43 protein-coding genes and 1 other annotated feature (1 of these 44 running past the window's edge) are annotated in these 57,671 nt (G+C 45.4%); of the genes, 9 read left to right on the forward strand and 34 right to left on the reverse strand.

Features of this window, described 5'->3' with window-relative positions; all coding sequences use genetic code 11:
• The 7 genes from BTA31_RS18225 to BTA31_RS18260 form a co-directional block, all read right to left on the reverse strand.
• The coding region (locus tag BTA31_RS18225; protein ID WP_076793436.1) for a non-ribosomal peptide synthetase at positions 1-14,969 on the reverse strand (14,969 nt) is incomplete at its 3' end.
• 361 nt (positions 14,970-15,330) lie between these two features.
• Complete coding sequence (locus BTA31_RS18230) at positions 15,331-16,035, reverse strand: thioesterase II family protein (RefSeq protein ID WP_052340734.1); 705 nt, start codon at positions 16,033-16,035, stop codon at positions 15,331-15,333.
• Between the two features lie 46 nt (positions 16,036-16,081).
• A complete protein-coding gene (locus BTA31_RS18235) occupies positions 16,082-17,347 on the reverse strand; it encodes an MFS transporter (RefSeq protein ID WP_076793437.1) in 1,266 nt (421 codons plus the stop codon).
• A 455-nt stretch (positions 17,348-17,802) separates the two neighbouring features.
• Positions 17,803-18,312 (reverse strand): DUF3189 family protein, encoded by a 510-nt coding sequence (locus BTA31_RS18240; RefSeq protein WP_043927916.1) that lies wholly within the window; start codon positions 18,310-18,312, stop codon positions 17,803-17,805.
• A 53-nt stretch (positions 18,313-18,365) separates the two neighbouring features.
• Positions 18,366-19,088: a poly-gamma-glutamate hydrolase family protein gene (locus tag BTA31_RS18245; RefSeq protein ID WP_083698344.1), complete on the reverse strand. Its 723-nt coding sequence runs from the start codon at positions 19,086-19,088 to the stop codon at positions 18,366-18,368.
• A 432-nt stretch (positions 19,089-19,520) separates the two neighbouring features.
• Entirely contained in the window at positions 19,521-20,303 is a 783-nt protein-coding gene (locus tag BTA31_RS18255) for an SDR family NAD(P)-dependent oxidoreductase (RefSeq protein ID WP_076793438.1), read from the reverse strand.
• 9 nt (positions 20,304-20,312) lie between these two features.
• Positions 20,313-21,266 carry an MBL fold metallo-hydrolase gene (locus tag BTA31_RS18260; protein WP_076793497.1) on the reverse strand — a complete coding sequence of 318 codons (954 nt, stop codon included), beginning with the start codon at positions 21,264-21,266 and terminating at the stop codon, positions 20,313-20,315.
• Between the two features lie 145 nt (positions 21,267-21,411).
• Positions 21,412-21,613 (forward strand) — a binding site (T-box leader).
• A 43-nt stretch (positions 21,614-21,656) separates the two neighbouring features.
• On the opposite strand from BTA31_RS18260, the gene proC reads away from it, so the two are divergent.
• The gene (gene proC, locus BTA31_RS18265) at positions 21,657-22,478 is read left to right on the forward strand and encodes a pyrroline-5-carboxylate reductase (RefSeq protein ID WP_076793439.1); all 822 of its coding nucleotides are present in this window, start codon (positions 21,657-21,659) and stop codon (positions 22,476-22,478) included.
• A gap of 58 nt (positions 22,479-22,536) precedes the next feature.
• On the opposite strand, the gene BTA31_RS18270 is transcribed toward proC, so the two are convergent.
• A complete protein-coding gene (locus tag BTA31_RS18270; protein WP_076793440.1) occupies positions 22,537-24,141 on the reverse strand; it encodes a M20/M25/M40 family metallo-hydrolase in 1,605 nt (534 codons plus the stop codon).
• Positions 24,142-24,327: 186 nt separating this feature from the next.
• On the opposite strand from BTA31_RS18270, the gene namA reads away from it, so the two are divergent.
• Both namA and BTA31_RS18280 read left to right on the forward strand, forming a co-directional pair.
• Positions 24,328-25,347: an NADPH dehydrogenase NamA gene (namA, locus tag BTA31_RS18275; RefSeq protein ID WP_043927791.1), complete on the forward strand. Its 1,020-nt coding sequence runs from the start codon at positions 24,328-24,330 to the stop codon at positions 25,345-25,347.
• A gap of 118 nt (positions 25,348-25,465) precedes the next feature.
• A complete protein-coding gene (locus tag BTA31_RS18280; RefSeq protein WP_076793441.1) occupies positions 25,466-26,227 on the forward strand; it encodes an alpha/beta fold hydrolase in 762 nt (253 codons plus the stop codon).
• 34 nt (positions 26,228-26,261) lie between these two features.
• Here the strand turns inward: BTA31_RS18280 and rpmG are convergent, their stop codons facing one another.
• Positions 26,262-26,411 (reverse strand): 50S ribosomal protein L33, encoded by a 150-nt coding sequence (rpmG, locus tag BTA31_RS18285; RefSeq protein WP_003183271.1) that lies wholly within the window; start codon positions 26,409-26,411, stop codon positions 26,262-26,264.
• 119 nt (positions 26,412-26,530) lie between these two features.
• The gene (rnz, locus tag BTA31_RS18290) at positions 26,531-27,454 is read right to left on the reverse strand and encodes a ribonuclease Z (protein WP_076793442.1); all 924 of its coding nucleotides are present in this window, start codon (positions 27,452-27,454) and stop codon (positions 26,531-26,533) included.
• 233 nt (positions 27,455-27,687) lie between these two features.
• Here rnz and zwf point away from each other — a divergent pair, with 233 nt between their 5' ends.
• Entirely contained in the window at positions 27,688-29,151 is a 1,464-nt protein-coding gene (zwf, locus tag BTA31_RS18295; protein WP_076793498.1) for a glucose-6-phosphate dehydrogenase, read from the forward strand.
• A gap of 37 nt (positions 29,152-29,188) precedes the next feature.
• Here zwf and BTA31_RS18300 read toward each other — a convergent pair whose 3' ends face one another.
• The 3 genes from BTA31_RS18300 to BTA31_RS18310 form a co-directional block, all read right to left on the reverse strand.
• A complete protein-coding gene (locus tag BTA31_RS18300) occupies positions 29,189-31,153 on the reverse strand; it encodes a TRAP transporter permease (protein WP_076793443.1) in 1,965 nt (654 codons plus the stop codon).
• The gene (locus BTA31_RS18305; RefSeq protein WP_043927796.1) at positions 31,146-31,664 is read right to left on the reverse strand and encodes a DUF1850 domain-containing protein; all 519 of its coding nucleotides are present in this window, start codon (positions 31,662-31,664) and stop codon (positions 31,146-31,148) included. The genes BTA31_RS18300 and BTA31_RS18305 overlap by 8 nt, the downstream gene beginning before the upstream one ends.
• Before the next feature lie 100 nt (positions 31,665-31,764).
• Complete coding sequence (locus tag BTA31_RS18310; protein ID WP_076793444.1) at positions 31,765-32,754, reverse strand: TAXI family TRAP transporter solute-binding subunit; 990 nt, start codon at positions 32,752-32,754, stop codon at positions 31,765-31,767.
• Between the two features lie 256 nt (positions 32,755-33,010).
• Between BTA31_RS18310 and BTA31_RS22440 the strand changes: the two genes are divergently transcribed.
• Positions 33,011-33,175 (forward strand): helix-turn-helix domain-containing protein, encoded by a 165-nt coding sequence (locus BTA31_RS22440; protein WP_158039134.1) that lies wholly within the window; start codon positions 33,011-33,013, stop codon positions 33,173-33,175.
• Positions 33,176-33,280: 105 nt separating this feature from the next.
• On the opposite strand, the gene BTA31_RS18315 is transcribed toward BTA31_RS22440, so the two are convergent.
• The 6 genes from BTA31_RS18315 to brnQ all read right to left on the reverse strand — a co-directional run bounded on the left by BTA31_RS18315 (position 33,281) and on the right by brnQ (position 38,876).
• The gene (locus tag BTA31_RS18315; protein WP_043927798.1) at positions 33,281-34,258 is read right to left on the reverse strand and encodes an ornithine cyclodeaminase family protein; all 978 of its coding nucleotides are present in this window, start codon (positions 34,256-34,258) and stop codon (positions 33,281-33,283) included.
• Between the two features lie 152 nt (positions 34,259-34,410).
• Positions 34,411-35,592: an NAD(P)/FAD-dependent oxidoreductase gene (locus BTA31_RS18320; protein WP_076793445.1), complete on the reverse strand. Its 1,182-nt coding sequence runs from the start codon at positions 35,590-35,592 to the stop codon at positions 34,411-34,413.
• A 23-nt stretch (positions 35,593-35,615) separates the two neighbouring features.
• On the reverse strand, positions 35,616-36,836 hold the full coding sequence (locus BTA31_RS18325) for an NAD(P)/FAD-dependent oxidoreductase (RefSeq protein WP_076793446.1): 1,221 nt from the start codon (positions 36,834-36,836) through the stop codon (positions 35,616-35,618).
• Positions 36,829-37,170: a (2Fe-2S)-binding protein gene (locus BTA31_RS18330; protein WP_043927802.1), complete on the reverse strand. Its 342-nt coding sequence runs from the start codon at positions 37,168-37,170 to the stop codon at positions 36,829-36,831. The genes BTA31_RS18325 and BTA31_RS18330 overlap by 8 nt, the downstream gene beginning before the upstream one ends.
• Positions 37,167-37,436: a (2Fe-2S)-binding protein gene (locus BTA31_RS18335; protein ID WP_094777450.1), complete on the reverse strand. Its 270-nt coding sequence runs from the start codon at positions 37,434-37,436 to the stop codon at positions 37,167-37,169. The genes BTA31_RS18330 and BTA31_RS18335 overlap by 4 nt, the downstream gene beginning before the upstream one ends.
• A gap of 84 nt (positions 37,437-37,520) precedes the next feature.
• The gene (gene brnQ, locus BTA31_RS18340; protein WP_076793447.1) at positions 37,521-38,876 is read right to left on the reverse strand and encodes a branched-chain amino acid transport system II carrier protein; all 1,356 of its coding nucleotides are present in this window, start codon (positions 38,874-38,876) and stop codon (positions 37,521-37,523) included.
• 722 nt (positions 38,877-39,598) lie between these two features.
• Between brnQ and BTA31_RS18345 the strand changes: the two genes are divergently transcribed.
• Complete coding sequence (locus tag BTA31_RS18345; RefSeq protein ID WP_076793448.1) at positions 39,599-40,147, forward strand: helix-turn-helix domain-containing protein; 549 nt, start codon at positions 39,599-39,601, stop codon at positions 40,145-40,147.
• Positions 40,148-40,247: 100 nt separating this feature from the next.
• Here BTA31_RS18345 and BTA31_RS18350 read toward each other — a convergent pair whose 3' ends face one another.
• From BTA31_RS18350 to BTA31_RS18390, 9 genes are all read right to left on the reverse strand, one after another.
• On the reverse strand, positions 40,248-40,961 hold the full coding sequence (locus tag BTA31_RS18350) for a GntR family transcriptional regulator (protein WP_043927803.1): 714 nt from the start codon (positions 40,959-40,961) through the stop codon (positions 40,248-40,250).
• 118 nt (positions 40,962-41,079) lie between these two features.
• Positions 41,080-42,495, reverse strand: coding sequence for a glycoside hydrolase family 1 protein (locus tag BTA31_RS18355; protein ID WP_043927804.1), 1,416 nt, complete (start codon positions 42,493-42,495; stop codon positions 41,080-41,082).
• 15 nt (positions 42,496-42,510) lie between these two features.
• Positions 42,511-43,827, reverse strand: coding sequence for a PTS cellobiose transporter subunit IIC (gene celB / locus BTA31_RS18360; protein WP_043927805.1), 1,317 nt, complete (start codon positions 43,825-43,827; stop codon positions 42,511-42,513).
• Between the two features lie 39 nt (positions 43,828-43,866).
• Positions 43,867-44,199, reverse strand: a complete 333-nt coding sequence (locus BTA31_RS18365; RefSeq protein WP_043927923.1) for a PTS sugar transporter subunit IIA — start codon at positions 44,197-44,199, stop codon at positions 43,867-43,869.
• 5 nt (positions 44,200-44,204) lie between these two features.
• Complete coding sequence (locus BTA31_RS18370; protein WP_043927806.1) at positions 44,205-44,513, reverse strand: PTS sugar transporter subunit IIB; 309 nt, start codon at positions 44,511-44,513, stop codon at positions 44,205-44,207.
• Between the two features lie 148 nt (positions 44,514-44,661).
• On the reverse strand, positions 44,662-46,323 hold the full coding sequence (locus tag BTA31_RS18375) for an alkaline phosphatase (protein WP_076793449.1): 1,662 nt from the start codon (positions 46,321-46,323) through the stop codon (positions 44,662-44,664).
• A gap of 139 nt (positions 46,324-46,462) precedes the next feature.
• Positions 46,463-47,248, reverse strand: coding sequence for a glucose 1-dehydrogenase (locus tag BTA31_RS18380; protein ID WP_076793450.1), 786 nt, complete (start codon positions 47,246-47,248; stop codon positions 46,463-46,465).
• Positions 47,249-47,369: 121 nt separating this feature from the next.
• A complete protein-coding gene (gndA, locus tag BTA31_RS18385; protein WP_076793451.1) occupies positions 47,370-48,779 on the reverse strand; it encodes an NADP-dependent phosphogluconate dehydrogenase in 1,410 nt (469 codons plus the stop codon).
• A gap of 87 nt (positions 48,780-48,866) precedes the next feature.
• Positions 48,867-50,123: a DNA polymerase IV gene (locus BTA31_RS18390; protein ID WP_076793452.1), complete on the reverse strand. Its 1,257-nt coding sequence runs from the start codon at positions 50,121-50,123 to the stop codon at positions 48,867-48,869.
• A gap of 80 nt (positions 50,124-50,203) precedes the next feature.
• On the opposite strand from BTA31_RS18390, the gene BTA31_RS18395 reads away from it, so the two are divergent.
• Together BTA31_RS18395 and BTA31_RS18400 are read left to right on the forward strand one after the other, a co-directional pair.
• Positions 50,204-50,491, forward strand: coding sequence for a hypothetical protein (locus BTA31_RS18395; protein WP_043927809.1), 288 nt, complete (start codon positions 50,204-50,206; stop codon positions 50,489-50,491).
• A 51-nt stretch (positions 50,492-50,542) separates the two neighbouring features.
• Entirely contained in the window at positions 50,543-51,367 is an 825-nt protein-coding gene (locus BTA31_RS18400; RefSeq protein WP_076793453.1) for a membrane protein insertase YidC, read from the forward strand.
• A gap of 138 nt (positions 51,368-51,505) precedes the next feature.
• Here the strand turns inward: BTA31_RS18400 and BTA31_RS18405 are convergent, their stop codons facing one another.
• Both BTA31_RS18405 and BTA31_RS18410 read right to left on the reverse strand, forming a co-directional pair.
• On the reverse strand, positions 51,506-52,624 hold the full coding sequence (locus BTA31_RS18405) for a tripeptidase T (protein ID WP_076793454.1): 1,119 nt from the start codon (positions 52,622-52,624) through the stop codon (positions 51,506-51,508).
• A 20-nt stretch (positions 52,625-52,644) separates the two neighbouring features.
• Complete coding sequence (locus BTA31_RS18410; RefSeq protein WP_076793455.1) at positions 52,645-54,174, reverse strand: acyl-CoA carboxylase subunit beta; 1,530 nt, start codon at positions 54,172-54,174, stop codon at positions 52,645-52,647.
• 90 nt (positions 54,175-54,264) lie between these two features.
• On the opposite strand from BTA31_RS18410, the gene prli42 reads away from it, so the two are divergent.
• Entirely contained in the window at positions 54,265-54,366 is a 102-nt protein-coding gene (gene prli42 / locus BTA31_RS22885; RefSeq protein ID WP_016885946.1) for a stressosome-associated protein Prli42, read from the forward strand.
• Between the two features lie 140 nt (positions 54,367-54,506).
• Here prli42 and BTA31_RS18415 read toward each other — a convergent pair whose 3' ends face one another.
• The 4 genes from BTA31_RS18415 to BTA31_RS18430 form a co-directional block, all read right to left on the reverse strand.
• A complete protein-coding gene (locus BTA31_RS18415) occupies positions 54,507-55,466 on the reverse strand; it encodes an aromatic acid exporter family protein (RefSeq protein WP_043927814.1) in 960 nt (319 codons plus the stop codon).
• A 72-nt stretch (positions 55,467-55,538) separates the two neighbouring features.
• Entirely contained in the window at positions 55,539-56,261 is a 723-nt protein-coding gene (locus BTA31_RS18420; protein ID WP_043927815.1) for an arginine ABC transporter ATP-binding protein ArtM, read from the reverse strand.
• Complete coding sequence (locus tag BTA31_RS18425; protein WP_043927817.1) at positions 56,254-56,916, reverse strand: arginine ABC transporter permease ArtQ; 663 nt, start codon at positions 56,914-56,916, stop codon at positions 56,254-56,256. The genes BTA31_RS18420 and BTA31_RS18425 overlap by 8 nt, the downstream gene beginning before the upstream one ends.
• Positions 56,917-57,003: 87 nt before the next feature.
• Positions 57,004-57,671: the 3' portion of an arginine ABC transporter substrate-binding protein ArtP gene (locus BTA31_RS18430; protein ID WP_043927819.1), read on the reverse strand. 100 nt of this gene lie beyond the right edge of the window; the window shows 668 of its 768 coding nt (coding positions 101-768); the start codon falls outside the window, past its right edge; its stop codon occupies positions 57,004-57,006.

A 57,671-nucleotide genomic window follows, 5' to 3' on the forward strand; every position in this document is an offset into this window, starting at 1 on the left:
TCTCCGGGAACACCGACCGGCAGGAGCTTGCCGGCTTCGTCCATGATCAGTGCCGTCGTATTCGCGAGCGGGCTGCCGATCGGGATTGTATCGGCTTTTTCATCTATTTCATTGATGAAATAATACGTTGCATACACTGTGCTTTCCGTTGGACCGTAAACATGAATCAATTTATCCCGGCCGACATGATCCAGCACTTTTCTCACATGCGGAATCGAGGCTCTTTCCCCGCCGAAAAGGATTTTCCGCAGCTTGTCAAGACAGCCGATGTTGATGTCGGCGAGCGTATTGAACAGCGCCGTCGTAATGAACATCACGCTGACTTGTTCTTTTTCAATTACATCGGCCAGCTCATGTGTATTCAAGACCGTCTCTTTTTCGATCAGGACGAGTGACGCTCCGTTTAAGAGAGCTCCGAAGATATCGAACACCGATCCGTCAAACGAATAGTTGGACAGCTGAAGGATGGCGTCATCTTCTGTGATGTTGATATAATTGGTATTTCTGACGACCCTTACCGCGCTGTAATGCGGGATGACCACTCCTTTTGGCGTCCCGGTTGAGCCGGACGTATAGACGATGTACGCCGTATCGCTTGAACGATTCACACGCGGAAGATTCTCTCCGCTTAATAAGTGCAACTCGTCCGAGCGCAAATCAACGGTCTCAATATCAAAAGCTTGAAGAAGTGTACCTTTTGTTAGCAACAATGCTGCACCGCTATTTTTCAACATATAATCGATTCTGTCCTTAGGCGTTTCAGGATCAATCGGCAAATACGCACTCCCCGCTTTTAAAATCCCCATGATGCCGATAATCATCTCGAAGGAGCGGTCCGCGATGATCGCCGCAACCGAGCCTCTGCCGATGCCTTTTTCCCTGAGAAGTCTCGCGGTTTGGTTTGCTTTTTCGTTCAGCTCTCTGTAGGTCATGCGCTGAGCACCGAACACAAGCGCCGTATGGTCAGGCCTCTTCATGGCCTGTTCTTCAAAAAGCTCATGAAGTGTCTTGTCTTTCGGGTATTTTGTTTTTGTATCGTTGAATGTCTGCAAAATCCTCATTTTTTCTTCTTCTGACACAAGGTTGATGTCTCGCAATGTTTTGCTTTCATCTTCTGTCACTTGTTCTGCGACGGTGATGATATGCTTTTCTAGTGTTTCGATGATCGTGTCGTCATACACATTTTCATTAAATGTCATTTTAAGCGCCAGCTGTTCATTTTCTAAAACGCCGGTCAGATTAAAATCATAGTTGGTCCGTTCTTCTCCATGAACACCTTCCAGTTCAAAACCGGTTTCCCCGGATTGGCTTCTGAACAGCTCTTCATCAAATGCATAATTTTGAAAGGCCATGACATGGGTGATCAGCTCTCTTTTCAATTCACTCAGTTCCTGAATTTCCGATAAATTCATATAGCTGTATCGATTGCTTTCGATAAACTCGGCTTGTGTTTTCTTTAACACCTCTTTAAAGCTTCTCGCGCCTCCAAAGCTGATCCGGGTCGGTATTGTATGAATAAACAAGCCGACCATCTCTTCGATGCCGTCAACAGGAGCCTCCCGTCCCGAGACGACGGTTCCGAATACGACTTCATCGGTATTGTTGTATTTGGCCAGAATCATGCCCCAAATTCCTTGAAGAACCGTATTGATGGTGACATGATGCTGCTTGGCGATCCGGGTGATTTTCGTTGTCAGTTCTTTTGAAAACGATATGACTTTTTCTTTGCCGCCATATTCTTCAGAGCCGCGATTGAACGCCGGGAGTTCCGCCCGCGTCTCATACCCTTTCAGATATTCCTTCCAGTATGCCGCAGCTTCTTCTTGATCCTGTTTTTCCAGCCATTTGATATAGTCTCCATATGGCTTCGCCTCTTTTAATCGGCGGGATTCGCCCTTCATTATTTTTCCATATATGCTGAACAGCTCGCTCAAAACAATGCCCAGACACCAGCCGTCCAGCAATATGTGGTGATGACTCCAAATCAGCCGATATTCATCATTCAATTTGATCAAACATACCCGCATGAGGGATTCGCCGCTCAAATCAAACCCTTTTTCTTGATCTTCTTTTAAATATGTTTCTATGAACCTATGCTGCCGGGTGCGATTTTCGCCTGAGAGATCGATTGATGTGAAAGGCGTTTTTCGGTCTCTGGTTATGATCTGTCTCGGTTCGGTTATGATTTCATATTCGAATGACGCCCTTAAGCTTTCATGCCTCTTAACGATCTCGTGAAAGCTTTCTTCTAATAGATCCGGATGAACACGTCCTTTTAATTCGATGACAATTTGCTGAAAATACGCGCCTGATGTCTGATCCATTGCGGCATGAAACAACATTCCCTTTTGCATGTTGGCCAGCGGGTAAATCTTTTCGATTTGAAAAGCGCCGTACTTATTTTTGATACGCTCCAGCTCGTCAAGGCTCAGCGAGGCATCGCCATAATCGGAAGGCGTCATGTCCGAGCCGTCTTTAGCGGCGCAATGACCGACGATCTTTTCCAGGTTTGCTTTGAATGATCGATTGAGTCGTTCGATTGCACTTGTTTGGTATTGTTCCTGGTTGTATGTTGTATAGATCGTCAATTCGCCGTTTAAAGCGATCGCATTCATGTCGATGGCACAGTGCCTGAAGATGTTTCCGCCGATGCTTTCTCCCGGTGAAAATGGCGACTGAGAAAATACTTGCCTATTCATGTCATTGTCCATTTCACCAAAATAGTTAAAAGAAAGCGGCACATGTGTTTTGATTTCACCGAGCTCTTCTGTCATGTATTTTAAAACGCCGTAGCCGATCCCTTTATTCGGTATTTTTCTCAACGTTTCTTTGACCATTTTGATATTTTGCGATATTTCTTTTTCCTCTCCCAAATCGAGCAAGACCGGATAAACCGTCGTAAACCAGCCGATCGTTCTCGTGATGTCAACACCGTCTAAGATGTCCTCCCTGCCGTGCCCTTCCATCATGACCTTCAATTTGTTTTCTCCGGTGATATCCCTGACTGCGGTGATTAATGCCGTCAGCAAAATATCGTTGATTTCCGTGTTGTAGGCTTTGTTTGCGTTTCGTAAAAGGTTCGCTGTCACGTCTGGGCCGATTCTGATGCTCAAAGTCGTGCTGTGTTCAAACGTGTCTCGTTCAAGCTTTTCAGCAGGAATGAATGGAACATCCGCTTCCAGGGCCTTTTGCCAATACTCTCTTTCCTTTAACAGCCTGCGGCTTTGGGCATATTTCTTCAATTGACAGGCGAACGCTTGGTATGAATCCGTTTTGTAGCCAATGTCGAGACGTTCACCTTTCAACGCCTGAAGGTACAATGTTTCAAAGTCCTCGAACAAAATTCTCCACGATACACCGTCAACGACAAGATGATGGATCGCAATGAGCAGGTGATCGCCCTCATCAGCCCGGAAGATGCCGAGATGAACGAGTTTTCCTTTTCTAATCGATAATTTTTTTTGAATACCTGTCGCCAGCTCAAACACCTTTTCCGCTTGACAGTCAAGGCCTCTTACATCATAAACATCCAGGTCGAACAAGTTTTCACGATAGCCTCTGTTGTATTGAATGATGTCTCCGTCTTTTTCTTCATAGATCATCCTTAACGCGTCATGCTGCTCCAGTATTTTATTGAAGGCTGTTCTGACGATGTTTTCGTCATAGCCGTCTTTTCTAATGAGCATAAATGACTGGTTGAAGTGGTCAAGCTCCTCTTTGTTGTTCGCAAAATATCTCTTTTGGATAGGAAGCAGTTCCGTTTCACCTGTAACGGGTTTGTTATGTTTGCGATGTCGCGTTTCTTCTGTGATCAATCGGCTGAGATCTTTTATTTTCGGATTGGCGAACAACGCCTTCATCTCCAGTTTCAGGTTCATCTTTGCCAGCCTGGATACGATCTGGAGCGCCTTGATCGAGTCTCCCCCTGCCGCAAAGAAATGGTGGCTGATCCCGATGTCCTCGGCACCGAGAATCTCTCTCCAGACTTGCACGAGTTTTCGTTCGATTTCATTTCGGGGCGGATCGTACCGAGTTCCTTCTATTAAATTTCCGTCCGCCTCAGGCAGTGCGCTTCTGTCAACTTTACCGCTTGAGGTGCGCGGGAGCCGGTCAAGCTTAACAAAATAGGACGGAATCATATAATCAGGTATTTCCTTTTCAAGAAATTGTCGTACATCAGCTGCAGGCAATTCCTGATCAGACGCGAAATAGGCGCATAAATAGCTGTTGCCGTTTTGATCCTTTCCCGCGATCACCGCCGCTTCTTTAATCTTCTCATGTGTCAAGAGCTGCTGTTCCACTTCGCCAAGCTCTATCCGATAGCCGCGGATTTTCACTTGATGATCGGCGCGTCCTAAAAACTCAATCTGTCCATCCGGAAGCCACATCGCCAAATCTCCGGTTTTGTACATTTTTTTGCCCGGTTCAAATGGATGATCGACAAACTTTTCCGCCGTAAGCTCAGGTCTGTTTACATACCCCCTGGCAACCCCTTCGCCTGCTATGCATAGTTCTCCGGCAATCCCAACCGGCAGAGGGCGGAGTTCTTTGTCCACAATATAGATGCTTGTATTGAGAAGCGGTCTGCCGATCGGAATGGACGGTGTTTGCGGCACTTTTCCCCATTCGATTTGATGTGAAGCAGCATCCACACAGCACTCTGTTGGGCCGTATACATTGGTGATATTGCATGACAGATTCGGGAATTTATGAAATAGGCTGTTGATGACATCAGGTGTTAATGCATCTCCGCCGACAATCAATTCCTTCAGATCGAATTCGAGTTCCGATTTGTCCAAATAAGCCAGCATGTTTAAATGAGCAGGCGTCATGTCCGATACATTGATGTTGTTTTGCGAATAGTACTCAATTAAACTCATGGCGTCCCAGGTTGTCTCGCGCGGGACGATACAAAGAGTATGCCCAAGGAGAAGCGCCGCGAATATTTGTTTGACAGAAGCGTCAAAGATATAAGGCGCGACCAGTGCTACATTTAAATGAGCATCGAGATGCTGATAAATTCTTTCATTTAATCCATGAACAAGATTGTTCACACTATGATGCTCGATCATGACGCCTTTCGGTTTTCCAGTGGATCCTGATGTATAGATGACATATGCCAAGTGCTGCGGCTTGATGTCATGCTTAAGGTTTTCCACGTGGTCATTTTGTCCGGTTTGATCTATCCGGATGATGTCTCCGGCATATGCTTCACCCGGATCCACATCGCCTGCCGCGCATAATACGCTGACATCGCTGTCTTTTAACATGTAGCTTATTCTTTCCTGGGGATACGCCGGATCGATTGGCAGATAGGCTCCGCCAGCTTTCAAAATACCCATCATACCGACGATCATTTCGATTGACCGTTCTGTGAGAATCCCTGTTACCGCGTCAGGGCCTACTCCTTTTTGACGCAAGGTGAAAGCCAGGCTGTTCGCTTTTTCATTCAGCTCCCTGTAAGAAATCGTTTCATCCCCGAAGACAACCGCCGGATGATCAGGCGTTTTTTCCGCCTGCTTTTCAAACAGCTCCGGTATCGTCATCTCTTTGCAGAACGCGCCGTCTGTTCGGTTAAAATCATACAGAACCCGATGTCGTTCGTCCTTTGTCAGGACATCTATCTGATTGATGGCAACGTCTGGATGATCCGCCGCTTGTTCCAACAGGCTGATCAGGTGTTCAGATAGTCTTTCCATTCTTTCCTTGTTGAACAGCCTCGTCGAATACTCAACTTCCAATCTTAATCGGTCTGCCGCTTCACTCGCAGTCACTGTGATGTCGAACTTGGAAATGCCGCGCTTGATCTCCGCCAGCCTGCTTCTCAGCCCTTCTGCTGCAAACGGCTTCACGTCTGTGTTATGGTATACGAGCATCGTATCAAAGAGCGGGTTTCGGGCCATGTCCCGTTTGATGTTTACTTTTTCGACAAGCTCTTCAAACGGATAATCTTGGTTTTCATAAGCCTGAAGCGTGTTTTCTTTTACCTCTTGCAAATAATGTCTGAAAGTCTTTTTCCGTTCCGGATGGTTTCTGATCGCCAAGGTATTAACAAACATGCCGATGAGATGTTGAATATCCTCATGATTTCTCCCTGCAGCCGGTGTCCCGACGATGATATCTTCCTGACCTGTATATTTGGAAAGCAGTGCTGTATAACCGGCCAACAGAAGCATGTACATCGTAACACCGTTTTCTTTCGCCATATGCTGAAGCTTGCGGAATGTTTCACTTTCGATTGCTGCAGTGACGGTGTCACCTTCAGAGCTTTTCGTCAGCGGCCTTTTATGATCTGTCGGGAGATCAAGGATCGGGATATCGCCTTTATACGTCTTCAGCCAGTATTCTTCCTGTCTTTTCAGCTCATCGCGGCGAGCATGGCTTTTTTCCCATTCTGCGTAATCTTTATATTGAATATGGAATGGCTCCAGTGATTTCCCTTCATACAGCGCTCCCAGCTCTTGAACGAAGATGTCGGTGGACACGCCATCGGAAATGATATGGTGCATATCGAACATCAGCAAGTGCTCACGTTCATTCACTTTTACGGCTTCCGCCCTTAAAAGCGGTGCTTTTTCCAAATGAAACGGCCTGATGAAGCTTTGGATTTTTTCTTCGGCGCTGTCTTTGCCGATGTCACTGTATGCCATTTGAAAATCGATCTCTTTTTCAATCTTTTGCATCACCTCACCGTCGATCATGACAAATGAAGTTCGAAATGATTCATGTCTTTGGATCATGCACTTCAATGCATTCTCAAAACGGCGGACATCAAAATCGCCTTCGATCGTCATGGCAAAAGGCATGTTATATGCAACATGACTGCCGGCTTGACAAAGGATATAGAGCCTTTTTTGCGCTGAAGACAACTGGTAATATGGTTTTTCTTCCGTTTTTCCTATCGATGTAAAAGCACTTTCCTTCGCCGCACCGATATATTCCCTCAGCCCTTTAATCGTCGGGGTTTCGAATATTTGCCTTAAAGGCAGCTTGACATTCAGTTCTTTATGAATGGTTGATACCAAAGCGGCGGCTTTAAGCGAATGCCCGCCGGCTTCAAAGAAATTGCTGTTGATCCCGATTTTATCGATTCCTAAAGCCTCTTCCCATATGGAAACAAGTTTTTCTTCCATCTGATCCCGCGGCGCTTCATAGCGGCGATTGATTGCGGCGCTCCGTGCGGGAGCCGGTAGATTTTTCTTATCCACTTTTCCATTCACGGTAAGCGGCAGCCGGTCAAGCTGGACAAAGTGCTGAGGGATCATATAATCCGGAAGGCTTTTCTTTAAAAACGCTCTGATCTTCTCCGGTTCGACTTCCTTTTTAGCCGTTACATATGCACAAAGATACGGGTCATGATCTCCGTCTTCTCTTGCGATGACCGCCGCTTCTTCAATCTTTTCATATTTAAGCAGCCGGTTCTCGATCTCGCCGAGTTCAATCCGATAGCCGCGAATCTTAACCTGCTGGTCAACCCGTCCCAAAAACTGAATGTTTCCATTTGGCAGCATTTTGGCGAGATCACCTGTGCGGTACATTCTTTCCCCAGGTACAAACGGATTTTCGATGAATTTCTCCCGAGTCAATTCCGGTCTGTTTACATACCCGCGGGCCAGCCCTTCCCCAGCGATGCAGAGCTCGCCGCTGGCTCCGAGCGGACAAAGCTGAAGGTCTTTGTTCAATATATACACTTTGACGTTATCGATCGGTTTTCCGATCGGAATATTTTGATACGATTTGTCTATTGGAAAGCTTGTAGCAACGACTGTATTCTCCGTCGGTCCGTAATTGTTTACGATTTGATAGCTTTTTTCTTTAAAGACGTTTAATTTATCTCCACCCGTTAACAGCGTTCTTAACGAATGATTCTCAAACGCTGTAAATTGTTCGCAGACTGGTGTTGGCAAAAAGCTGATCGTAATATGATGGTCATGAAAATACCGGTTCAGCTTTTCAACATCCAGCCTTGTCTCCTGATTGAGGACATGAACGGTGGCTCCCGCTGTTATATAAGGGAACAGCTCCCAGACAAAAGCGTCGAAGCTGATGCTCGCATAAATCGAGCTGTTGTCGTTTTGTCCGACTTCAAAACAGGATTGATGCCAGCGGCACAAGTTGATCACTGATTGATGTTCGATCATCACGCCTTTTGGCTTTCCTGTTGAACCCGACGTATAGATGACATATGCAAGGTCGCCGCTTTGATTGACATTGTCAATGTCTGACCGATCCTGCCCGGCAATCCTCTCATCATCCATATGAATCAACTCGATCGATTCTGCCGTAAGCCCCTTGGCAAGCGGAACATCAGAGATGATAACTTTGACTTGACTGTCAAAAGCCATGTATCTCATCCGCTCCAGAGGATACTCGGGATCAATCGGCAAATAGGCGCCGCCTGCTTTCAGCACACCGAGAATCGCTGTGATCATATCGGACGAACGCTCCATCATGATCCCGACGAGCGTATCCGGCTTGACACCTGTTTCTCTCAAAAGCCTTGCCACTTGATTTGCTTTTTCATTCAACTGTCGGTACGTCAGTTTTTGATCTTCAAAAACAACCGCAGTGTGATCTGGTATTCGCTTTGCCTGCTCCTCAAACAGCTGGTGGATTGCTTTTCCTTTTGGATATGCTGTCTTTGTATGGTTAAAGGACTCTAAAAGTGTCCGTTTTTCTTGACGGGATATCATGTCGATTTGATGTAAAGCAACATCAAGTTTTTCTGAAACTTCCTCTAAAATCCTGAAATAATCTTCCGCTATCTTTTGAATCGTCTCTTCCTTGAAAAGGCTTGTCGAATATTCAATGTTCAATACGATCTTTTGTTCAAAATCCAACACATTAAAGATCATGTCAAATTTTGCATTGTCCAGTTCAAAGATGATCGGACTCAGCTTGACATCGCCTTTCTGTTTGGTAAACATCCTGGCATCTTCCAGAACAAACATCGTGTCGAACAAAGGATTGCGGTTAGACTCCCGTACACCATTGAGTTTGCGGATCAAATCATCAAACGGATACTCGGAATTGTCAAAGGCCGCTATCGTACGCTCTTTCGTCTGCTGCAAAAATTCTTTAAAGCTGTTGGAAGTATCAACCTCGTTCCGCAAAGCGAGTGTATTAACAAACACGCCGAATACATCTTGCAGATCAGGATGCAGCCTTCCCGCAGCGGCGGTTCCGACAACGATATCTGTTTGATTTGTATATTTATTTAAAAGCACATAATATGCGCTCAGCATCACCGTATACAGGGTTGTTCCGGTATGTTTCGCCAGCTTCCTTATATGATCTGACAGCTCCTGCTCCATTTCCAAAAACACGCTGCTTCCTTCAAACGTGTCGATATGATGACGTTTATAGTCATAAGGAAAGTCCAGCTTTGACGGTATATCGCGATAAACGTCAAGCCAATAGGCTTCCTGCTTTTTCATCGCGGCTGATTGATTAAATGTATGATTCCATTCCACATAATCTTTATATTGCACACTTACTTCCGGCAATGGCACATTACTGTAAAGTTCCAATATTTCATTCATCAAGATGCCTTGAGAAACCCCGTCACTGACAATGTGGTGGAAATTCATGACCAGTATATGCCTAATATCGTCGATTTTGATCAGCTTGGCCCTCATAAGAGGCGGCCGGCTTAGATCAAAAGGCTTGATGGATTCTTTACAGTACCTGCTTGTGATCTCCATTAAAGCATGCTGATCTGTAATCGAAGCGTTTAAGCACTCGTATTCCAGGCGGAATTCGACATTCTCATAAATTTTTTGGGTGAGTTCATTGTTTTGGATTTCAAACCCGGTTCGCAAAATTTCATGTCTTTGTAAAAATGTCTTCAATGCGTTTTCCAGCTGTATGGCGTTTATCCGGCCTTCGACAAGAAGGGCCATCGGAATATGGTAAGCTCCCCTTTCATTTTCCAGCATCGACAGCATATACATTCTTTGTTGGGCAGGGGATGTCGGATAATACTCTTGATCGCGAGCCTTTTGAATCGGATGTTCCATATCGCTTTCTTCTCTGTTTTTCAAATAGTGGTCCAAAGCGATGATTGTATCGTTTTTAAAGATTTCGCTGATCGGCATCTCAACATTCATTCGTTTGTTGATTTCCGTGATGATGGATATCGCTTTGAGTGAATCTCCGCCGATTTCATAATAGCTGACATCGAGATTGATGCTGTCTAGGCCAAATATATCTTTCCAAATCTCCAGAAGCATGGCTTGTGTTTCATTCTCCGGCAGCATCGATCCGCCTCGTTGACCTTCATCTGCGATTTGCTGTTCAGCCAAGTCATGGAGCGTGCGCCTATCGACTTTTCCGTTTACAGTTAACGGGATTTCGTCAATTTGCACGAATTTCGCAGGAATCATATAGTCAGGCAGCGTTTTTTGCAAAAATTCCTTTACATCTAATTGGCTGATCGCGTTGTCTGCTACAACAAAAGCATATAAGTTTTTGATTCCGTCCGGATTTGTATAATCAATAACCGATGCCTTCGTGATCTCATGAAGGCTTAAGAGAGTATTTTCAATTTCCCCCATTTCCACTCTGTAGCCTCTGATCTTCACCTGGCTGTCTTTTCTTCCGAGAAATTCTACATAACCGTCCTCTTTCAAGACGCCATAGTCACCCGTTTTATAGATGTAGCCTAATTCCTGATGCTGGATAAATGAATGATCCGTTTTTTCTTGATCATGAATATACCCGCTTGCTACCCCCGCTCCGCCTATGTACAGCTCTCCTTCGACACCGACGGGACATAATTGTTTATTCTGGTTCAATACATATATTTTTTGATTGGCCAGCGGTTTTCCATAAGGGATGCTTTTCCAGTCTTCCTCTACTTTTTGAATCGGATAGTAGATCGACCAGATGGATCCTTCTGTTGCGCCGCCCAAACTAATCACTTCTGCGTTTTTAAACGTCTTCTTTATGGTTGCAGGCAACTGAAGCGGTATCCAGTCTCCGCTTAGCAGGATGAGTCTGAGATGATGGTTGAGCTCGTTGTCCAGGTATAAATCAGCCGTCATTCCCATAATCGCCGGAACAGAATTCCAAATTGTAATCCGTTCTTTTTCGACTGTCTCTTTCAGGCTGAATACATCCCTTTGGTCATCAATGATGACAAGTGATGCCCCGCTGCTTAAAGCGCCAAACACGTCATACACAGATAAATCAAAGCACAATGAGGAAATGCCCATTATGTTATCTTGTTCTGTGACGTTGAACTTTTCATTGATATCGAGAATGGTATTCGCTGCGGCTCCATGCGTAATCTGAACACCTTTTGGCTTGCCTGTGCTTCCTGACGTAAAGATGACATATGCCATGTCATCCAAATCGACTTTTCGGTCAACCGGCGCTTTTGAGAAGCGCTCGATATGTTCTTTGTCATATACGTCATGGCTGATGAAGAATTTGCAGTTGCTTTTTGATTGGATATACGCTTTTCTTTCTTCCGGATAATCCGGATCGAGAGGGATATAAGCTGCTCCAGTCTTCAATACAGCCAATAAATTGACAATCGTTCCCAGACTTCTTTTGCCGATGACACCGATATAGTCGCCCCTTCCAACCCCTTTTCCGATGAGAAATCTTGCGACCTGGTTGGATTTTTCGTCAAGCTCCTGATAGGTCATCACCTCATCATGATGTTTGAGTGCAATTCTGTCAGGTCCATGTTTAACCTGGCCGGTAAACAATTCATGCAAGGGCTCGGTATCGAAAGATTGATCTGTGTCATTATATGCGCTGATCACCTGGCGGCTTTTTTCATTCATTTGGATGGTTGAAACGTCCTCGCCGGTTACGACTTGCTGGATGACAGCGATATACTGGTCAAACATCGATTCAATTACTTCATGTTCAAAAATTTGCTCCACATAGTCCCATGTAATATAAAGGCCGCCGTTTATTTCATAAACTTGGTTGTCAATGTACACTTGTGACGTTCTCGTGCTAAAGAAATGAATGTTGTCAAAATCGACAAGACTGTCAAATGAGTCGTCGGGATTTTCGCTCAGCACGCTTGTGAATACGATCGGCATGACCGCTTTTTTATTCATGCCATTCTTTTTGGCGATGTTTCTGATTACATCAACCCCGTCATAATGTCTGTGTTCCAGTGCTTCCAAAAGCGTGTCCTGAACATTTAAAGCAAATCTCCAGAAAGAGCTCATTTTTTCTTCCGCATGGATGTCCAGCAGCATTAAAGAGGTAAAATCTCCGATCATGTTCTTGACATCCGGATGAAACGGGATTCTGTTAAATACGGTTAAATTGATAGCAAAATGATTTTGCCGGCTCCAATAAGCTAATATATAGGCATATGCAGCACAAAGGACGGAGGTTGGCGTGAGATTATGATGCCGGGCTTTCTTTTTTAATTCATTCCATGTATGCCCATCCAAAAACGTTGAAAACTTCTTGAACGAAGGTTTCGCTACATGGGCTGGATCAGATTTAAGAGGCAGCTCAGGCGCACTTGGAAAATGATCCAGTTTATCCAGCCAATATTTTTGGTCTTTTTGATATCTGCTTGTTTGCTTAAAATCGATCGAGGCCAAAACATAATCTCTGAAGCTGTATTCTAGTGAAGGCAGTTTGAGGCCGGGGTTTTCATATAGTTGTTTAAACTCTCTGATTAATCGTTTCATACTGCTGTCATCGCAAATGAGCGGGTCCACATTGAGGAAAAAATATTTTTTCTCTCCAGGCAACATAAACGTTTTGAGTTCAAACAAAGGCCATACACTTGGATCAATGATCTTTGATGTCATCTTCTCCCGCTGTTCTAAAATTCTGGCGTTGATTTCTTTTTCTGTGAAACCTCTTAAATCCTGAGTTTCGATCGTATAACGTTGTGTTGCTTCGAGAATTTTTTGTGTTCCGTTTTCAAATACGATCGTGCGGAGAATCGGATGCCTGTCAATCAGTTTTTGCAGCGTCAGCTGAAATCGATTCAAATCGACATCAGCTTCAAATTCGACAGTTAAATTCGTAGCGACTCCGCCGATTTCGAACGTCTCATCCCTTCCAACCAAATAAGCCAGCTGAATGCCTGTAAGCGGAAATGTTTCATGGATATTTTCCGGATCGGCAGCCCTTGTCACGAGGCCGTCTCCCTTGTCTTCTTGTTGATTAGCTTCGATAAAAGTACTCAATTCCTTTATGGTTGCAAGCTTAAATAGCTGATGCAGCGGAATTTCAACATTCATTTTTTCCTTTATTTTTGCGATGAGCTCCATCGCATGCAATGAATGGCCACCCATTTGTGCAAAATGATCATGAATGCCCGCTTTTTCAACGTGCAAAACCTCCTGCCAAACAGCTGCCAGCTTTTCTTCCGTTTCATTTTGCGGCGCTTCATACTCACTTTCCGCCCCCATCCTTCTATCCGGTTCAGGCAGGGCTTTTCTGTCCACTTTCCCGTTTTTGGTGAGCGGCAGCTTGTCCAATTTGACAAAATATGCGGGGATCATGTATTCCGGAAGCTTTTCTTCCAAAAATCCTCTTAGTTCTTCAACAGGAATTTCACGTTTGACCGTCATATAGGCGCATATGTACGGGCGATTTTCACCATCTTCCCTGACGGTGACGATCGTCTCGTTGATATCTTCGTGTTTTTCCAGCTGGCTTTCAATTTCGCCTAGCTCGATCCTGAAGCCGCGGATTTTCACCTGGTGGTCGATTCGGCCGATGAATTCGATGTTGCCGTCTGGCAGCCATTTCGCCAAATCGCCCGTCTTATACAGCCTTTCTCCCGCCACAAACGGATGCGGGATGAATTTTTCAGCGGTCAGTTCCTCGCGGTTTAAATATCCTTTGCTTAAGCCGTCGCCTGCGATGCACAGCTCTCCGGGAACCCCGATCGGAAGGAGCTTGCCGGCTTCGTCCATGATCAGGACCGACGTATTCGCCAGCGGGCTACCGATCGGAATCGTTTCCGCTTCATCGTCTATCTCGTTGATGAAGTAATATGTCGCATACACCGTGCTTTCCGTCGGGCCGTAAACATGAATCAATTTATCCCGGCCGACATGATCCAGCACTTTTCTCACATGCGGAATCGAGGCTCTTTCCCCGCCGAAAAGGATTTTTCGCAAATTCGACAGACAGTCGACATGAATATCGGCAATCATGTTGAACAGTGCCGTCGTAATGAACATCACGCTGACCTTCTCCCTATTGATAGCGCTTCCAAGTCTATTGATGTTCAATAACGCTTCCTTCTCAATCATGACCAGCGACGCTCCGTTTAATAAAGCGCCGAAGATGTCGAATACCGATCCGTCAAACGAATAATTGGACAGCTGGAGGATCACGTCGTCTTCTGTGATATCGATATAATTGGTATTTTGAACGACCCTTATGACACTGTAGTGCGGGGTGACAACACCTTTTGGCGTTCCCGTAGAACCTGAGGTGTAGATGATATAGGCGGTATCGCCCGAATCATTGACTGGGTTGAGCCGTTCTTTACTGAATCCGTCTGATGCCCCTTTGTCCAGATGTATCATGTCAGCCTCACAATCGATTCCGTCTGCCGCTTTTCCTTGCGTAAGCAGCACCGCGGCTTTCGTGTCGCTGAGCATGAAGGCCATTCTGTCTTTGGGCGTTTCAGGGTCGATCGGCAGATACGCACCTCCCGCTTTTAAAATCCCGATGATGCCGATGATCATTTCGAAGGAGCGGTCCGCGATGATCGCGGCAATCGAGCCTCTGCCGATACCTTTTTCCCTGAGAAGTCTCGCGGTTTGATTTGCTTTTTCATTCAGCTCTCTGTAGGTCATGCGCTGAGCACCGAACATAAGAGCCGTATGGTCAGGCGTCTTCATGGCCTGTTCTTCAAAAAGCTCATGAAGCGTCTTGTTTTTTGGATAATCGGTTTTTGTGTTGTTAAAATGTAGGATCAGTTCTTTTTCATTCTCTGTCATTTTGTGAAATACCCCCATTTTTTAATGAATGTTTAGCAACCATATAAAAATTCTCCTTTTTGATAAAATATTCACCATAATATTGGTCTGTAGTTGCTCTTTTACCGATTTTTTATTGAACCTCCGTCTTGTGAAAACAGATTATCAAAAATAATCATTATTTTCCATGGGAATATTGTTTAATAATGGTTAATTTTTTATGAATTGGATATTTTATATTTTACATTTTCGAAACATGTATTTATGAGGCAAGATCAACACCAACCGGATCAAAAGACCTAAAAAAACACCGCTACGATTATAATAAAAATAATTTTTGAAGCGGAAGAAGAAGGAAAAATAGATTAGACCCGGGCATGAATCTCGCCGAAATCGTATGTTAAAACATCCGGCTGGCCGCCAGTGAATGATTGATGATGTCGGTGATCTTTTCAACGTGATGGTGCAAAAAGAAATGGTTCCCGTCAAAGTAATAGGCTGTAAAGTGTCCTGAAGTATGATGTTTCCAATCGGATACATCTTCCTTGCTCATGGAGTCTTCTTTTCCGTTAAGAACGGTGATGTCGCAATCTATTTTGCTGTTTCTTTCTTGATAGATATAGTTTTCTACCATTTTAAAATCGCTTTTGAGAACGGGGATAAACAATTCAAATAGTTCTTCATGATTGATGAGCTCCTCAGGTGTTCCCCCGAGCTCGACAACTTTTTTCTTAAAAATAGGATTGGGCAAGGTATGCAGTTTTTCTTTCTTCCTGATCCTGTTTGGCGCTTTATAGCCCGAGAAAAAAATGTGAACCGGTTTTTCAGCTCCCGCCTCGCTCATTTGATAGTAAAGTTCATATGCTAAAAGGCTTCCCATACTGTGCCCGAAAAGAGCGTAGTCGTCACCTTTTCGTTCAGCTTGAACCTGCTCAAAAATGTCTTGAACTGCTTCTTCAAGGCTTTCGTAACAAGGCTCGTTGAAGCGCCGTCCCCTTCCCTTCAGCTGAATCGGGCAAATCTCAATGTCGGGCTGCATATGGCCTTTCCAGGAATAAAATGCGGATTCAGATCCGCCGGCATAAGGTAGGCAAAATAATTTCATTTCTATCATTCCCTTTCGTTATAGATATTTTTTGGTGAATAAGCCGTTAATCGACAGATACGTCAGCCGTTCGGTTCAGCGCTAAAAACTTCGGAAGGATGATCATGTAGAAAACGCTAACAGCAATCAGGCTTCCGCCGACGAGCCAATATAGGCTTTCAAGCGCGATCCATGCCGGGTAAAGCCACGCAATGAACAGAAGGGTCAGCGACTGTGAGAGCATCATAAGCGGATGAATCCACCCCTGCACCCTTCCCATCATTTTTGGATTGACGATGCTTGGTATCCATCCACCGATGGCAACGTTGATGCTTGGAAGCGAAACTGCGATAAAGCAGGAGCAGACCATATACAGCCAAATACTTTTAACCAGGGAGCCGGAAATCGTGGCACACCCGCAAACAATCAGCGCCAGGATCAAAAGTTGATAAAGCTTCAATTTTTGAGATAGCAAGGATGCAGCGATGCTTCCCGCCAAAAACCCCGCACCGAAAACGATGCCGAGTACAATCGACATCTCTTCATAGTTTCCAGGTGCAAGCTTGTATTTTAATATAAACACCTGCATGACCGAGAGCCCCCCATTGACAACTCCGAAAAGGACGAATCCGGACACGAGGGCAAGCAGCAATTTATGATTGAGAATATAAGTGAAACCGAGTGTAAAATCCTTCCATATACCGGAGATATTCAGCTGTCTAATGGAATGTTTTCCATTTGGCATACGGACGGCATCGGAGATCCGGCAGGCTTGAATCAAAAGCCCGCTCAGTGCGAAGCTGGCTGCATCAACCATAACGGCTCCTTCAACTCCAAGCGTCCAATAACAAAATACGCCAAGCCCGTTTCCGAACAGCATAAATAAACTGGCTACCATTTGATTCAATCCGACGGCCAGCGAATATTCGTTTTCAGATAATATTCCTTGAATGAGAGAAGTTTGGGCAGGGGTGAAAAAACTTTTAACGGCATTTCTTAAAAAAAGAACGGCAAATGTAAACGGCATCCATTCAAGATAGAGAGACAGCAGTAATACAATGGATAGTCCCGTACAGATCCAGTCGCAGTTTTTGGCGATTTTCTGCCGGTCAAACTTATCCGCGAAAACACCGACAAGAAAAAATACAGCCAATGTAGGCAATGACAGCATCAGCTCGGTCATTGTGGCATATGCAGGCTGATTGGAAAAACGGTCTAGAAGGTAAAACAAGAGTGCAGTGAGTCCGATGATCCCTCCCATTTGTGAGGTAAAGGATGCGAAAAACAGCAGCGCATAATTTTTATTTTGAAAAATAGAAAACATTTTTTTCATAGGCGCCTCCTAATTTGTATTGAGACAGACAGCTCTATTTGTTATTCTAAAAAAATAACATTGTTCTAATTTGCCGTCTCCAATCACTTTAATTTTCATTTTTAAAGCTACACTTCTATCATTTAAAGTGTCGCAGATTGAATTTCCCAATATAAAATCGCTGCTTCTCATAACGATTGCAGCCGTCTTTTTAGCCCCCATTTCTTCTTTCAGATAGTATTCTCTAGCAAAGCGGAAGGGAAACCTAAGTTCTCCCCTTCAAATTTACAAAGAAGTAAATTTATGAAAAGTAATTCTAAGGTTATAGATTCGTCCTATTTCAACAATATCCTCTATCTTATATTCAATTTTTTAGAAAATGTCCTTTTTAAAAAGTAATTGCTATATAGAGAAAATAAAAAACGCTTCCGATATGGAAGCCGAAAGGCTCAGCATACTGGAAGCTGATTAGATGTTCATTTTTTTATGAAATTGTTATCCAGCACTTCGATCACCGAAGAAGTCGTTTTTGAACGGTCTTTTGTTTGCTGCACCAGCTTGATGATGTCTTGGTATGCCTGCTGCGCTCCAAGCACCAGCAGAGGAACCCCGATCGGATCGATTTTCAGCCTTCTTGAAAATAAACCGCCGAATGTCATCGCTAATGGCACGGTCGGAGACGTGTTTGAAAAAATGACTTTCTCCTGCAGTTTCCCGTTTTTTTCAAACAGCTCGAGAACGCCCAGCATGGCTGGAATAACCGCTTTTGATGACCCTCTGCCGATCGTGTACACCTGGTTGCCTTCTTCATCAAGGCCGTGAAAGATTAATTTTCCCATTTCCTTCGGACTTAATTGATTAAAACAGTCAGTGCTTAAAATTTCGTTTCTCGTCGGTTTTCTGCTGAATGGGAGCTTTTTCAGATGATAGGCAGCGGCAAGTGCAGATGAATGAGTGCCGCCGTAACAGTTGTATATATAGATCAACATGCTCACCCTCTTCATATCTTTAGTTTTAATGTGACCCAAATATACAATGCTTATTTATACCGCGTATCCAGAACTTCTTTAACAGCTGAGACATAGGCTTGGAACGTCTCATTTTTAGAACTTGCCCGCGTCCACAGGCCGAACTCCGAAAAAAAAGCCTCTCGTTGAGGCGTGCTGATTTCCAATTGAATACTTTGACCTGTTTGGCATTGATTATTAATATTTTCGGGATTTCCCCCTGCAAGCCGGTGGCTTGGGCTGACCAGCTCCGCTGAAAAACCGTTGTTCAGCAGCGCTCTGACAATCGCTTTCGCCCCTCCGGTATCCGTTCCCCCCACAAGCGTATGTTCAGCGATGTCATGATATCCATGAAAAGCCAGCACATAGCTGTGCTCTTTGACCGCTTTGACGGCCTGCGGTTCATCAAAATGATTGCTTGTGATGTGAAGATCCCAGTTTTGCGAGGGTTTGATTCCTTCAAATAAGTAAGTGGAATAATCGGCGCTGAAGGCGCGGACAAGTTCACTGACACCTCCTTCGATTCCTCCGCCGTGCGGCGAAAAAATCAACAGTTCGGTGCCCATGTCTGTATATTCAATTTGATAATCTTCTCCTTCTGTTTCATGTTCGGCAAGCTCGGCAAAATTGGCGTATTTGTCTGCGGATGAAGCGACGCTTTTCAGCGAAAATTGAAAGATGACCGTTAAGCAAATCCCCGTAACTAACCAGATGATGTAACGATTCTTCATCAATGGGTTCCATTCTTCCTGCACCGTTAAGAAACTCCTTTTACCGTGTATTTTGTTCCGAGTATCACGTGATATCATATTTCGGCCGGGATGAGGAGAATTTTAATAAATGGTAAAATATTACTCCCCTTCGTCACCCAGTTGCCATTTTATATAAGAAGAACAGCATAACGAAAGCGACCTTTACCTTATTTTTCATTAGCAGCCGGCACGTGTTCCCGGAAGCACGGAATCTTTCGGCATGCAGTATTTTTGTATCGATTGCCTCAGACAGGACAGGTGCCTTCAGATCAAGCAAAGCCTATAGAAGGAAGCACAGGTTCGGTGCCGCGGTTTGAAGAGGGACAAAGTCTCCCTGTTTTTATATGATATTTTGAGCCTCTCTGCCGGGGAATCCGCTTAAAAAATGCAAATAAAAAAGGAACGGACGATTCCGTTCCTTTTTTCGAGAGACGATCATTTTTTATAGAAAGCGCTTCGGCCTGTTCGTTCAACCAGGGCAGGGAAGAGCTGGTAGAGTTTGCTGACGCCGTTCATCCAGCCAGGAAGGTTGATTTCGCGCTTGTTCGTCATCATTGCCGAGACGATTTTCTTAGCAACCTGATCCGGATCAAGCATCCATCTCTCGACGCTTTTGACATAATCCCCTTTTTTATCTGCCGTCTTGAAAAAGTCGGTTTGGATCGGTCCAGGATTGACCGTTGTCACGTTGACCCCTGTTTCGGCAAGCTCCATTCTCAAGCTGTTTGAATATCCGAGCACCGCATGCTTAGTTGCGGCATAAAGGCTTGACTTGGGCGTCGCTAGTTTGCCCGCTTGTGAGGCGATGTTGATAATATGGCCTTTGTCTTGTCTGATCATATGCGGGAGTGCCATTTTCGTGCAGGCGATCAGACCGAATACGTTGACCTCAAACATCGCTTTCATATCTTCAAGGGAAGCGTCAAGGGCGCTTTCGAAAATACCGAATCCCGCATTATTGACAAGAATATCAACCGGACCTGCCTCTTGAAACGCCGCTTCAATTTCATCCGTCCGGCTGACGTCCAATACGATGATGCGGCACTTTGCACCGGTTTCATCCGCGATGTTTTGTTGCAAAGCATCGAGGCGGTCTCTTCTGCGCGCAGCCAGAATGATCTCCGCTCCTTCCCCGGCAGCATGATATGCGATCCGTTCGCCAAGCCCTCCTGAAGCCCCAGTAATCATCACTTTTTGCGCTTTCAACTTTTGCTCCATGTTCGTCACCTACTTTGCGTAATAGTAATCGATTCCATTGGCTGTTTCTGCTCCGATCCTCCCCTGGGATTCCAGATCGTCAAGCTGCCCGATCGTTTCTGACATCGTTAAGAACAGCTCTTTTTCATAGACTGCAGGGAACAGTTTTTGACATATCTGATAAGGTGAATGCGTTTTTTCAGAAAGAATGCGGTACACCTCTTCGGCTCTGTTTCGCTGCTTTTCCAGCCTTTTGGCGACAAGCTTATTCACAGTTGTGATTTCCTCCCCGTGGCCGGGATAAATGATGTTGAGCGGAAGCTCTTGCAGTCTGCCGAGCGATTCCAGATAATCCAGCAGCGGAGTCGGGCGTTTTCCTCCTTTTTGCGGCACTTCAAGAAGCGGATTTGAAGATGACGGCTTTAACAGCAAGTCTCCCCCGAGCATGCTTCCAAGTTCCTCATGGTAAAGGACAATATGTGAAGTGGCGTGTCCGGGCGTCTCAAGAACCCGCCACCCTTCAAGCCCGTCAATTTGCGCGCCTTCTGAAACTGTCTCTGTCAATGTCCGATTACATGAAAACCGGTACGACGCTTTTACTGTAAGGCCTGGCGGCTTCATATCGCCGGGAACGCCGAATCGTTGAAACAGGTATGTAAAAAAGGACTTTTGTTTTTCAATAAAATCGGGATTTTGGCTGATATACGGTTCATTGAACGGATGGCCGATGATTTTTACCCCTGCGGGAAATTCGTCCAGCAATCCGGCGTGATCAGCGTGATGATGGGTCAGGACGACCTGGTCGATATCGTTTAATGACAGTCCCTGGTCGGCCAGCTCTTTCTTCAAAACGGCTGCCGCCTCCTTTGTATTGGGCCCGGCATCCACCAGAGTGAGCGCCTCGCCTCTGACCAAATAAATGTTGACGTCCCCGACCGCAAATGGAGTCGGCAGTGAAATAGGAATGATTCTTGCATCTTTCATCGTTTTATTCTCCTCATCCTGCGAATTGATGTTGATCATATTTTACCTTTTTCTCCCGCGCATGTCATTTTTGCTTCAAATGCCTGTTGACATTTCATCATTCCTCATAGCATAATGAACAACAAATATATGAAGGTGAATGAACGAAGACGCAATGAAGAGGAATAGTAAACGAGCAATGGCTAAAGAGAGTGAAATCCACGGCTGAAAGATTTCACAGCCCGCTTGCCTGTTGAACCTGCCCTCTGAGCGCTTAGGCAAACCTAAACGTATCCCGCGTTACGGGGCAAGAGCTGAGCATGTATATGCTAATGAAGGTGGTACCGCGAAACCTTTTCGTCCTTTGTGAAGACGGAAAGGTTTTTTTGTTTTTTAGAAGGAGGAATCAAAATGAAACGAATGGGATTTATCGGAGCCGGTTCGATGGCTGAAGCGATGATTAAGGGGCTTGTCAAAAGCGGTGCAATGGAACCTGAGGCGATATTCGTTACAAATCATTCGAATAAGGCCAGGCTTCGTGAATTAAGCGAGACATACGGGGTATGCGGAGAAGCCGATACGGCAAAAGTCGCCGCCCGGTCGGATACACTCGTTTTGGCGATGAAGCCAAAGGACGCGGCTGACGGAATGGCCGCACTCCGCCCCTATTTGCGGAAAGAACAGCTGCTGATTTCCGTCCTTGCAGGCATTCCGATTCATACGATCCAGCACTATGCCGGGCTTGAGCTGCCTGTTGTGAGGGCTATGCCGAATACATCGGCCGCCATTCAAAAATCAGCTACAGCCTTTGCGGCAAACCCGCTCGTGACGAAAGAGCAGATGCAGGAAGCGGCTGACCTTTTTGCGACGGTCGGAAGCGTTACAATCGTTGAGGAATCTGCCCTTGATGCGGTGACAGCCGTAGCCGGAAGCGGCCCCGCTTTTGTTTATCGGTTTGTCGAAGCTCTGCAGGTGTCGGCTGCCGAATTGGGGCTTCCAGAAGAAACGGCGAAACAGCTGATTATCGATATGATGTCAGGGGCGACTCAAATGCTTGAAACCGGCAGAGATCCTTCTGTCATGAGAAAAGAGATCACAAGCGCCGGAGGGACAACGGAAGCAGGCCTTCGGGTGCTTGACGACCATCAATTTGAACAGACCGTCATATCCTGTGTCAAAGAAGCGGCGATTCGTTCCGCGGAACTCAGGGATATGTTTGCGGCCAAAATTTAAAAAACCGGGAAACAGCGTTTCGCTTGTTCCCGGTTTTTCTCCAAGCGGTCCCGTATACTTAGAGAAGCTTGTGTATCGCCAACCGGAGGATATCGGGCAGCTTTCCGAATGAAAACGGCACATGGAGACGTTCCGTCCATTTATGAGGGTCTTTGCCGGCCGGCCCGATATTGATGACCGGCACAAACAGTGCGTTTTCGCGTCCTTTTGGCAGTGAATAGCCGTGATGAAACAGCGGCATATTGGATGTGAACGCATCGACAGACTGTTTTTGCAACTGAAGGTAGCTTAAATCGGACAGGCCGGGAAAATATTGGACTTCTGTAAATTCAAGTCCGTGTCTGTCAGCCGCATACTGCTTCACTTCTCTCATCACCTTTCGGATCAGAGGATCGTCCTTTGAGGAGACAGCCGGATAAAACGGCGGACTGTAAAACAGAACGATCATCGGAGCATCTTCTTTGCAGAGTGAAGCCAATTCAGAGACGATTTTCGTTGAAAAGTCGCGGTCTCCAAGCTCCCCTCTGTTGGCAAATGCAAAGTTGAGTATGCGTTCCGCCTCGGGCTTCCCGGCCTTTTCCTGCGCTTTGTTCCACAGCTCCTCAAACGTCAGCACGGAAATGGTCGGGTTCATTGGCGTGAATGCTTCAAAACGCTGATATTCAGCCGTTTTACGCTCAATATTTGTTTGGATATTAGCGGCCGCTTCCTTGGCTGTATCGAGCAGCATGCGATGGAGCTCGGCGGCGGAACGCTGCATCATCAGTACATTAAAGAGCGACACTGCTGTGTGAGGGGTCTGAACCGAGTATGCCTCTTTCAAATCTTTTTGCATCAGATTGGCCGGGGGAGGCGTCACCTCTCCGTCCGCTTCTTCACAATAGTCGACGTTTAATTCGAGCAGCCTGTTGATTTCAGACACCATTAAATTTGCATTCACCCCTGCAAACGGCTCGCCGACATGCGTCTCAACCCCTTTGCAGAAAAATCCGGCAAGCGCTTTGCCGATGCTTCCTGAATAGACGTACTGCTTCGGATCTCCCGGATGTTTTTCAAACATCGGCTCACAATTTAAGCACGATGTATAGTGAAGGCCAAATTCTTTTTCTAGAGCTTTCAGTGCGGGTACTGCTTCAAGCATCCCCTGTGAATTGACTTCTTCGTCCGGAACCGTAATTAATAGAAGGTTTCCGTCAAATTCTCCGTTCATCGCCCGTTCCAGCATCGAAAATTGAACAGCGAGACCCGCTTTCATGTCCATGCTTCCCCTTCCAAACAGCCACTCGCCGCTTTCCAAGTCTCTTCTGACCCGTTCGGACAAAAGTTCTTTTTTATCATTTAATAAATCTATGAGTTCCGGGACTTTACATGCCATATGTTTGAATTCTCCGTAGTCTGCCGTATCGACCACGTCAAAATGACTCAAGAGGAGGACCGTATTTGATTTCTCTTCCTTTTTGACGAGGGCGGTTAGAAAATAACGGCCGTCCTCCATCGGGTGAAGCTTTAAGTATTCAGGATTTTTTTGAAAGTACGAACGGTCCTTTAAGACATCATGCATATACTTCGCAAGCGCCACTTCTCCGGCCGTGCCTGAGATGCTTTCGTATTGAACAAGAGAAATGAGCAGCCGTTTCAGTTGTTCCACTGTCTGCCACTTCACAAAGCAAGCCCCCTCTTTCACTGTTTTTTCGCAGGTGTATGCGATATCGTATTTAGTAAAAAATAGAATGTGAACAACTTTATTGTACTGAACATTCTTATATATGGAAATGACTTGAGCAGTTTATATGACGAGAATGGACAGAATTGGTATAATCGAGTCGAAAACTTACGGGAGGCGAAAAATTTGAGTAATCGAAAACTGTTCACACCATGGAGTTTAAAAGGAGTTACACTAAAAAACCGGATTGTCATGTCGCCGATGTGCATGTATTCCTCCCATGAAAAGGATGGAAAAGTACAGCCGTTCCACATGACCCACTACATCTCCCGCGCCGTCGGACAAGTCGGACTGATCATGGTAGAAGCTACCGCCGTCACCCCGCAGGGAAGAATCTCAGATCAGGATCTGGGCATATGGGATGACGCGCATATTGACGGACTTGCCGCATTAACGTCACAAATCAAGCCGTATGGCAGCAAAACGGCGATTCAATTAGCGCACGCCGGAAGAAAAGCCGAGGTCGAAGGTACAATCTACGGGCCTTCAGCGATTCCTTTCGACGAAAATTCGCGAACACCTGTTGAAATGACAAAAGAAGACATAAAAGAAACCGTTCAGGCTTTCAAAAAAGGAGCTGAACGCGCGAAAGCCGCCGGCTTTGACATCATAGAGATTCATGGAGCCCACGGATATTTGATCAACGAATTTTTATCACCACTTTCCAACAAACGCGAGGATGAATACGGAGGATCACCGGAAAACCGCTACAGACTGCTTCGCGAAGTCATCGACGCTGTAAAAGAAGTCTGGGACGGGCCATTATTCGTACGCGTTTCAGCTTCAGACTACAAAACAAAAGGCCTTGATGTCGCCGATTATATCGGATTCGCCAAATGGATGAAAGAACAGGGCGTTGATTTGATCGATGTCAGCTCCGGCGCTGTCGTGCCTGCCGATATCAACGTCTTCCCAGGCTACCAAGTCGGCTTCGCCGATACAATTCGCGCTCAAGCCGAGATTCAGACAGGTGCAGTCGGGTTGATCACAAGTGGCCTTCAAGCTGAGGAAATCCTCCAAAATGGACGCGCTGATCTCATTTTCGTTGCCCGAGAGCTGCTGAGAGATCCATACTGGCCGAAAACCGCTGCCAAACAGTTGAACACAAAAATTGAAGGACCTGTTCAGTACGACAGGGCCTGGTAAGTTGCTGATATCCCGCCTCAAGGCGGGATATTTCTTTTTTTCAACTCGTGAGAAACGAACATCCTTGTTTGTGCGTCTTTCCTAATAGAACACCATATACAGAGAGAGGATGACCTCTATGACCATAACGGAAAGAATATATACAGTTGAAGGGTGCATGTTTTATACAAAGCAGAGAAAAGGAAAAAAGAACGCAACCATTATTTTTGAAGCGGGCTACGGTGCTTCTTCAACGACTTGGCAGCCCATTTTATCCGATATAGACGAAGATCTCGGCTTGTTTGCATACGACCGTGCAGATCTTGGCAACAGCGGGCCGAGCAGCAGCAAAAGAACAGCGGATCAGATGGTGGAGGAACTAAAAGCGCTGCTTGCAGCAGCAGGCGTCAAACCGCCTTACCTGTTTGTCGCCCATTCGTTCGGCGCCGTCATTGCAAGGCTGTTTGCAAGCCGGTACAGCGATGAAGTCATCGGCATGGTGCTGCTTGATCCCGCTTGTGAAGATCAGGAGGAAAAAGTGCTGCCTCTTCTTCCGGAAACATTAAAAGAAGACTACAGCAAACAGTTTGCGATCGAAGGGTCCCATGAGGACTTTAAACAAAGCCTTGACATATTGAAGCAGGAAAAGAAACACCTCGGTTCGGTTCCTTTACTCGTCCTCTCGGCGGGAAAAAGGACGGAGGCGGCGAAACAAGCTCATCACGAGTGGCTGAAGCTTCACAGCAGACTGCTGTCTCTTTCGCATCAAAGCGGCTGGATTCAGGCGAAAAACAGCTCGCATTTGATCCATCATGATGAGCCGCACATCGTCCAGCTTGCGATCTATGATGTGTGGTATGCCGCACAGCAGCAAACATACACCTATCAAGCCGCCAATTAAACAAAAAACCAGCAGACAGTCTGCTGGTTTTTTGTTATTTTGTTTCACGGTGAATCGTGTGCCTTTTCAGACGCGGAGAATATTTTTTCAATTCCAGGCGATCCGGATTTGTACGTTTGTTTTTTGTCGTAATATAATTGCGGTCCCCTGTTTCGGTACACGCCAATGTAATTTTTACTCTCATGTTGTCCTCCTTATCAAAACGTAATCATTACGCTTTATTATACATCATTTTAGAACCGTGTCAATAAAAAAAGCTTCTCGTCCCGCATTTGTCGGAACAAAGAAGCTTCGAATGGCCAATTAAGTTCTTTTGATCTCATGCTCATAAAAGTCAAAAGCTGCAACGGTATCAGGAAAGATCGTTTTTGCTTCATTGACCAGTTCCAGCACGTTTTCCCCCTGATATCTTGCACTGATATGGGTTAAAATCAGTTTTTTTGCACAGGCTTCCCGCGCTGTTTCGGCAGCTTGTTCTGAAGTGCTGTGATAATAGTCGCCAGCGAGCTCCCTGTCGCCTTTCGCAAATGTTGCTTCATGGATGAGGACATCGGCTTTTTCAGCAAGCTTCTTCACATTCTCGCACGGCCTCGTATCTCCGGAAAGGGCGACAATCCGCCCTTTTTTGGGCGGCCCGATAAAGTCTGCCCCGTGAATCTTCCGGCCGTCTTCCAATGTGACCGTCTCCCCGTTTTTCAGCTTTTGATAAACAGGGCCCGGCGAGACTCCGATCTCTTTCAATGCTTCAGCGTCAAGCGCGCCTGGAACATCTTTTTCCTGCACGCGGTACCCAAAAGCGGGAATGCCGTGAGATACGCTTCTCGCCGTCACGATAAACTGGTCATCCTCAAAGACTGTCCCTTCTTCAATCTCCTTAATCACAAGCGGATATGTGACATGCGTCCCCGATACGTCAAGCACCGTTTCAAGAAACGTTTTGATTCCTTGCGGTCCGTATACGGTCAGCGGGCCTTCTCCTCCCTGGAAAGAGCGGCTGCTGACAAGACCCGGAAGCCCGTATACATGATCGCCGTGAAGGTGGGTAATAAAAATCTTTTCAATTTTTCCAGGCTTGATCGATGTATGTAAAATTTGATGCTGTGTGGCCTCCCCGCAGTCAAACAGCCAAACAGACCGCCTTTCTTCTAAAAGCTTCAATGCAACGGATGTGACATTCCTCGTTTTTGCGGGGATGCCCGCTCCCGTTCCTAAAAATAATAACTCCAATATCCTTTCCTCCTGCTAAAAACTTCATCTATCACAAGCATACAGGAAGTCTTGAAAAAAAGAAACGCCGGCCTCGCGCCAGGCTATGCAACTAAATACCCTGCCCGTTTTCAGTAAACTTTTCATACGATTCGATCTCAAATGTTTGCTTTAAGGGATTATTAGCTTTAAAATGAAGAAAATAAACTTATGCTTCGAATAAAGTGAGGTACGTTTAATTGAAAAAAGATCAAATGGAACCAAAAGCAGTTATCGTAATATTTGGCGCAACAGGGGATTTGGCAAAACGAAAACTATATCCTTCTATCCACAGGCTCTACGAAAACGGACAAATCGGAAATGAATTCGCGGTTGTCGGAGTCGGCAGACGCCCTTGGACAAATGAAGACTTTCGCAGTACCGTACAGCAATCGGTTTCGAAGTTTCCGTTAAACGAAAAGGATGTGGACGAGTTTACATCTCACTTCTACTATCATCCTTTTGATGTTACAAATTCCGGCTCATACCGGGAATTAAACGAACTTATAGAGAAGCTGGAAAGTACATATGATATTCCGAATAACCGGATGTTTTACTTAGCGATGGCTCCTGAATTTTTCGGAACGATTGCAAAGTTCCTAAAATCAGAGGGTGTCACTTCAACAACAGGCTGGTCAAGGCTTGTTATCGAGAAGCCTTTCGGACATGATCTGCCGAGCGCAAAAGCCTTGAACCAGGAAATCCGTGAAGCCTTTACAGAAGATCAAATTTATCGGATTGACCATTATCTAGGAAAGCAAATGGTGCAGAACATCGAAGTCATCCGCTTTGCCAATGCGATTTTTGAGCCGCTTTGGACAAACAGATACATCTCGAACATTCAAATTACGTCAAGTGAAGATTTGGGTGTGGAAGACAGAGCGAGATATTATGAAAAATCGGGTGCGCTTAGAGACATGGTGCAAAACCACATTCTTCAAATGGTGGCGCTGCTTGCGATGGAACCGCCGATCAAGCTGAACACAGAAGAGATCCGCAGCGAAAAAGTAAAGGTGCTCAGAGCCCTTCGTCCGATTCAAAAAGACGAAGTCGATCAATTTTTTGTGCGCGGCCAGTATGACGTGGGAGTCGTTGACGAAAAACAGGTACCGGCTTATCGCGATGAGCAAAACGTAGAAAAAGATTCAAATACGGAAACGTTTGTTGCCGGCAAACTGCTGATCGACAACTTCAGATGGGCCGGTGTGCCGTTCTACATCCGGACAGGCAAACGGATGCAGAAAAAATCAACGCAAATTGTCGTCCAATTTAAAGACATTCCGATGAATCTGTATTACGGAAACGGCAACACGATGCACCCTAACCTTCTGGTGATTCATATTCAGCCGGATGAAGGCATCACCCTTCATTTAAACGCAAGGAAACTGGGAGGCGGCACTTTTGCCCAGCCGATCAAGCTCGACTACTGCCATAACTGCGGGGACGGCATCAACACGCCTGAAGCTTATGAAAAGCTGATTTTAGATTGTTTGCACGGAGACGCGACAAACTTTGCCCACTGGGATGAAGTTGCGCTTTCCTGGAGTTTTGTTGATGCGATTTCTCAAAACTGGGAGGAAAACAAAACCCTTTCCCCTAACTATGAGGCAGGCTCCATGGGGCCGAAAGCTTCTGATGACCTGCTCGCAAAAGACGGCTTTCATTGGTGGCCGCTTTAATAAAAAAACAGCCTTCAATTGTGAAGGCTGTTTTTATTTATGCTTTTAAAGCCTGCATCTCTTCCGGATGGCTTTTGTCCCGCTTCCACATCAGCTGAAGGACGAACAGCAAAAGGAATATGCCGAGACCGATCATATCGGAATAGCCTTCCGGATAAATCAGCAGGAGACCGCTGGCGGCCGCCAGTATTCTTTCAAACCAGAACACTTTTCTCATCCAGAATCCGATCATGCCGGCGCCGATGGCGATCATGCCGGACAATGCGGTAAAGACCACCCAGAGAATTTCATACCAATGCGCGTCAATCATGAGAAGCTCCGGAGACAGGACGAATATATACGGGATGATAAAAGCGGCAATCGCAAGCTTTGCTGAATTGATCCCCGTTCTGATCGGCTCTCCTCCCGCAACCCCCGCAGCGGCAAATGCTGCCAAAGCAACGGGCGGCGTAATGTCAGCTACGATGCCGAAATAAAACACGAACAAGTGGGCCGACAGATCAGGAACATTCAGCAAAATCAAGGCTGGCGCTGCAATCGTCGACGTAATCACATAGTTTGCCGTCGTCGGCGACCCCATTCCTAGAACAAGAGCGGCGATCATTGTCAAAAAGAGCGAAGGCAATAATGCACCTCCTGCCAAATCGAGCAGGCCGTTTGCAAGTTTGAGGCCGAGACCCGTCTTTGTGACGACTCCGACGATGATACCGGCAGCAGCCGTTGCCGCCGCAACGGAAAGCGCCATTCTCGCTCCTTCCGCGAGAGCCAGCACAATCCCTTTAACGCCCATTCGCGTTTCCCTGTTGAACAAACCGACCAGGATCGCCAGAACGATCGAATACAAAGCGGCATGCATGACCGTGATGCCCGACATTAACAAAAAGACGACCGAAACGATCGGAAGCAGCAAATAAATCTTTTTGAATACTTCCTTGCGGTTCGGCATTTCTTCTTTCGTTAATCCGCGCAGGCCAAGGCGCTTCGCTTCAAAGTGCGTCATGATCCAGATGCCCGTGAAGTACAAAACAGCCGGGATCATCGCGGCTTTCGCGATATCCCAGTACGTAATGCCTCCGCCGATGAACTCAACCATTAAAAAGGCGGCGGCTCCCATGATCGGAGGCATCAGCTGTCCGCCGGTAGATGCGGAAGCTTCGACTGCACCGGCAAATTCTTTTTTATAGCCCAGTTTTTTCATCATCGGAATCGTAAACGATCCGGAAGTGACGACATTGGCGACAGAGCTGCCGCTGATTGTTCCCTGAAGAGCACTTGAGAAAATCGCGACTTTTGCCGGTCCGCCCGTGCTTCGTCCGGCTATGGCTACAGCAAGGTCATTAAAATACTGCCCCACTCCTGTCCTGACAAGAAAAGAACCGAACAGGATGAACAGGAAGATGAAAGTCGAGGACACAGCGAGCGGCGTGCCCAGGATCCCTTCCGTCGTAAAATACATCGTCTGAACGAGCCGTTCCAGCGTCAGGCCGTTGTGAGACAAAAAGCCCGGCAGATACGACCCGTAAAGGCCATACAAAAGAAACAGGCCGGCGATGATCGTAATCGGCAGTCCGACAGCCCGTCTCGTCGCTTCCAATACGAGCAGGACAGCCAAGAGCCCAACATAAAAGTCAGTTTCCGTGATCAATCCGATTCCGCCTACAATCGTTTCATAATTGGCGACCCAATATGCGCCGACGCCTGCTCCTAACACGGCTAAGATTGCGTCATACCAGGCGACTTTGAATTTGCCTGTCTTTCGTAAACCCTTTGTCGCCGGAAACAGTAAAAAAATCAGACCGAGCGCAAACCCTAAATGAACGGACCTTTGAATTTGAGCCGGAAAAACACCAAAAATGGCTGTGTATAATTGAAACAAAGAAAAAGCGAGCAGGCCGGCAAATGCAATGACCCCTGTCAATCCTTTGAGCTTTCTCGTTCCCGCTTCAGGATCGTATTTCTCCAGCAGTTCCTGCTGATCTTTTTCCGAAAGCTGCTCAGTCATTGATCTTCACTCCCCTCAGTTGTTGCAAAACATTTAGTTTTCGGACACTCATCCTTGTCCATGTGCCGGGACGGATGTACCGCTTTAACTCATGTTCAGCGCCTGAATACTTGATCCTGTGATTCGCCCTTACCCTGCCGATCCGCATATCGATGAACGGAAAGGTTCTCTTCATGTTCGAAATGGTGTAAATGCCGTTTTTGATGACGAGCCTTTCACCTTGTTCTGCGTTTGCAGGCATTCCGACGGCCGGATCATGATAGGTTAGAGCGGTCTGCCGAATCATCCCTTTTTCCCACACATACGATTCGATCACTTCTGTCCGATGGATGGAATGCGTATAGACCACATCAAAGCTTTTCTTCTTTTGGAGGGGAAGAAAAGCGATGATCTCGCCGCTGTCCTCTTTCTCGAACACGACGGCGGTCTGATAAGGAATCAGGCATGCCGCTGCAAAAACGGCAATGATCAGCACCGGCACGAGCCGTTTTAAGATTTTAAATTTCCCCATTTTTCCATATCCCCTGCCGAATAGAAAAACGATAGACCGATGTTTCATTGCAACGGTCTATCGATTGTCCGGGCTTATTCATCGCTTATCTTCCTGGGTTTTATGATTTTTCTATCCCTTTTTCTTTGAAGTATTTAGCCGCTCCCGGATGAATTTCGATATCGCCCAATCCTTCAAGCGCGGTTTCAGGCTTGATAAACTCGCCTTTAGCATGATTGATTTTATCGGCTTCAAACAGCGCTTTCGTCATTTTATAGGCGGTGTCCTCATCCACCTTGTCGGATGCGACTAGCATCGCTTTGACAGCGACCGTGTTCACATCGCTCCCGATGCCGTATGTTCCTTTTTTGATCGTATCCTCCGCATAGAACGGATACTTTTCTATCAGCTTTTTTTGCTTGTCTTCTTCAATGTTTAAAATTTTGATTTTATTTTGTGCGGAAAGCCCTTCGACAGCGCCTGTAGGCGTTCCAGCCGTGATGAATGCGGCATCGATCGCGCCTGACTGAATGCCGTCGGTTGACTCTTCAAAAGACAGGTTTTGCGGTTTGATGTCATCAAAAGACATCCCGTGAACCTCCAAAATCTGCTTGGCATTAATGTTGACCCCTGCTCCCGCAGCACCCACGGAAACCGTTTTGCCTTTTAAATCCTCAACCGAGTTGATTCCGCTTTTTTCCGTTGTCACAATCTGTACAGTTTCAGGATACAGGGCAGCAATCGCCTTGATTCCGTCAATTTTTTCTTTAAACATCTCTTTGCCTTCTATGGCATAAGTGGCAATGTCCGTCTGAGAAAAAGCGACTTCAGCTTCCCCTTTTTGCAGAGTTGCCATGTTTTCAGCAGAAGCCCCTGTAGTCTGCGTCGTAAATTTGTCGCCTGTGGCATCCTCCCAAAGGTTTGCAAATTGACCGCCGAGCGGATAATATGTACCGCCGGTTCCCCCTGTCAGCAGACTGTAGCTTTCTGATCCTTTTGACGCAGATCCGCCGTCCTTATTTCCTGATGCATTGTCGCTTCCGCACGCAGCCAATCCCATGACAAGCGTCAGCAGCAATACAATCCATGATAAGCTTTTCCATTTTTTCATTCATTCTCCCCCTTTGCTTGTTGGACAAATAACAATCCTATCGTACCACGAAAAATGTATTAGTTGTCAATATATTCTTTTATTTCTAATTATTTAGTTAATTTTATGAGCAGCTGTTTTTTATTATGTCATGTCCGCGGAAAAATCTGTTCCCCGGTGCCATGTTAGTCCGCCAGCCGCATTCTAAATGAAAAAAACAGAAGCAGGGGTAGTTTCGGCCTGTGCTGCTCTTTTCACATGGAGATAAATAAATGAATTGAAGCATCTCATACCTGACATCCATGCAAAAGGGCTGGTCTTGCAGCTGCGTGAGCTGGGGGATGCGGGCGTCATCAAGCAAATGGTTTGCCTGCAGGTTCCATTAGCACATACGGATGTTAAAACAGGAAGAAACACAATCAAAAATAAGCATCACCCCTAAAAAAGAGGAAGATGCCCATTCAGAATGTGGAGTGGCGAATAGAAACAAATATTTGTAGTCCCTTGAAAAAGAAACATTTTTCGAGATGGGTAAATATCTGTAAACTTATAAATGAATGCTGGTCCCAACCTTATTTTCAACAGCTTTTTTGTAAAAATATTTGGCTACAACAATATCGACTACAGCTAATCCAACTGATTTAAACACGGTGATTTCTTGATCACTGACTCGGCCGTTACATTCCCCGTTTACAATTTGCCCAAGTTCCCCATAGATATCTTCAGGCTTAAAAATGCCTTCGTTTATCGGAACTTGTAAATCACCGGTCTCTTCTAATGCTGCTTCTCTAGATTCAACTACTATCTTATCGGCTAAAGAAATGACATGAGATGGCAGCTCTTGCATTGTTGGTCTAAATGAACCAACTGCATTGACATGTGCTCCTTGTTTTAATGACTCTGAAAAAACCGGAGTTGAGGAGTTTGTTGTCGTAACAATAATGTCAGCTTCGCGTACTGCTTTATTTGGATCTGAGTATATCCGTACTCGTTTATTAAATTTCTTTCGAATATATTCATTAAATTCTTGTGCTTTTTGTTCAGTTCGGTTATAAAGCAAAACCTCTTCAATGTCTCGAACGGCGAGTACAGCTTCAAGCAGACCCTTTGCTTGTTCTCCCGTACCAATTATACATAACTTTTTTGAATCTTGACGGGATAAATATTTCGTTGCTACACCTGATAATGCGCCTGTTCTAATCATAGTTAAATAAGAACCTTCCAAAAGAGCGATTGGTTCTCCAGTTTTGAAGTCTGACAGCATCACAATGCCATTTATGGTTTTCTTTCCTAAGTTCTTATTGTGAGGAGCCACGGTTACAACTTTTAATCCAAGGGTACCGAGTTCTTCAGCCACAGAAGGCATGACTAGAGCAGTATTTTGATCACCATCAAAGTGTAATGCAGCACGAATCGGTGTAATTGTTCTTCCTTCTGAAAATTCTTTTAATGCGACAGCTGCACATTCAATGACCTCATTCATATCTACTAAGCTTTTTTGTTCATCAGTATTTAAGATTAACATCATTTTTCATCCTTTCCCGTAGCATGAAGCGGTTGCCCCAAATTGGAACACCTTATTTATCTGCCCGTTACAGATCGCCTGTGTCCGCTTTCCTCTCGTCACACCAGTTATTTTGTTTCCGGATTTCCCTGGTATTTTTATATAAATTCCAGTCACTGTTTTACATTAACATTGAACCTGTCGTACCGGAGCTGTTCAATTGGAATCGATGTATCATGTTCATTAATCATTTCTGCAATGACTTTTCCAGTAATCGCTGCTAAACTTATGCCATCACCTTCGTGTCCCGCAGCTATATAAAACCCCGGCACCTCTTCAACATGCGAAATGATCGGGAGGTGGTCAGCAGTCCATGGCCGTAATCCGGTGTATGTTCTTATAACAGTCATATCCGCTATTTTAGGGTAAAAACGAACGGCTCTTTTTGCGATACATTTCACCACTTCATGATCTATTTTTGTATCATATCCGTTAAATTGGCGGCTGCTCCCAATTAAAAAGTTTTGGCTTTCGGTAGGTTCGAAAACTAATGCAACTCCATATTTATCAGTTAATGGATCCACTTTTCTCTCCCCGCCAAATTTTGAAATGAGGTAGCCAAATTCCATTACATTTCTTAATCCAACAGGCTGTTGTCTAGAAGCGACAATGATCTGACCTTTCCGCGGTTTTATAGGAATGTCTATACCAAGCATCTCTCCAATAAACGGAGCCCACACCCCGCATGCATTGACAACTCGATTAGCTGTAAAGGTTCCGTTATTTGTCTCAATTACAAATTGATTGACTTGATTTTTATACAGATGTTTCACTTCAGTATTCGTATGTATTTTTGCGCCGAATTGTTTGGCACCATCAATCATCGAGTATGTTAACATATAGGGATTGACGATAGAATCAGTCCTGCACTCAAGCCCGCCCGGGAGATCGCCTGAAAAATAATCAGATTCATTGAGCAGGTCTTCCCGGTCTAACATTCGAAAATCCAGACCTGCATCTTGTTGTTGCTGCACCCATTTTTGTGCAGCTTCCATTTCCGTATCATTTTCACAAACCAAAACACTCCCAGGGTTCCGATATTCAAATGGGATATCGAGCTCATCGCTTAATCCATGTACCAATTGCTGACTTTTTAAAGCCATTTGACTATCAAAGCCCGGATCTTTATCTACTGCCAAAATATTCCCATCGCATTTGGAGGATGTTCCACTAGCCAATTCGTTCTTTTCGAGAACCGTTATATCCAAACCGGATTTTGAGCAATAGTAAGCGATCGCTGAACCGATAATCCCACCCCCGATGATAACAACATCGCGATGAAATGTGCTATTCATGTAATTCCTCCTCGTATGTAAATTCAACTGGGCTTTCTTTTACTGGATTGATAAGCTTCCCATTGCTGCAAGATTTTCTTTCTTCCTCTTTCTATTTGCGGATGGAATTGGATATATGCACGATTCCTGATCTGTTCAGTCATTTTAATAGAATCTTTAATCTTGGCATCCAACCCTTTTATTCCGGAACGGTGCGCAATTGATAAACCTGCCGTTTCCCCCTGTGAAGCAGCAACCTTTGCACCTTCAATACCCGTAATGTTTCCTGCAACATACATCCCTTCTAAAGGACTTTCCATTCTTTCATTGTGTAAAGGGATATAGCCTCCTAACTCTTCCACTAAATAAAATGGACAGCCTGCAACTGCAGCTAATTCAGCTAATGGGTATAAACCTCCGGCAATACAAACAAAATCCACTTGAATATGTTCCTCACTGCCGTAAATGACTTCCCCCTCAGCATTGATCGTTGCTAAGGTAACGCCTTCCACTTCATTCTCACCATAAATTTCGATTACAGCTTTTCGAAGTTGAATTGGAATGCCCCACATCTTCACTCCTTTTTTAGGGTATAAATGAACGCCCAATTTTTTCATCAAGTCATTCTTCATGAATTTACTGCCAAACCGGATAAATCGAGACGGAGCCATATGGGATACATGAAGAAGCGAATCTAGTACTTCTCTCGGTTTACCGGCACCTTTTGTAATACGGTTCATCTTTGGTAAAGTAAGACAAGCGATCTCTACACCAGCTAGCTGTAATTCCATAGCAATAGCAGCCGAGAGAACATTCACACCGATAATAACCCCGCGCTCACCGGGTTTTACCCGCTGAACATTTGTCATCACCTGTGCGGCGCCAACTGACATAACACCAGGTAATGTCCAGCCAGGTACGGGCAGAGGTGATTCCGCTGCACCAGTTGCCAATAACAAATGATTGGTATAAAATATTTGCTTTTCCGTATAAACAGTCCATCGTCCATTTGATTGCTCGATATTATTTACTGCTGTATTTAAATGAAACTTGACGCCAAGATTAACTGCTTTTTTATATAATTTGGTCGATTCTTCAATTCCATTCCACCAAGACCCATTAGATTCTTCATAAAGTTGTCCGAGCAGCCTACCACCAGCTATCATATATTCATCAATGACAACCACATCTAATCCATTTTCTGCACAGGTAATTGCAGCTGTTAAACCTGCAGGTCCAGCGCCTATAATGACGGCATTAACCATTTTCCAGACCTCCGTCTTCTTTTCTGGAAGGTTGCAGCTGGCCGCTGCTCTCTACAACCATCCCCTCTTTTATAGGCGTCAAACATGCTCGGAAACCCTTTTGGCCATCTACCGTCACTCTACACTCATAACAATGGCCGATATTACAGTAGAAACCTCTTGGTGACCCGCTTTCTTCGTGGTGTCGAAGCGTGCGAACTCCATTGGCTAAAAGCGCAGCAGCCAATGATTCATTTCCCAGTCCCTGATAGATCTTATGATTAAATGTGAAGGAAACATAATGATGATCTTCAATTTTCCCGAGTATAGGATGTGCTAAGATTCTTCGCGTCATGTTTCTTCCCCTCCCAGACTTTTAAAGCTTATCGGTCGTATGGGCGGCTGATATTTCATTGATACGCATGTCGAATTTTGACCATTCTCTGTTACAGCTATTTTATCTACAATAGTCCGACATGTTCTTCCACCGCAATAGCCCATGCCTGCCCGGGTACGAAGCTTTAATTCCCTGGCCGAACATTTATACTTAGCGGCTGTAGTCTCCAGTTCCTTGTAACTTACTTCTTCACACCTGCAAATGATCATTTCATCTTCTTTCACTTGAAACACCCCAATTTATTACTTTATTAATACAACAATGAAACTGAATTAGTAGTCAGGCGTTTACATTGTTTATGAACCTTATCAGGAAGCCTCTTCATTCCCTATATCAAGCTTTCTTTCTTCTGATTTTTTCAATATAGCTATAATCATTCCGAAAACTGCCCCAGTCAGTCCTGTAATGATCCATCCTGCCCCAATATCAAACAGTGGAATGAAGGCAAAGGTTTGGCTAATAAAATCTGCAAAAATATTGATTTCTTTTAAAGCATCTAATAGTGCAACAAAACCACTGCCGATAATTGAACCTACATATACGGATTGATATCCTTTAAATAGATTATTGATAAAGGAAAGAATAATTAACGTAATGGCTATCGGATATAGAAGAAGCAAAATTGGCGACGTTAACTCAAGTATTGTACTCAAACCGAAATTGGTAAGGATTAAACTGACAAGTGCTAATAGGATGATCCATTTTTTATAAGATAAGTTCGGCTGGATTCTATTAAAATATTCTGCTACTGATGATAAGCACGCTATATTTGTTGTAATTCCTGTTAAAAATATAACAGTGCCTATCAGGAATATTCCGGCATATCCAAATAAATGGATCGCACTTTTTGCCAGCACTTCTCCGCCATTGCTTGCATATCCAATGGCATCTACACTCGATGCTCCTATCCAAGCTAAAAATAACTGCAAGAGCACCAAACCAACTATAGTGATCATTCCCGCTTTAATAAAAACGATGGATATTTCTTTTTTTCCTTCCACTCCCATATTCTTGATCGACTTAATAAAAATTCCTCCGAATGTAAACGCGGCAAGAACATCCATTGTATAATATCCTTGAACAAACCCTTTAAAAAACGTATCTTGTATATACGGATCTCTCGGTTCACCAAAGCTTCCCATGGGGGTAATGAATGACTTAACGACCAAGATGGTTAAAAGAGTAACAAATATAGGCGTTATCACTTTACCCAGCCTATCTACAAACTTACTTGGATTCAGAGAAAACAGGACAGTTATGAGAATAAAGAGAAAAGAAAACAAAAATAAGAAAACATGATTTGAGTGAATCACCCCCTTGATAACGGGATATATCGATATCTCATATACGACTGATGTCGTTCTTGGAATGACGTAGATTGGTCCTAAAGTTACAAAAAGGGCAATGGAAAATAACATGCCGAACTTTGGATGTACTCTTGCAGCCAGTTTCTCTACCGTGCCTCCCGAGATGGCTAATGCTATAATGGCTAATAAAACAAGTCCGACACCTGTAATTAAAAAACCTGACATCGCAATCCATGTGTTCGTGCCTGCAAGTTGGCCTACCATTGGTGCAAATATTGTGTTACCAGCCCCGAGAAACATCGCAAATAACATCAGACCGACAGCAATAAGTTGTCCTTGCGACAAAGTTTTTTTCATTCAAAGTCCCCCTTATCATTTAAAGAACCTCTCTGCATATCCACTGATCTCCCTAATTTGTAAGCGCTTTATTTAATAAAGGGAGCGCGGCTGGCCACCTGCTGACACTCTATCTACAGCCGTACAACATTTGGTAAAGGTATTCAGTCAAGAAGGGAAACTCCTTCTCCATGAATTCACACTGTAATCAATACAAAAAATTTAAGTAACAATTAAATTTTCAGGCTAAAAAATAAGATTATACCAAATGACATAACCTTTAATTAGTATTACTTCACCTCCCTAAGGTTTAATTATTAAAAGGAGTCTTACAAACCAATAATTTAAGTGACACTTAAATTCAAGTTTTGATGATATTATACTTTTTATTTTCTTAAAATTCAATCATTTTATAATTTTTCATTCTTAAGCCTGATTTTGCTGACCAAGACGGACGGTATCCGGTAGTTTCTTCTGTAAACCCCCCGGTGGAAAGCCTCCTAGAACGGTACCTTTCTCTTTTATAATTATGAGAAAAATGAACACCTTCAAACATGAGACCGCTTCACTTCCCCTGGCTAATATGTTAAAATTAAGGAAAATTCAATCTTTTAAGTATTGATTAAATTATAAAATGAACAAATTGAGTCAACAATTGCTTCGTGAGAACATATTACACATCATTTCATCACTCTACAACATAATCATCGTGGTTTTTCTGAAGCTTTTTTTGGAGGTAAAAGATGGATCCAGACTTAGGGAACTTAATAAAAAGGCTCCGCAAAGAGAAAAAAATGACATTGAAGGAAGTCTCCGAAAAAACAGGTTTATCTATTAGCTTCTTATCCCAAGTGGAACGTTCTCTTTGTTCCAGTACGCTACTCTCTTTACGGAAAATATCTGAAGCTCTTGGTGTAAGTCCCAGTTATTTCTTTCCCGACACGATACGAGCCGACAAAGACATGATTAGACGAGCAGCTGATAGACGAGTGGAACAAAAGACATCTTTTACATATTCGGATTTATCAGGTAATGTACCAAACCCATTATTTGTGCCAATTCTTGTTACTTTATTGCCTGGGGATAAGAAAGGCACACCATTTTCTCATGAAGGGCAGGAATTTATATATGTTATCGAAGGCACTCTGACAATTATTTTTGATGATATTGAATACGATCTTTCCCCCGGGGATAGCATTCATATCGATTCAAGCCGTCCTCACAACTGGTTTAATAAAACGGACAAGCCTGTTCAATTTATATTTGTTAGTGCGGCTGCTCCTCGTGATTGAATCAATATTTCCAACAACCGTTTTAACCATTAAAAAAGGATCGATTTTTTTCAAAAGCGATCCTTTTTTGTTGTGTTTTTTAAATTTCGACACCGATTTTTCATTTCCGAATATGGACGCTCGAAAATACAAACTTATCATAGCGATGCCTTGCAAAAGAATATTCAAACGGTTCGCCCGTATTTAAAAAAGCGACCTGTTCGACTTCAAGAACCGGATCGTCAGGGGCGCATTCCAAGCACTCTCGGTCGAGTGCATTCGACTTATCCGCCCTGATCTTCCGGTGCGATCCGGCGATTGTCAGTTTCAGCGTCTCGGTGATGTGCCGGTAAACGGAGCCGTGAAGGACGTCTTCATTTAATTCAGAGATGACATTGGAAGGCATATACGTTTCTTCAATGACATACGGCTCGCCTTCAACCTTTCTGAGCCTGATGATATGATACACCGGAACGGTCTTTTCGATTGACAATTGCTTAGCCACTTCATCTGAAGGGAATTCGACATCAAATTGTATGATGCGGCTTTCGATTTGTTTGTTGGCAAGAAGCTTGGTCAGCCCAAGGTTTTCGCGGTCCGTAACGCTGACGGGGAGATCCTGAATCGATGATTTCACAATAAAGGTGCCGTGCCCCCGTTTGCGGTACAGCATGCCTTCTGACACGAGAATATCGAGAGCCCTTTTCATCGTCATTCTGCTGCAGGAAAATTCCTTGGCGAGAGAAAGCTCATCAGGTATGGGCTGATCAATCGGATAGTATTCTTCCTGAATCCGCCTCCTCATTTCATTTGAAATATATTCGTATTTTCTCATGTTTTAACCACCATTACTAAGGATTCTGTAGCCTGTAACACCTTCTTTATCATTATATCGGTTTTGAAGCGGAAATAAAAAGATGGCCCAACAGACCATCTTTTAGCCAGAGTCCTTTTTAAAAACCGTTGTTCTCGGCAACTTTCTTAAACCAGTATCCGCTTTTTTTAATCGTTCGTTCGCCGTTTTTGTCAAGGTTGACAGATACAAATCCGTAGCGGTTTTTATAAGCGTTCGTCCATGACCAGTTATCCATGAAGGTCCAAAGGTGATAGCCTTTGACATTCGCTCCTTCCTGAATGGCTCTGTGCACCCATTTTAAGTGTTCTTTAATAAACGCAATTCTGTAGTCATCGCGGATCATGCCGTCTTCGCCGCGGAAACGCTCTTCTCCTTCAACACCCATTCCGTTCTCAGAAATAAAGCATTCAATATTTCCGTAGTTTTCTTTAACATTCATTAAAATATCATAGATTCCTTTTTCGTATATCTCCCAGCCGCGGTGGCGGTTCATTTTTCGTCCGGGCATTTCATAATGGTCAAAAAACCGTTCCGGCATAAAAGGTGCTTCCGGATGAGGCAGGTGCTCCTTCGCTTTCACCCGTCTCGGCTGGTAATAATTGATGCCGAGCAGATCGACCGTGTGATTCCTGATCAGTTCCAAGTCTCCTTCTTCCATGACAGGCAAATAGCCTTCTTCTTTTAAAATATCTGTTAACAGCTGCGGAAACTCACCCTTAACGGCGGGATCAAGAAACGATCGGTTAAAGAAAGCGTCGGCTATTTCAGAAGCTCTTACATCTGCCGGGTGTTGGCTTCGCGGGTAGGACGGCGTTAAATTTAAAATGATGCCGATTTTACCGTCGCCTCCGAGTCTGCGGTAAGCTTCGACCGCTTTGGCGTTAGAAAGAATTTCATGGTATGCGACTTGGACGGCCTTTTGAAAGTCGATGATGTTCGGATAGTGAAAATCGTATAAATAGCCGCCTTCCGCAGGAACGATCGGCTCATTGTGGGTAAACCATTTTTTCACGCGGTCCCCGTACAGCCGGAAGCACGTATCTGCGTATGAAACAAAGTGATCGACGACTTGCCTGTTTTCCCATCCGCCGATTTGCTGGAGCGCAAGCGGCATGTCAAAATGATAAAGGTTGACAAAAGGCTCGATTCCAGCCGCCAGCAGTTCATCGATGACTCGGTTATAAAAGGCAGCTCCTTCCTCGTTCAGCCGGCCTTTTCCTTCAGGAAACAGACGGGCCCACGAAATGGAGAAACGAAAAGAGTGGTGGCCAAGCTCTTTCATCAGCTGAATATCTTCTCTGTAAGTCTCGTAAAAACGCGAGGTCTTCTCAGGGCCTACTCCGTCAAAAAATCGGTTTGGCTCTTTTTCGTACCAGTGATCCCAAATGTTCTTTCCTTTGCCTCCTTCGGCCGCCGCTCCTTCAGTCTGAGTCGCGGAAGCCGCCGACCCCCACCAGAAGCCATTTGGAAAACGGTATTGAATTTGTTCTAGCTGCAGTTCTGTTTTTGACATGTCATCAATCTCCTTTTAAAGTCCTAGTGTTGTCTTTTCTTGTTCCGCTTCATTGATGTCCTGCTCTTTTTTCATATTCATCCGGTCGATGAATTTCAAAAACGGGAACCAGATCATAAAGACAACGGCTAAATTCACAATCTGAAGAATGCCGCCGGCAAGCGAATTGGTCGCCATCATCCCGCTGATAAAAATCGGCACAGTCCAAGGAATCGTGACCCCGGTCGGCGGCGGCACAAGCCCGGACGCCATCGCGAAATACGTAATCAAAGTGACGATCATCGGCGAGATAACCCACGGAATAAAAATGAGCGGGTTCATGACGATCGGCAGGCCGAAAATGATCGGTTCATTTACGTTGAAAATCCCCGGGGCCGCTCCGAGTTTGGCGACCTGCTTCATCTGCTTGCTCCTCATAAACAGCAGGATGGCAATAATCACGGCCAGGGTCATGCCGGTTCCGCCCATTCCGACGGTGTAGACTTCCATAAACTGCTTATTGATAATATGCGGGACTTCTCCTGTTGCGGTATAGCTATTCAAATTTTCGATCGAAAGCGTATTCCAGATCGGATCCATTACGGAGTTGATAATAATTTGTCCGTGGAGTCCGAAAAACCAGAGAAGCTGAGTGAAAAATATGGCAATCAAAGTTGGAATGATACCGCTTCCAAGACCGACAAGCGGAGCCTGCACCAGGTTGTAAATTAAATCGTGCATATTCGTATTGAACGCTTGGGTTACAAGGATATTGATCACCAAGTAGACGGACAAAGTCATCACCGCCGGAATCAGCGCGGCAAAAGATTTTGCTACAGCAGGCGGAACGCCGGCAGGCATTTTAATCGTATAGTTTTTCTGGACAAAAAATCTGAAAATCTCAGCGGATGTAAAGGCGGTAATCATTCCGAGGAACATCCCTTTCGCACCGAGCCTGTCAATCGGGATGACGTTCGGAATCACTTCCCCTCCTTCGCCGTTTAATACAAACGGAGTCAGCAGAAGGAACGATGCCAAAGCAACGACTCCTCCAAAAACCGCTTCGACTTCATAAGTTTTGGACAAATAATACCCAATCCCGAACACGACGAAAACGGACATAATGTTGATCGTTGCGCTCGGCGCTATGCTTAAAACCGACTGGAACGTTTCAAGCGCGGATTTGCTCATCATTTTATTGAGAAACGGCAAATTGGTTAAAACGACAATGATCGATCCGAAAATGGTGAGCGGAAAAGCCAGCATAAATGCATCCCTCAGCACGCCTAAATACCGGTTATTATTCAGCTTCCCGGCAATCGGCACCAAGAGGTTGCTCAATTTTTCAAACATGGTCTCTTATCCCCCTTCGATTTTGCCATGCAGTGCGAATCATAGATTTTTCTCTTTGAACAATTCCAATAATTCAGAAACGAGTTCCTTCATCGTGAGCGTCGACATCAAATGGTCCTCCGCATGCAAGAGCAGCAAAGAGAACTCATTTTTTTCCCCGCCCGCTTCTTTTTGGATCATTTGAAAATGAATATCGTGGGACTGCTGCAAATCGTCTTCAGCCCGGTGGAGCAGCTCCTCTGCTTTCTGAACGCTGCCGGCACGGTATTCCCTGATGGACTGAATGACTTTGCTGCGGGCGTTTCCGCTGTGAAGAATGAGCTGAAAGCAAATTTGTTCGCCTGTTAATTCATCGAGTTTTAATTTATTCATCATGATCAATCCCCAATCAAGCTGAGCGCCTGTTCATAAGCTTTCTTTCCATCAGCCATTCCGTAAGCCATCATATCAATCACATCAACCTTAATACCGTATGGTTCAGCTTCCTTTTGCAGCTCGCCTTTTAAAAAGCTCATTTGCGGGCCGATGAGAACAACGTTTGCCTCTGCCATCTCTTTTTTTGCCTGGTCCTGTCCGACCGCCCAAATTTTTGCCTCGTCACCGATTGAATGCGCGTATTCCTCCATCTTGGTAACAAGGAGACTTGTCGACATTCCAGAACTGCATGCGAGTAAAATTTTCTTCATGGTGATCTCCCCCTTTATTAAAAGCGCTTTCACACAACTATTATTATATCTTTTTATTTTTAAATGTCTAGACATTTAAAAATAAATGTATGTATTTATTTCGAATAATAAAAAACCCCTCTTCTTTCAAGAGGGGTCTTCTAACAAATTACCGAGCGTATTTTTTGAACAGCTGAACTGCTTCTTTAGGCACGTAGAATGATCCATTGCTTTCAACAATCACGCTGTCTAATTCGTATTCCTTCCCGTTGATCCTGATGATGTTTTTGTTCACCGGCATTTCGGCTTTTGCTTTTTTGCGCGATGCGACAAGAACTGGGTTAGCCGGATCTTTTTGATCGATTGTTACGCTCGCTCCGGCTTTTTTAAATGCCTGTTTTGCTTCGATAAATAATTCGTTTGTTAATTTGTCTAAGTTGAAGCCCATTGCTTTTGCCATCGTTTTGGCGATGTCGGTATTATCGACGAGACCCTGCGGCTTTTCAGGACCGTACGAATACAGGAAGACGTCTTCACCCGTATGACCGCCTGAAGTGAATCCGATGTTTGCCCGGTTGCTGAGCAGCTTGGTGAATAATGAAGCCGCTTCTTTTTTGTTTTTCACGCTTTTCAGCTGTTCCTTTTCTGCCGGCGTTAAATCATCAAGTCCGTAAAGCTTTGCCGCTTCTTCAATATTCGATAAGTCGTCTTTTAATTTGCCGGTAGCGCCTTCCACCGTCATTTTAGCCTTTTTCAGCGGATCGACATAGGCTGATACCGGCGTTGTGTCATAGCCTTTCGTCGTATTGCTGTTGCCAATGGAGATGCCGCTGTTGCCATGGTCTGAGACGGCAATAACCATTGTATGTTTATCTTTTTTAGCGAAATCAAGCGCTTCTTTCACCGCGTTATCAAACGCCAATACATCGCTGATCATACCGATTGGATCGTTTTGGTGCGCTGCCCAATCCGGCTTGCTTCCTTCCACGAATAAAAAGAAACCGTCTTTGTCTTTAGAAAGCGTCTGAATCGATTTTTTCGTCATCTCCGCAATAGTCGGCTGCTCTGGATGCGTTGCGCGGCGGTCCATGTCATATGCGAGATCGCGCTGTGAGAAGGCGCCCCAGATTTTTTTCGATTTTGACTTGAGGAGTTGATCTTTCGTCTCAACGAAATCGTACTTTTTATCTTTGAGCACTTTTACAAGGTCTTCACCGTCTTTGCGGCTTTTATCCTTTGTACCCGGCTGAAGCGATTCTTTTCCTCCGCCAAGGACAACGTCCATGTTTTGATAAACCTGCTGTTCACCAAGCACTTCAAAATTATTGCGATCTTTATGATGGCCGGAATAACCGGCAGGCGTGGCATGCTGAATTTCAGATGTTGCAATGATGCCGGTTGCTTTCCCCTTCTGTTTGGCGCCTTCCAGCACGTTTGCTACAGGCCGGTAATGATCTTTTTTATTGACCTTCTCGACACCTGGTGTATTCACCTTTGAAGGCAGCACACCGATATAGGAAGAGTTTGATTTTCGTCCTGTTGCCATCGCAGTTGCTGCAGGTGCAGAATCAGTGATCGCCGATTCTGCCGAATGCGTCCGGACACCGCCGCTGACAATCTGGTCCATTGCGAGCGGTTTGCCTTTATACCATCGTGCCAATGTTGTTGCAGAAGAGCTTGTTCCATCCATGACCATCATGATCACGTTTTTAACTTTCGGTTCTTCCTTTTTTTTCGCTGTTTCCATTGCCGCACTGCCTGTTCCCGCCGATCCTAAAGCGACTGCGCCTGCCAGTGTAATGCCGACGATTCTGTTGCGTAAGAAACCCATTCTTATGTACTCCCTCCATAACCGCTTTTTGTTGACACACCTACACTATCATTGCTATGTAAACAGCACTTTCGCTTTCTATTAATCTTATGTAAATTTTTAATGGCTTATGATGAAAAGAAGGCATCCCGCCTTCTTTTCACCCTTTTCCCGCTTGAAATCCCGGGTATTTCGTCATCCCGCCGTCCACATACAGCGTCAGGCCTGTCACATAGCTTGCTTCTTCAGATGCAAGCCAGGCCGCGCAAGCTGCGACTTCCTCCGGCTTTCCGATATACCCTATCGGAATCAATTCAACAACGCCTTTTTTCAATTCGGGATCAGCGAATTTTTCGGCGTTAATCGGCGTATCGATCGCACCGGGCCCGATCGCGTTTACCCGAATTCCTTTTGGGGCATATTCAAGGGCAAGCGTTTCTGTCATCAGTTTTGCCCCGCCCTTGCTTGCCGCATAATGGACAAAATGCGGCCACGGGATTTGCTGATGGACGCTCGACATATTGATGACCGAGCCTTTAATATTATGGTCGAGCATATAGCCGATCGCTTCCCGGCATCCTAAAAACATTCCCGTCAAATTGGTTGATATGACGCGGTTCCAGTCTTCCAGAGACAAATCCTCGGAAGGTACTTCATTTTCCACCCCCGCGTTGTTCACCATCACATCAACGGAACCGAATGAATCAACAGCCTGACTGATCAGCGCTTTTACATCGTCTTCTTTTGAAACATCCCCTTGAACAGCAATCGCGCGCGCTCCGCTGCTTTCTATTTTCCTCACCGTCTCTTCGGGATTTTCTTCTTCCTTGAAGTAATTGATCACTACATTGGCTTTTTCAGCACCGAAGCGCAGTGCCATCGCTTTTCCAAGACCTGTACCCGCCCCTGTGATAACGACCGTTTTTCCCTCTAAACTAGGATACATGGGTTGATTCCTCCTTATTGAAACTCTCTTTTAAGTAGGTTTCCACAGAACCGCTTAAACATGCATCCTTCCGAAAATCAAAAAAACCGCAAGCTTTTCAGCTTGCGGTTTTTTTGATATCTTATTTCATCCACTCAGTGTGGAAAATGCCTTCTTTATCTGTACGCTCATACGTATGGGCGCCAAAGTAGTCGCGCTGCGCCTGAATCAGGTTGGCCGGCAGGGTTGCAGTGCGATAGCTGTCAAAATAAGCGAGAGCGCTTGAGAAGCAAGGTACAGGAATTCCTTGTTCAACCGCAAGGGAAATCGTTTTGCGGAGAGCTCCCTGATAGCTTTCAACGATATTTTTGAAGTACGGGTCAAGAAGCAGGTTGTCAAGCTCAGGATCGCGGTCATACGCTTCTTTGATTTTTTGCAGGAATGCTGCGCGGATGATGCATCCTCCGCGGAAGATCATCGCGATATCGCCGTATTTCAAATCCCAGCCGTATTCTTCTGATGCGGCTTTCATTTGAGCGAAGCCCTGTGCGTAAGAACAGATTTTGCTCATGAAGAGCGCTTTTCTGACCGCTTCGATCAGCTCTTCTTTGTTCTCGGCGGCCGGTTTCGCTTCAGGTCCTGCCAGAAGCTTGCTCGCTTTGACGCGCTCTTCTTTCATGGAAGAGATGAAGCGGGCGAAAACAGATTCCGTAATGATCGGAAGCGGAACGCCCAGGTCAAGAGCGCTTTGGCTCGTCCATTTTCCTGTGCCTTTTTGACCTGCTTTATCGAGGATGACGTCAACGAGCGGCTTGCCCGTTTCCTCATCTTTTTTCGTGAAAATATCAGCCGTGATTTCGATCAGATAGCTGTCAAGCTCTCCTTTATTCCACTCGGAAAAGACTTCGTGAAGCTCATCTGAAGACAGACCGACAATGTGTTTCAAAATAAAGTAGGATTCTGAGATCAGCTGCATGTCGCCGTATTCGATGCCGTTATGAACCATTTTTACATAATGACCGGCGCCGTCAGGACCGATGTATGTCGTACACGGTTCGCCGTCCACTTTTGCAGAAATAGCTTCAAGAATCGGCTTAACAAGCTCATGGGCTTCCTTTTGTCCGCCTGGCATGATAGAAGGTCCTTTCAGAGCGCCTTCTTCACCGCCGGAAACTCCGGTGCCGATGAAGTGAATGCCGCTTTCGGCCAGCTCTCTGTTTCTTCTCTGCGTATCTTTATAATATGTATTTCCGCCGTCAATTAAAATGTCGCCTTTTTCAAGATGAGGCAGAAGCGATTGAATCGTTGCGTCTGTCGGTGTTCCAGCTTTGACCATCAAAAGAATTTTGCGCGGTTTTTCAAGAGATGCAACGAACTCTTCAATGCTGTATGTACCGACAACATTTTTACCTTCAGCTTCTTTCAGAAACTCTTCCGTTTTCGCGCTTGATCTGTTGTAAACAGAAACCGAAAACCCGCGGCTTTCAATGTTTAAAGCCAAGTTTTTTCCCATTACTGCTAAACCAACTACACCTATTTGTTGTTTTGCCATGTCTAACGTCCCTTCTTAAAGCGTTTAGCATTATAGTTTAATTTTTATTTAAATTGAAATTACCACACTTCGACCTACATTTTCAAGCTATTGATCTTGTCTCTCGTCCTGGAAAAAATCTTTGTTAAAGCTTGTTCCGCTTGTTTTGCTTTCTTTCTTCACGATCCTGATCCCTTTTTTGATGAGGTCTGTTCCATATTTTTCATTCAGTTCGGCCATCACTTTTTGGATCGGCTCCTCTTTGGCATCCTCATGAAACGAAAACAAATCAAGCTGTTTGACGGCTTCCTTTCGATTGACGAGATCGGTTCCCGTCACGCCTAAAAGCCTGACAGGGCTTCCATGCCAATGCTGCCTGAAAAGGGCTTTCGCTTCCTTCGCAATGTCGTCTCTTGAATCGGTCGGATTCAGGAGGGTCTTGCTTCTTGTTATGTTTGTCCAGTCCGCAAAGCGAATCATGATGAACACTTTTGCTGCCATGACCTCTTTTCGCTTCAGCCTGTCGCTTACTGAGACGGAAAGCTTGTCAATCAGACCGAACAGCTCCTTCTCATCTGTGCTGTCATGCGGGAGAGTCGAGGAATTGCCGACACTTTTGAATTCGTATATTCTGTCGGGATTCACCTCCCCTGTGTCGATACCGTTTGCCCTCTTTTTTAAACGGGGACCGTTGATGCCAAGGAGGCCCTTTAAAGCATACTCATCTGCGGCAGCCAAATCGCCGATCTTTTCGATATCGAGCGTCTTGAGCTTTTCGGCGGTTTTCCGGCCGACTCCGTACATCTCGCTGATGTCCATAGGCCAAAGAATCCGGGGCACTTCGCGCTTTCTCAATATCGTAATGCCGAGCGGTTTTTTCATATCCGAAGCCATTTTGGCCAGGAATTTATTCGGAGCGATCCCGATGCTTGACGGAAGCAGCAGTTCTTCTTGAAGGCGCTCCTGAATTTCCTTTGCTGTTTCATATGCCCGGTTTTTGTATGGCGTGTCCGTTAAATCCATGTACCCTTCATCAATGGAAACAGGCTCGACAAGGTCCGTATACTCCCTGAGCATTTGAAACATTTCTCTTGAAGAGCTTCTGTAGCGGTCGAAATTCGGCGGCTTGACGATCAGCTCGGGACAGAGCCGCTTCGCTTCCCAGAGCGGCATGGGCGGCTTGACGCCGCGTGCTCTCGCCTCATAGCTGCACGTGACGACGATTCCTTTCCGCTCCTTCGCATTTCCCGCGATGGCGAGCGGCCTGCCTTTCAGCGAAGGGTCATACGCCATTTCAACAGACGCGTAAAAGCTGTTCATATCGATATGAAAGATGACTCTCCCCTTTTGTTTATCAGCAGACAAAACGGCTCCCTCCTGGTACTCTGATTAGACATCCCGGCTTTCATATAGTAAGATGTTAAATGAAATGGAAGTGATAAAAGATGATTCTTGAATCTTTCAACGATGCTTTTTTTCTGTTTGAGTTTTTCACAATCGTCCTTCCCGCACTGACGGCGATCGGTATCGCCCTCATCCTAAAGGATTGCAGTACAGGAGACAGCTGGAAAACGAAACGGTTTGAAGAATATCATGCAATACAGTTTGTTTCTGCAATCGATTTTCTCATCATCCTATATCATCGCATTACGGTATGGATAAGTAAAGTCATTCGCATGAAAGCTTCATCGAACGACGATGAAGACCACCGTTCCCTTCTTCTTTCAATTTAAACGGGAAAAGGCGTCCGGCATACGGGCCCTTTTATTCAGAAGGAGGAGAACGTGTTGAACACGAAATTAAAACAAATGTTTGCGACTGCAATGTTTTTGATCATGACCATGTTTATAGGTGAACAAGCTTCGGCAGCCACCGGCAGTACCGGAGGAAGCGACAACTTCTTCAACCATTATGTCGTGGTGCCTTTTTCAGAGCTGATTAAAGGAATCGCCGGATTTTTCCACGGAAACTACGGACTGTCGATTATTTTTGTGACCATCATCGTCCGGGTTCTCGTCTTTCCGCTGTTTGCCAACCAGTATAAAAAACAGCGGACAATGCAGGAAAAAATGGCGCTTGTCAAGCCTGAGCTGGATGCAATTCAAAGCAGGTTAAAAAAGACGAAAGATCCCGTGAAGCAGAGGGAAATTCAGCAGGAGATGATGCAGCTTTACCAAAAGCACAACATCAACCCGCTGGCGATGGGCTGCCTGCCGATGCTGATTCAGTTTCCGATTCTGATCGGTTTTTATTATGCGATCCGCTCGACGCCTGAAATTGCTTCGCACTCTTTTCTCTGGTTTAACCTCGGGCATTCTGATATTATCGTATCTTTATGCGCCGGGTTCATGTATTTTATCCAGTTCTATGTGTCTCAAAAGCTGAACGCACAGAACGCACAATCAAATCCGGCGGCTCAGCAGTCCGCCAAAATCATGGGCTTCTTTTTCCCTGTGATGATGACGATCTTTTCGATCAATGTCCCTGCAGCCCTGCCGCTGTACTGGCTGACAAGCGGACTGCTTCTGACGATTCAATCCGTCGTTCTTCATCAGGTTTACCAAAAAAACAAAAAAGCCATTCAGCCTGCTGAATCGGCTACAAAATAAAAAAGCTTGCGCCTTTAAAGGCGCAAGCTTTTTTGTATTTCTCTTCAACCTTCTCGTGACTTCGGGGATGGTGAGGCCGTTTCCGCTGAAACCATCGGCTGGAGCTGAAACGGTGACTTTCCCCATAAAACCCCGCGTTTATGATGGATTTGCTACTTCCTCAATAATGGCAACGACCATTTCTGCAGTTTTAACAAGTTCCTCAATCGGCATTTTTTCGTTTTTCGTATGGATCTGTTCATATCCGACTGCAAGGTTGACAGTCGGAATGCCATGGCCTGCGATGATGTTCGCATCGCTTCCCCCGCCGCTCGTCAACAGCTCGTACGGACGGCCGATTTTCCCGGCGGCTTTTTTGGCGATTTCAACGACGAGATCCCCGTCTTTGTATTTAAAGCCCGGGTACATGACTTCGATTTCCACCTCGGCTCTGCCCCCCATTTCGGCGGCGGCTGCTTCGAACGCCTGCTTCATTTTTTCGGTCTGCTTTTCCATTTTTTCTGGAACAAGCGAACGGGCTTCAGCGAGAATCTCGACCTGATCGCAGACGATATTGGTTTGCGTTCCGCCCTCAAAGCGGCCGATGTTAGCTGTCGTTTCCTCATCGATGCGGCCAAGCGGCATTTTTGCAATCGCTTTTGAAGCGATCGTGATCGCGGAGACTCCTTTTTCCGGCTCTACTCCGGCATGAGCCGTTTTCCCGTAGACAGTTGCTCTAATTTTCGCCTGTGTCGGCGCTGCTACGATAATATTGCCGACCTTCCCGTCGGAATCAAGCGCATATCCGTAATCGGCTTCGATCAGCGAACGGTCTAAAGCTTTTGCTCCGACAAGCCCCGATTCTTCACCGACCGTAATGATAAACTGGATCGTTCCGTGCGGAATGTTTTTTTCTTTCAGCACTTTTACAGCTTCGAGCATCGCTGCAAGCCCTGTTTTGTCGTCAGCTCCCAAAATCGTTGTGCCGTCTGTTTTGACATATCCGGCTTCAATGACCGGCTTCACGCCTTTTCCGGGTACGACCGTATCCATGTGGGATGTAAAGTAAATCGTGTCCGCCTCTTTCGTTCCCGGAAGCGTGCACACGAGGTTTCCCGCTCCGTGCCCCGTTTTTGGCGCGGTGTTATCTTCCACGACATCCATTCCAAGCGCCGTAAATTTTTCTTTCAGCACCTTGCAGATGTCAGCTTCATGTTTTGTCTCGGAATCAATTTGCACAAGTTCTAAAAACTCTTCTAACAGACGTTTTTCATTCATGCTAGTTTCCCCTCCATTTTTTAAAGCGGTATATTTCCATGCTTTTTGTCCGGCCGGATTTCTTTTTTGCTCTTCAGCATGTCAAACGTTTGGATCAGCTTCTTCCGCGTCTCTTTCGGATCGATGATATCGTCAACCATGCCGTATCTTGCAGCGGTAAAAGGGCTTGAAGCCTGCATGCACTTCCGGATTTTTTCCTCCCGGGCGGCTTGCGGGTCTCCTGATCGTTCGATTTCCTTGGCAAACAGCACGTCTGCAGCTTCCGAAGCGCCCATCACCGCAATTTCTGCATTCGGCCACGCAAACACGGCATCCGCTCCAAGTGCCTTGCTGTTTAAAGCAACATATGCTCCGCCGTATGCTTTTCTTAAAATGACCGTCACCTTGCTGACAGTGGCTTCTGCATAGGCGTAAAGGATTTTAGCGCCATGCCTGATCACCCCGCCGTGCTCTTCCCGTATGCCCGGAAGAAAACCGGGACAGTCAACCAAAGTTAAAATCGGGATCTGAAAGGAATCGCAAAAACGGATAAACCGGGCGATTTTGTCAGCCGCATCCATGCTGAGGCTTCCGGCTAAATACTTCGGCTGGTTGGCCACGATCGCCGCCGTTTCCCCCGATATCCTTGCAAAACCGATCACCGCGTTTTTGGCAAAATGGCACTGCACTTCAAAAAATGTTCCGCTGTCTGCGATTTCCGCGATAATCTGTTTGACGTCATACGGCCGCTGACCGTCTTCAGGCAGGATCGTCATTAGAGCAGGCCTTATATCATGATCTTTCGCCTTTCTCGCCTTGGCGGGAGGCTTTTCTTCGTGATTCTGGGGGATGTAGGACAGAAGCTTGCGCACCTCCTTGAGGACGGCCTCATCGGAATCCCCGGAAAAATGGGCATTCCCGCTGATTGAATTATGTATATAGGCGCCCCCCAATTCTCCGGAGCTGACAGCTTCGCCTGTCGCCGTTTTGATGACTTTCGGACCGGTAATGAACATCTGTCCGGTTTTTTCGCTCATGAAAACGAAATCGGTCAAAGCGGGAGAATAAACCGCGCCGCCTGCACAAGGGCCGAGAATGACAGAGATTTGCGGAATGATGCCTGAGCAAAGGACATTTCGGTAAAAAATATGACCGTATCCATCTAATGATAGCACACCCTCTTGAATTCTCGCACCACCTGAGTCGTTCATACCGATGAAAGGGACCTTATTTTTGAGGGCAAGATCCATGACGGCCGCTATTTTCTTGGCGTGCATTTCTCCGAGCGCTCCGCCGGTGACGGTAAAGTCCTGGGAAAATAGATAAACGGGCCGTCCGTCGATCTTTCCGAATCCCGTGACAACCCCGTCGCCTAACGGGCTGCCAGGCTGCCGGCTTCTGGCAAAGGCATTCAGTTCAGTGAACGTTCCCTCATCAAGCAGAAGATCAATTCGTTCTCTGGCAGTGAGTTTGCCTTTTTGTTTCTGCCTGTCGATCCGTTCCTGTCCGCCCCCGAGTGAAGCTTTTTGGCGGCTGTTGTTTAAATCGTCGACTCTTTCAAACATATTCATCACGTTCTGCTCCTTCTCTATTTGATTATTACACGAAACTTGTCCGATGAAAAAAAGCAGTATAAAATAATGGGAGATTAAAAAACAGAGGTGAAAAGTTTGTCTCGAAAATTCATCAAATTCATGGTTATTTTAATGATCGGCGTCATGGTGCTGACCACTCTGCTTACCGGAATCAGCATGATTTTCTAATACAGATCATGAAAGCAGGCGATTCTTTTTTCAGAAAAACGCCTGTTTTTTTCGGGCTTAGGCTTCCGCGAGAATAGAAAAAACCGCACGGGTTTCTCCCCGTTTCATTAGATTGACCAATGAAGGAGAAACTCATGCGGTTATGCAGGAGATTTAATTCCTTTAAAGTAACTCTTAATTACAAGATACTGTTCCATTTCGCCGAGAAAATTGAAAAGAGCAGCGCGCGCTTCAAATTCTTCGCGTGTCGTCGGCAGCTCCATCTCGTCAATTTCCTCTCTCATTTTCACGAGCCGCTTCAAAAATTTATGAGCCGTATTTCCGGGATGGATGGCCCCTCTTAAATCATGAAGAAACGCTGCGATCATCTGCCCCTGTTCAACCGTCATCGAAATCGACGTGATTTTCGGCAGCACCCTTTCGATAATTTCAAATTGCTTTTCTCTCATTTTAAAATAGTGATAATAGAGGTTTTCGTGCCTGAGAAAATGATTTTCCACGTCGCGGTATGCCAGGGTCTTCGCTTCATTGATCAAACGGTGCGTCTCAGGAATCTCTTTTCCCGTCCAGTCCTGTTCCCCGGTCAGTAAATAGCGTTCGATTTCTTCAAAAATCTTGGCAAAGTTATCTTCGATTTTCTGCTGATACTGTTTGAGCTCTTTATCGAGGCTCGGCATGTACAAATTCATCAGCAGGGCAACGCCGATTCCCGTAATGATGATGAGGAATTCGTTCCAAACGAGAGAAAGGGTGATCCCTTCCGACATATAAAGGTGAAGAATGATGACCGAACTTGTGACGATTCCTTCTTTTATTTTCAGAAGAACGGTTGTTGGAATAAAAAACAGCAGCATCAGACCGATGACAGCCGGATGATAGCCGATCAGTTCAAAAAACGCGTATGAAAAGCCGATCGCAAGAATGCATGCCGCAAACCGGGCCCATGATGCCTGAAGGGACCGCTTTTTCGTCACTTGAATACAGAGGATCGTGATGATCCCTGTCGACACAAAATTATGGAGGCCGAGCAGCTGTGCGATATAGATGGCCAATGCTGTTCCAAGCGCTGTTTTTAATGTGCGATAACCTATTTTAAACATCGTTAACCCCAATCTTTTCTGCTAGTCTTAATGAATAAAAAAGAAGAAGATCAGCATCTTCTTCAGCTTATTTTATAGTATTTTCTCTAAAAAGTCTTGAGCTCTTTTCGATTTTGGAGAAGAAAAAAACGCTTTAGGATCGTCGTCTTCGACAATGGTTCCTTCATCCATGAAAAGCACCCTGTCGGCGACTTCTTTGGCAAATCCCATTTCGTGCGTCACGATCACCATCGTCATCCCGGTTTTCGCCAAATCCTGCATCACTTGGAGCACTTCCTTGACCATTTCGGGATCAAGGGCTGATGTCGGCTCGTCAAACAGCATGATATCCGGATTCATCGCCAGCGCCCTCGCAATCGCGACGCGCTGCTTTTGCCCCCCTGATAAACGGTTCGGATAATCATCTTTTTTATCGATAAGCCCCACTTTCTCAAGCAGTTCTTCCGCTTTTTTCGCTGCCTCCTGTTTGCTTTCTTTTTTGACATGGACAGGTGCATACGTAATATTTTCAAGAACCGTTTTATGCGGAAACAAATGAAAATGCTGAAAGACCATGCCGATGTTCTCTCTGATTTTCAGCACATTTGTTTTCGGGCTTGTAATCTCTTGATCCTGAATGAAAATGCTGCCCTCCGTCGGCTTTTCGAGCAGGTTTAAGCAACGCAGAAACGTTGACTTGCCTGAGCCCGACGGACCGATGACAGCGGCTACTTCGCCTTTTTCAAAGGAAACGGAAATATGTTTAAGCACCTCGTGCTTTCCGAAAGATTTTGAGAGATTGCGAACATTAATCATTGACATTCAGCTTCCTTTCAATCGCTTTGCCGACAAACGTCAGGATCAAAACGAGCACATAGTAGATGAGGCCCGCAAACAGCATCGGCTCAAGCGGGCTGTAGATCGCAGCTCCCGCCTGATAGCTTCGTCTCATAATATCGCCGAGTCCGATGACGGTGACAACAGCCGATTCCTTTGTCAGTGTAATCGATTCGTTGATCAGCGCGGGCATGATGTTTTTAAAGGCCTGCGGCATCAAGAGATCCTTCATCATCTTTGCATACGGGACGCCCAGCGCCATCGCCGCCTCTTTTTGCCCTTTGTCGATCGCATTGATTCCGGCTCTGATGATTTCTGATACATAAGCAGCGGAATTTAAGCCGAATGCGATGACGGCCGCCCAATAAGCATCAATATCAAAGCCAAGCACCTGAGGCAGCCCGTAATAGACGATCATCAGCTGCAGAACGAGCGGTGTCCCCCGGAATATGGAAGTGTAAAAGTCGGCAATCCATGCGAGGGGCTTGATCGAACTGATTTTTAAAAGCGTAATCAAAACCCCCAGCAAAAATCCAAGCACGGCCGCAGCCGCGACCACTTTTAAGGTAACGCCCAAGCCTTCCAGGATGAAAGGCATTTCAGGTATTGTACTAGAAAAATCAAGAAAATTCATGATGACTCTCCCTCTCCCGCCTCATCATCAAAGAGGCGTACATCGCTTTAGAAAAAAAAGTTCAACAAAAAGTTGAACTTTTCACGCTTACTTTTTTGTTTCTCCGCCGAACCATTTTTCTTTCAGCTTATCAAGTTCTCCGCTTTTCTCCATTTCTTCAAGCGCTTTGTTGAACTTCTCGGTCAAACCGCTTCCCTTTTTGAAGGCGATCGCAGAGCCGGCTTTTTCATCCGGTTCTTTCGGCAGATTGTAGCCAACCAGTTCTTCATTTTTATCAATATATTTTTCGGCAACGATATCTTCAATGATTGCTGCGTCAAAGCGGCCCGCTTTGATTTCTTCAGTTAAATCCGAAATGCGGTTGCGGTTTTCAACTTTTAAATTGTAATCCGGCGTGAGCTCCTTCGCTTTTTCTTCCTGGATGGAGCCAAGCTGTACGCCGACCGTTTTTCCTTTCAGATCGTCAAGCGATTTGATCCCGCTTGATTTTTTCGTAACGATCATGTTGTGCGCCGTATAGTAGACGTTTGAAAAATCGACCTGTTTTTTGCGTTTAGGCGTCGGCGTCATTCCTGAAAGCACAATGTCGACTTTGTTTGTTTTAAGAGCGGTCACCAGGCCGTTGAAGTCCATGTCTTTCACTTCGATTTCATGGCCCGTTTTTTCAGCCAGTGCATTGGCCAGATCAACATCAAAACCGACAATCTGATCTCCGTCTTTCGATTCAAAAGGCGGGTAATCGGCGGAAGTTCCCA

The sequence above is a fragment of the Bacillus haynesii genome, from assembly GCF_001969855.1.
In the GTDB taxonomy this organism is placed as follows: domain Bacteria; phylum Bacillota; class Bacilli; order Bacillales; family Bacillaceae; genus Bacillus; species Bacillus haynesii.

Bases quoted from the DNA above. Each gene is read 5' to 3' on its own strand.
- celB (WP_043927805.1), bottom strand. From the start codon at position 43,827: ATGTTTGAAAAATTGAGCAACCTCTTGGTGCCGATTGCCGGGAAGCTG.
- gndA (WP_076793451.1), bottom strand. From the start codon at position 48,779: ATGGCAAAACAACAAATAGGTGTAGTTGGTTTAGCAGTAATGGGAAAA.
- BTA31_RS18325 (WP_076793446.1), bottom strand. From the start codon at position 36,836: ATGGTTAATGCCGTCATTATAGGCGCTGGACCTGCAGGTTTAACAGCT.
- BTA31_RS18320 (WP_076793445.1), bottom strand. From the start codon at position 35,592: ATGAATAGCACATTTCATCGCGATGTTGTTATCATCGGGGGTGGGATT.
- BTA31_RS18415 (WP_043927814.1), bottom strand. From the start codon at position 55,466: ATGTTTAAAATAGGTTATCGCACATTAAAAACAGCGCTTGGAACAGCA.
- rpmG (WP_003183271.1), bottom strand. From the start codon at position 26,411: ATGAGAGTAAAAATTACATTGGCGTGTACCGAAACAGGGGACCGCAAT.
- BTA31_RS18300 (WP_076793443.1), bottom strand. From the start codon at position 31,153: ATGACTGAGCAGCTTTCGGAAAAAGATCAGCAGGAACTGCTGGAGAAA.
- BTA31_RS18330 (WP_043927802.1), bottom strand. From the start codon at position 37,170: ATGACGCGAAGAATCTTAGCACATCCTATACTCGGGAAAATTGAAGAT.
- BTA31_RS18305 (WP_043927796.1), bottom strand. From the start codon at position 31,664: ATGGGGAAATTTAAAATCTTAAAACGGCTCGTGCCGGTGCTGATCATT.
- BTA31_RS18235 (WP_076793437.1), bottom strand. From the start codon at position 17,347: ATGAAAAAAATGTTTTCTATTTTTCAAAATAAAAATTATGCGCTGCTG.
- BTA31_RS18410 (WP_076793455.1), bottom strand. From the start codon at position 54,174: ATGAATATGTTTGAAAGAGTCGACGATTTAAACAACAGCCGCCAAAAA.
- zwf (WP_076793498.1), top strand. From the start codon at position 27,688: ATGGAACCAAAAGCAGTTATCGTAATATTTGGCGCAACAGGGGATTTG.
- BTA31_RS18365 (WP_043927923.1), bottom strand. From the start codon at position 44,199: ATGAATAAATTAAAACTCGATGAATTAACAGGCGAACAAATTTGCTTT.
- BTA31_RS18370 (WP_043927806.1), bottom strand. From the start codon at position 44,513: ATGAAGAAAATTTTACTCGCATGCAGTTCTGGAATGTCGACAAGTCTC.
- BTA31_RS18315 (WP_043927798.1), bottom strand. From the start codon at position 34,258: ATGTTAATCTTAAATACTGATGAACAAAAAAGCTTAGTAGATATGAAT.
- BTA31_RS18425 (WP_043927817.1), bottom strand. From the start codon at position 56,916: ATGAATTTTCTTGATTTTTCTAGTACAATACCTGAAATGCCTTTCATC.
- BTA31_RS18230 (WP_052340734.1), bottom strand. From the start codon at position 16,035: ATGAAATTATTTTGCCTACCTTATGCCGGCGGATCTGAATCCGCATTT.
- BTA31_RS18380 (WP_076793450.1), bottom strand. From the start codon at position 47,248: ATGTATCCTAGTTTAGAGGGAAAAACGGTCGTTATCACAGGGGCGGGT.
- BTA31_RS18345 (WP_076793448.1), top strand. From the start codon at position 39,599: ATGGATCCAGACTTAGGGAACTTAATAAAAAGGCTCCGCAAAGAGAAA.
- BTA31_RS18260 (WP_076793497.1), bottom strand. From the start codon at position 21,266: ATGAAAGATGCAAGAATCATTCCTATTTCACTGCCGACTCCATTTGCG.
- BTA31_RS18355 (WP_043927804.1), bottom strand. From the start codon at position 42,495: ATGTCAAAAACAGAACTGCAGCTAGAACAAATTCAATACCGTTTTCCA.
- BTA31_RS18375 (WP_076793449.1), bottom strand. From the start codon at position 46,323: ATGGGTTTCTTACGCAACAGAATCGTCGGCATTACACTGGCAGGCGCA.
- BTA31_RS18420 (WP_043927815.1), bottom strand. From the start codon at position 56,261: ATGATTAATGTTCGCAATCTCTCAAAATCTTTCGGAAAGCACGAGGTG.
- BTA31_RS18395 (WP_043927809.1), top strand. From the start codon at position 50,204: ATGATTCTTGAATCTTTCAACGATGCTTTTTTTCTGTTTGAGTTTTTC.
- BTA31_RS18280 (WP_076793441.1), top strand. From the start codon at position 25,466: ATGACCATAACGGAAAGAATATATACAGTTGAAGGGTGCATGTTTTAT.
- BTA31_RS18255 (WP_076793438.1), bottom strand. From the start codon at position 20,303: ATGGAGCAAAAGTTGAAAGCGCAAAAAGTGATGATTACTGGGGCTTCA.
- BTA31_RS18350 (WP_043927803.1), bottom strand. From the start codon at position 40,961: ATGAGAAAATACGAATATATTTCAAATGAAATGAGGAGGCGGATTCAG.
- brnQ (WP_076793447.1), bottom strand. From the start codon at position 38,876: ATGAAAAAAACTTTGTCGCAAGGACAACTTATTGCTGTCGGTCTGATG.
- BTA31_RS18310 (WP_076793444.1), bottom strand. From the start codon at position 32,754: ATGAAAAAATGGAAAAGCTTATCATGGATTGTATTGCTGCTGACGCTT.
- BTA31_RS18405 (WP_076793454.1), bottom strand. From the start codon at position 52,624: ATGAATGAAAAACGTCTGTTAGAAGAGTTTTTAGAACTTGTGCAAATT.
- proC (WP_076793439.1), top strand. From the start codon at position 21,657: ATGAAACGAATGGGATTTATCGGAGCCGGTTCGATGGCTGAAGCGATG.